We start from the raw sequence: 57,671 nt of genomic DNA on the forward strand, positions 1-57,671 counted from the left end.
TGGCATGACTGCGCCTGACAAAGATTTGGTATGGGACGAAGCCACCGGACATTACCGCTTTGGCGAAATCGACTGGAGCGAGTTTTATCAAGTTCTCAAAGGCCAAGGCCTCTGCAACCACGAGCGCCTGAGTGCTAAACGCCGCGCTTGGGAAGAAGGCAGTTGGGTACGTGATGCCGCAATGGCCCACGCAGAAAAATCTGCCACCAACGCCACCGCGGCATAAACAAGGAAATCCAAATGACTCAAGCACACTGGCCACTTTACGAAGTTTTTGTTCGTAGCAAACAAGGATTAGCCCACCGCCACGTTGGCAGCCTTCATGCCGCAGACGATCAAATGGCATTGGAAAACGCGCGCGATGCTTACACTCGCCGCAACGAAGGCTGTTCAATCTGGGTGGTGAAATCGGAATATTTAGTGGCATCGCAGCCGGAAGATCGCGCCGCATTCTTTGATCCGTCAGACGATAAGGTCTACCGCCACCCGACGTTTTACACCATTCCTGACGGCATCAAGAACATGTGAGGCAACTGATGACAACGTTAAATCAAGACCTCATCCAATACGTACTGCGCCAAGCCGATACGCCGCTCATTTTAGCCCAGCGCCTGTGTGCCTGGTGCAGCCATGCGCCTGAGCTAGAAATCGACCTCGCGCTCTCAAACATCGGGCTGGATCTGCTCGGGCAGGCACGCAACTTCTACAGCTACGCCGCCGAATTATCTGGTGAGCTATCCGGTGAGAACGTCGACGAAGATAGCTTGGCATTTGGGCGTGACGATCTGGCGTTCTGCAATCTGCTTTTGGCTGAACAGCCGAACGGCGGTTTCAACGACACCTTGGTGCGTCAGTTTTTCCTCGATACCTATCATTTTCTGCTGCACCAAGGCTTAAGCCAAAGCAGCGATCCACAGCTAGCCGCTATCGGTGCCAAATCACTGAAAGAGGCTGAATACCACCTACGTTTCAGCCGTGGCTGGATGATCCGCCTCGGTGACGGCACCGAACTAAGCCAGAAAAAAATGCAGCAGGCGATCAACGATCTGTGGCGTTTCACCGGCGAACTGTTCCACAGCGATGACGTTGAACGTTGTCTTGCGGAGCAAGGTATCGCCGTCAATCCTGAAAGCCTTCAGGCTCCGTGGCTGCAAATCGTGCAGCAGGTTCTGCAAGAAGCCACCTTACAGCTTCCTGAAGAAGAGGCTTACCGCCACGGCGGAAAACAGGGCAAACACACGGAACATCTTGGATTCATGCTGGCAGAAATGCAGTTTCTACAGCGCGCTTATCCGGGCTGTCGCTGGTAACGCTGCAACGGGGAACAGGAGAAGATCATGGAACAACGTCAACCACTCAATAGCCTGTTAACGCCAGAGATCCATCAGATCTGGCAATGCCTGCATGAGATTAGCGATCCTGAATTGCCAGTGCTCTCGATCACCGATCTTGGCATGGTGCGCGGCGTTTCCCCTCTGAAAAACGGCTGGCTGGTCACGTTTACCCCCACCTACTCCGGCTGCCCTGCAACGGAGTTTCTCATCGACGCGATTCAAACCACGCTAACCGCCGCTGGCTTTTCCCCGATCAAAGTCGAAATCCGGCTCAGTCCGGCATGGACAACCGACTGGATGAATGCCGAAGCCAAAAAGCGTCTGCGTGAATACGGCGTTGCGCCTCCGCAAGGGCTGGCCTGTGAAAAACCGCTTTCCTCCGGCGCGGTGCAGTGCCCGCAATGCGGCAGCCATGAAACTCAGAAGATCAGCGAATTTGGCTCCACCGCCTGTAAAGCGTTGTACCGCTGCAAGCAGTGTCTTGAGCCTTTCGATTACTTCAAATGCATTTAAGAGGCCGCGAGAAAAATGACCGTATTTCACCGTTTAAGTATTGCCGCCATTGAGCGGGAAACCCCAGAGGCCGTAGCGATTACGCTGAGAGTGCCCGACGAGTTAAAAACGCATTATCGTTATAAGCCGGGGCAGCATCTCACGCTCAAGGCAAACGTTAACGGCGAAGAACTGCGTCGCTGTTACTCCATTTGCAGCTCGCCACAGGATGGCGTGCTACAGATTGGCGTGAAAGCTATCCATCAAGGGCGCTTTTCTTCCTTCGTCAATCAGCAGCTCAACGTGGGCGATGCGCTAGAAGTGATGTTGCCACAGGGGCGCTTTGGCTATCAGCCTACTGCCGAACGCCAAGGCAACTATCTGGCTATCGCGGCAGGTTCGGGCATCACCCCGATGCTCTCGATCATTAAAACCACGCTGCTTCTGGAGCCGAAAAGCGAATTCACCCTGATCTACGGCAATCGCACCAGTCGCTCCATCATGTTTAAAGAAGCGCTGTGCGATCTCAAAAATCGCTTCCCACAGCGTTTGCAAATTCTCTATCTGTTTAGCCAAGAAAGCTTGGACAGTCCGCTGCTTAATGGCCGTATCGACAGCGAACGTTTAAGCCTGATGGGCAAATCACTGTTGGATTTCACCACGTTCGATCAAGCGTTTATCTGCGGCCCTGAAAGCATGATGGACGATGCCCACACCACGCTCGAGGCCGCGGGAATGGCCGCGGAAAATATTCATAGTGAACGCTTTAACACCGCCGGTATCAGCGTGCGCCCTGCGAATATGACCGAGCGAGAGCAAACCATGGTGGAAATCCAATTGGATGGCCGCCGCGTGAATATCGCCATGAGCGCACAGGATGACAGCATTCTGGACGCGGCGCTGCGCCAAGGTGCCGATTTACCCTATGCCTGCAAAGGCGGCGTATGCGCTACCTGCAAATGCAAACTCAAATCTGGCGAAGTGGAAATGGGGGTCAATTACAGCCTAGAACCCGATCAGCTCGCAGCCGGTTATATCCTCAGTTGCCAGTCGTGGCCGAAAGGCGACGGCGTAGTGCTCGACTTCGACGTCTAAGGAAATCCCATGAGCAACGACTGGATTTTACGCCACCAGCAACAGCGGGTTTTAACCCTAACGCTGAATCGCCCTGATGCACGTAACGCCCTAAGCACCGCCTGTTTAGAGCTGTTAGTCAGTCATTTAGAAAATGCCGATAGCGATGACAGCATTGGTGCCGTGGTGATCACCGGTTCCTCGCGCTGCTTTGCCGCCGGTGCCGATTTACGCGAGCTCCAGCAGCAAAAGGTGGCAGACGCCATTGTCGACCGCCGCCCACAGGTATGGCAGCGCTTCAATGCCATCAGCAAACCGATTATCGCCGCCGTCAATGGCTACGCGCTTGGTGCGGGCTGCGAGCTAGCGCTGGCCTGCGACATCGTGGTGAGCGGCGAAAATGCGCGCTTCGGGCTGCCTGAAATCACCCTAGGGTTGATACCCGGCGCTGGAGGCACCCAACGTTTACTGCGCAACGTCGGGAAATCTCTCGCCTCGCAGATGGTGCTGACCGGCGAGCCGATTAACGCGCAGCAGGCGCGAGATGCCCAGCTCATCAGTGAAATCTGCGTTACCGAACTGACGCTGGAACGCGCCCAGCAAATTGCCACGCGCATTAGCCAGCAATCACCGCTCGCGCTGCGTGCGGCGAAATCGGCGCTTAAGGCCGCGCAGGAAACCACGCTTTCACAGGGATTAAATCTGGAGCGCCAGCATTTTGTCTCATTAGCGGGGACTGACGATCGCGCAGAAGGCATTGCCGCCTTTTTTGAAAAACGTTCACCTGAATTTAAAGGACGCTAATCCTATGACTTCCTCTGATGAAAACATGGTACTTACCCACATTGAGGCTGGCGTTCTGACTATCACGCTCAATCGCCCCGACCGCTTAAACAGCTTCAATGACGAAATGCACCGCCAGCTTAGCGAAGCATTAAAAATTGCCGAACGCGATGAGGCCGTGCGCTGTGTTTTGTTCACCGGCGCAGGTCGCGGCTTCTGTGCCGGACAAGATCTGAACGATCGTAACGTCAGCGTTGAGCAAGCGGCTCCCGATCTTGGGCTGTCCGTAGAGCGTTTCTATAACCCGCTGATCCGCCGTATGACCGCCCTACCAAAACCGATCGTTTGCGCAGTGAACGGCGTTGCCGCCGGTGCCGGTGCCGCCATTGCTTTAGCCTGTGACATTGTGATCGCCAGCGCTAACGCCAGTTTTATTCAGTCATTTTGTCGTTTAGGTCTGGTACCAGACTCCGGCGGCAGCTGGTTCTTGCCCCGCTTAGCCGGTCATGCACGCGCCATGGGAATGGCGTTGTTGGGCGATAAGATCAGCGCTCAGCAGGCGTTGGAATGGGGCATGATTTGGCAAGTTGTTGAGCCAGAAATACTCGCAGCACGCACACAAGAACTCGCTCAGCACCTCGCGACCCAGCCGACCTATGGCTTGGGCTTAATTAAAAAAGCGATGTACAGCGCTGCAACCAACACGCTCGACCAACAGCTGGATCTTGAACGCGATCTACAACGCCTCGGCGGCCGTAGCGAAGACTACCGCGAAGGCGTGAGTGCGTTCTTCCAGAAACGTCAGCCTGAATTTAAGGGGAAATAATCATGCCTTCTCCTTTGCTACAAGGCTCTGTTGGCGTGATTGGCGCAGGAACAATGGGTATTGGTATTGCGCAGGTTGCCGCCAGCGCAGGACATGATGTGATGCTGTTTGACGTTAACGCCGAAGCTTCGTCGCGTGCGTTAAGCGCTTTACATCAACGCCTGCAACAGCGTGTGGACGCAGGTAAAGCAGATGCGGATTTCACGCAACAGCTTTTAGCGCGTATTCAAATTGCCACTGCGCTCACCGAGCTGGCTTCTTGTACTTTGGTGATCGAAGCGATCGCCGAGCGTTTAGAGATCAAACAGAGCCTGTTTCGCGATCTGGAAGCCATTTGTTCGCCACAAACGTTGTTTGCCAGCAATACCTCTTCGCTATCGATTACCGCCATTGCCAGCGCGCTGAAACACCCGCAGCGTATGGCTGGATTACATTTTTTCAATCCCGCGCCGGTGATGAAGCTGGTCGAAATTGTACGTGGTTTAGAAACCGATGCCGATACGCTCAATGCGCTACGAGAACTGGCCGTGGCATGGAAAAAACAGCCTGTCGTTTGTCGTTCGACGCCTGGCTTTATCGTTAACCGCGTTGCGCGTCCTTTCTACGCCGAAACCCTGAGGGCGTTAGAAGAGCAGATAGCGACACCGGCCACGCTGGATGCCGTGTTGCGCGATGCGGGCGGCTTTGCGATGGGGCCGTTGCAGCTAACCGATTTAATTGGCCACGACGTGAACTATGCGGTAACGGAATCGGTGTTTTATGCCTTTGGCTCTGATCCTCGCTTTCAACCCTCGTTAGTGCAGAAAGAGCTGGTGGAGGCGGGGCATTTAGGTCGCAAAAGTGGCCGTGGTTTTTATCGCTACCGGAGCGATATTCAACCGGTTCCCCCTGAGTTTGCACCGACTGAAACTGGCGCAATGCCGCAACGAATTAGCGCCCATGGGCGTTGGTCAGCGCTGCCTGAATTTGCTGCGCTGTTGCAACAAAATGGGATCGCGATTGAAGAACTCAAAGAGAGCACCGAATCGTCTCCGTTTTTACGCCTCGATGAAGTTACACTTATGTTAACGAATGGTAAATTATCATCACAAGTCGCCGCAGAAACGAGAACGCCCGTGGTTCAGTTCGATCTTTCAGTGAATCATCAACAGGCTTCGGCCATCGCTATTAGCGCGGCTAGCTGTAATAGCGCAGCGCAAACGGCGTTAGTCATTCGCTTCCTGCAATCCTTAGGCAAAAACGTCATTGTTCTTCCTGATTATCCTGCGCTGTTAACCCTGCGCACGGTTGCCATGTTGTGCAACGAAGCGCTCGACGTGGTGAACAAAGGGATCGCCAGTGCCAAAGACACCGATTTAGCGATGCGTCTGGGCGTGAATTATCCCGCAGGCCCGTTAGCTTGGGGCAACCAGCTCGGCTGGCAGCATATTCTCACCACGCTCGAAAACCTTAATCACTTCTATGCCGACACCCGCTATCGCCCAGCGCCGCTATTGCGCCAACTGGCGGCTGGCTATGTTTCGCTTGCCACTCAGGAGCCTCATTGATGAACGCTTCATCGCCTACTCATCTAGCACAACGCTGCGCCGAGCAGATGTTTGCTCAAGATACCTGCGCGCAGTCCATGGGAATGACCATCGACCGCGTTGATAGCGGTTTCGCTCAGGTCAGCATGACTATCGCCCCCAATATGCTTAACGGGCACCAAACCTGTCACGGCGGGCAACTTTTTAGCCTCGCCGATACTGCGTTTGCCTATGCCTGCAACAGCCAAGGATTAGCCGCCGTGGCTTCTGGCTGTTCCATTGATTTTATCCGCCCCGGATTTAGCGGCGATCGTCTCACTGCCAGTGCAGAAGTGCGCCATCAGGGCAAGAAAACCGGTCTATACGACGTTGAGATCACTAACCAAGATGGCAAAACCGTCGCATGGTTCCGCGGCCGTGCGCACCGTCTTGGTCATTCCCTTTTAGAACAGCAAGGAGAGCAGCCATGAATCACGCTTTTATCTGCGACGGCGTTCGCACCCCCATTGGCCGCTATGCCGGTGCATTAGCCAGCCTGCGCGCCGATGATTTGGCCGCTATTCCATTGCAAGCCTTAATGGCTCGTTATCCAGCGCTGGACTGGGAACGCGTTGATGATGTGATCCTCGGCTGCGCCAATCAGGCGGGAGAAGACAACCGTAACGTAGCCCGTATGGCGGCGTTATTGGCGGGATTACCACAAACCGTTTCGGGCACCACCATCAATCGCCTGTGCGGCTCTGGTTTAGATGCGCTGGCCTTTGCTGCTCGCAGCATTAAAGCCGGTGACGCTCAGCTGATGTTGGCCGGTGGCGCGGAATCCATGACGCGTGCTCCGCTGGTGATGGGCAAAGCCGACAGCGCTTTCAGCCGTCAGGCACAAATATTCGATACCACTATCGGCTGGCGCTTTGTTAATCCGCTCATGCAGGGGGCTTTTGGCACCGACTCCATGCCGGAAACCGCCGAAAACGTAGCCGCCCAGTTCAATATCAGCCGCGCCGATCAGGATGCCTTTGCACTACGCAGCCAGCAGCGTACCGCGAAAGCGCAGGCTTCAGGCGTGCTAGGGCAAGAAATTGTGCCGGTCGTTTTAAAAGGGAAAAAAGGGGCGGAGATCCGCGTGACGCAGGATGAGCATCCTCGTCCAGAAACCACGTTGGAGCAATTGCAAAACCTGAAAACGCCTTTCCGTATGCCGGGCAGCGTAACGGCCGGAAATGCCTCGGGCGTTAACGACGGCGCTGCCGCACTGATCGTGGCATCCGAAGCACTGGCTATCGCGCAGGGACTGACACCAAGAGCGCGTATTGTCGCCACCGCCACCTGCGGCGTTGAACCACGCATTATGGGGATCGGCCCGCTTCCGGCAACGCGCAAAGTGTTGGAACTGGCCGGTTTAAGCCTGAACCAAATGGACGTCATTGAGCTGAACGAAGCCTTTGCGGCGCAGTCTCTGGCCGTGATGCGTCAGCTTGGCCTTCCTGACGATGCCGAACACGTGAACCCAAACGGCGGTGCCATTGCGCTCGGTCATCCACTCGGCATGAGCGGTGCACGTTTGGCATTGGCAGCCACTTTTGAACTGGAACGGCGCGGCGGGCGCTACGCACTTTGCACCATGTGCATCGGCGTAGGGCAAGGCATCGCCATGATTATCGAGCGTGTCTGATCCCTCCGCCTCTGTCCCTACAAACCAGAGCCTGTGAGCGCGATTCAAATACTAAGAAAAATATTATCAGGAATGGCAAACATGACTAAGACATTACCGCACATTGACCCGATTGAATTCGCCTCATGTGATGAAATTCAGGCATTGCAGCTAGAACGTATGAAGTGGACGCTGCATCACGCCTATAACAACGTGCCGATGTATAAACGCAAATTCGATGCGGCTGGCGTTCATCCTGATGACTTTAAGCAACTGAGCGACATTGCGAAATTCCCCTATACCACCAAGCAAGATCTGCGCGACAACTACCCTTTCGACACCTTCGCTGTGCCGATGGAGCAAGTGGTTCGCGTGCATGCGTCGTCAGGAACGACCGGTCGTCCGACGGTGGTCGGCTATACCCAGCAGGATATCGATAACTGGGCGGATATTGTGGCCCGCTGTTTGCGCTCCGCGGGAGCGACGGCCAAAGACAAAATTCATGTGGCCTACGGCTACGGGTTATTCACCGGGGGTTTAGGCGCGCATTACGGTGCTGAGCGGCTCGGCGCAACCGTCATCCCGATGTCCGGCGGGCAAACGGAAAAACAGGCGCAGCTAATTCTCGACTTCAAACCCGATGTCATCATGGTCACGCCTTCTTATTGCCTGACGTTGATTGACGAGCTCGAGCGCAAAATGGGCGGCGATGCCCGCGGTTGTTCACTGCGCTTGGGCGTATTCGGCGCTGAGCCTTGGACCGATTCTCTGCGCAGCGAAATCGAAACCCGTATGGGGATCAAAGCGCTAGATATTTATGGGCTGTCTGAAGTGATGGGCCCGGGTGTAGCGATGGAGTGCGCCGAATATGCCGACGGCCCAACTATCTGGGAAGATCATTTCTACCCTGAGATCATTCACCCCGATAGCTGCCAAGTGCTGCCAGACGGTGAAGCGGGAGAGTTGGTTTTCACCACCCTAACCAAAGAGGCGATGCCGGTGATCCGCTATCGCACCCGCGATCTTACCCGCTTGCTGCCGGGATCGGCGCGCAATATGCGTCGCATGGATAAGATCACCGGCCGATCCGACGATATGTTAATTATTCGCGGCGTAAACGTGTTCCCTTCTCAGCTTGAAGAACAAATTATGAAGTTCCGCGAGCTGTCGCCGCACTACCAGTTGGAAGTCACACGCAAAGGTAATTTAGATAACCTTTCGGTCAAAGTTGAACTGAAAGAACCTAACGTTCTCAACCACGACCAGCGCTGTGATATCTGCCATCAGCTGCGCCACCATATTAAATCGATGGTCGGCGTGAGTACTCAGGTCAGCATCGTCAACTGCGGTGATATTCCACGCTCAGAAGGTAAAGCCGTTCGCGTGGTCGATTCTCGGGGGCGGTAAGCAATCCCCACCCTAACCCTCCTCTTATTAGGGGAGGGAACCGTTCTGCGCTGTTTGGAAGATCCCACAACTTTTCATCCGGTTATGCTACTGTGATGACACACTAAAAACTGACCGGTGAAGAATAATGGAACATAAAATTGACGACTTTATTCGTCATGCGCTGGATGCCCAGCCGATCAGCGGTACGTCACTGATTATCTCGTTATATGGCGATGCGCTCAGCCATCGTGGCGGTGAGGTTTGGTTAGGTAGCCTGAGTGCGCTGCTTGAGCCCCTTGGGTTTGGCGATCGTTTTGTGCGTACCTCCATTTTTCGGCTACAAAAAGAGGGATGGCTGGACGTTATAAAATTAGGTCGTCGCAGCTTCTATCGCGTCACCGAGCGCGGTATGAATCAGTTTCGTCATGCAGAAAGCAAAATCTATCTCAGCGAACAGCCGGAATGGGATGGGCTGTGGGATTTGTTGTTGCTCGAAATGGCAAGTAAAGCAGAGCGAGTTCGGCTGAAAAAGGCGCTCAGCTGGCTTGGTTTTGGTCAAATGAACAGTTCGCTGATGGCAGCCCCCGCACGGGAACAGAACGATGTTCCCGCCATGCTAAGCGAGCTGAACGCCAGTGAATCAGTGATCTATTTCCGCGCTGACTACCCTTATAACCGCTCGGAACAGAGCTTGAAAGAGCTGGTTTCCACCAGTTGGTCCCTGAATGAAGTTGCAGAGTATTATCATGAGTTTATCGCATCGTTTCGCCCGCTCATGACGCTACTGCGTGATACCCCAGAAGAAGAACTCACTCCCGAACGCTGCTTTCAGCTGCGTTTGCTGTTGATCCACTACTATCGCCGCGTGGTTTTGAAAGATCCGCTGTTGCCCGATGCGCTTTTGCCGAACCAGTGGGAAGGACAGATCGCCCGTAACCTGTGTATCAATATTTACCAACGCATCGATCATGCCGCCACGCGCTATGTGAGTGAAAAAACAGAAACCACCATTGGTGAACTGCCCCAGCCTGCGGTCGCTTACTATCGCCGCTTTGGTGGATTACCTCGAGAAAGCCTTACACTTTAAGGAGACTTAACGATGCCTGTGTATCAGATTGATGGCTTAACCCCCGTAGTCGACAGCAGTAGTTTCGTTCATCCTACCGCGGTTTTAATTGGCGATGTGATTATCGGCAAACGCGTATACATCGGGCCCAATGCCAGCTTGCGCGGCGACTTTGGCCGTATCGTGGTGCAAGATGGGGCGAACATTCAGGATAACTGCGTTATGCATGGATTTCCGCAGCAGGATACCGTGGTGGAAATCGATGGGCATATCGGCCATGGCGCAATTCTGCACGGCTGCCGCATTCGTCGTAATGCGCTCGTTGGCATGAATGCCGTAGTGATGGATGGCGCAGATATCGGTGAAAACACCATTGTTGGCGCAGCGGCTTTTGTGAAAGCGGCCGCAAAATTTGACGCAAATAAGCTGGTGGTTGGCAGCCCCGCCCGCGTAGTACGCGAGCTAAGTGAGCAAGAATTGAGTTGGAAGCGTGCGGGCACCCGCGAATATCAAGAGTTGGTTATCCGCTGCAAAGAAACACTGCGTGAAGTTGAGCCTCTGCGAGAAGAGGAAGCCGACCGCAAGCGGCTGAGTTTCAATGAGGATATTGTGCCGAAGGGGCTGATTTGAGATTTCCTCAGTCACAGCACAATGACGGTGTAAGGTTTCGTTCGCCTATCTCCATCGGAGTCCTTAGCTTACGAAACCAGCCGCCAGAGCCAAAAAAACATTTCACCTCACGACGTTGGCACATCCTATGGTAAGAATTATGGCAAGACCTTCTCTATATCTGGCCACTCGCTGAGCGGCATTGGCCGGGCAAAGTAATACCCCTGTGCTTTTTGGCAGCCCATTGCCTGTAGTTTGTCGGCCACTTCCGCCGTTTCAACCCCTTCGGCCACCAATGGAACATTAAAACCGTGGGATAGCCGGATCACCGCCGACACAATCGATTCGTTGCGGCTATCGGTGAGGACATCGCTAACGAAGTCTTTATCGATTTTTAAGGTATCAAACTCAAGCTTATGCAGATAAGAGAGGCTTGAGAAGCCTGAACCAAAATCATCAATGGCAACAGAAACACCCCCGCGACGGATAGTGCTAATAGTTTCCATCAAGATCTCGGTTTCTTTCATCATGCTCGTTTCGGTAATTTCTATCGAGATGTTGTGCGGCGCAATATTATGCCGTGTCAGCGTGGCAAAAAGACTATGCGAAAAATCTTGCTGCATGAGCTGTACCAGCGAAATATTCACATGCAGTTTAAAGTCGCTTGGCCATTCGCCGCTGGAGAGTTTTTCACTCAGTTGCATACAGGCGTTATCTAACACCCACGCACCGAGAGGAACAATAAAGCCGGTGTCTTCCGCGAGAGGAATAAAGTGATCGGGCCCCACCATGCCGAGTTCTGCATTACGCCAGCGAATTAAGCATTCAGCGCCGGTAATATTACGCGTAGTCAGATTCACAATCGGCTGGAAGACCAAGAAGAACTCGTTTAGCGCTAACGCACTCTTTAGATGACGCAGCATATTGATATTGAGGATTTCTTCAGCGCGAATATCCGAGTGATACAGCATGCTGTAACCGTTGCCTTTGCTACAGGCAAATTTGAGCGCGATATAGGCATCCATAATACTGTCATTGAGCGTGCTCGGATTGATAACGTCATGCACAAAGCCGGTATTTCCCGCATACACTTGCCCATCGGCATCATGCTCTGCATCTAATCCCCTGAAGAAACGCTCAAATTTATGTTGCTCTGCTAAGCAGAATTCCTGCGTCTTAACGCCTGGATAGCAAATAATAAACCGCTCTTCGGCATCTCGCGCAAGCCATGTTCCTACGGGCAAAATTGCCTGTAAGTCTTGAATAAAGCGCGATACAAAGTCTCTGCCGTAGCTGCGGCCTAAACTGCTGGTAATAGCATTGAAATTACTTAAAGCAACAATCGCGAGCAATCCAATCGTATAACCACCCTGCTCTTCATGACATTCTCGAAACTTGCCCAGCAATCCCCTGCGCGTCAGCAGCTTAGTGTCTTCATCAATATTGAGCTGATTTTCAAGCTTTAGGAACATGCCTTCCAGCTCATCCGACATTTGTGCAAAGGCGGTATTCAGCACCCTAATTTCAGAAAATTGAGCCTGATGATTAAGGCTTGGCTTCCATTTTCGGCGGGCAATCATCGGCGCTTGCCGTGCAATGTCTAATATCGGATTCGTTACCATCGAGAGTAATTTCACCGCGATCAATGAACCCACTGCAAATATAATGACCGACAGAATAATAGTAATAATACGGTTGCTCAGTAAGTCGCCGGTTAAATCATCCTGAGCCGACAGCACAACAATCCGCCATCCAGGCAAATTAAGATCGTTTCCTACCGGCATCACTTTGCCAAAATACATGGAGCTACCGGATTGAATTCGCTCCACTTCGCTAGGGTTATTTTGCAGGATCTTTACCGTTGATTTTATTAACGGATCGGTACTGTCCATGACCGAAACCAGCCCGCCACCGTCCTGATCGGCAATGCCAAATGAGAGATCGGAAATGAGATAATCATCTTTAGAAGAGGCAATAATCTGGTTAGAACCGTTAACAATAAAAATGACGTTGTTTTCATTTTTTGTCAGTTCCATCAGATAGCGACTAAATCGGCTTAAGCGCAGATCGCTTGAGATAACGCCAATGTAGCGATTTTTTTTGTCATACACCGGAGAGCTAAAAGAGATGCTGATGCCGCTATCTGAGTTGAAGTCTCGATAGGCTCTGGTCCATGAGGATTGTTTACTTTCATCAACATAACGAAACCAAGGTCGTTGGCTAACGTCATAGTGTTCAATGCTTTCTCTCGGTTTTTCATCCTGAGACAGGCCATTGTAGTAATTCAGCCTGCCCTGTGTGACTCGCGACTTCAGGATAAGATATTCTTTATCCGTAATATTATTCCTACCGACGCCGATATAGTGGCCATCCCTCGTGCCAAGCGCCACCATGCTTAAATATTTGTCACCCGAAAAAATTCGCCCCATGGTTTGAAGCAGAATTTCTTTTATAAACGGCATTTGATCGCTGGTTTCGCTGAAATCCATGGCTTTCAGTGACGTAGCGACGGCGGCATTCGACTGCTTGGGCACATTGATATAGTGCTCCAACATACTTTTTACCGTTTCACCTTTAGACGTGATGACCTTTTCGCTCATCCGATTCAGCGCATGGTTCTCTTGCTGAAACTGGAGATAAAGAATAAAGATGACAATAAACGTGGTAAAAAACACGAATACCGAGAGGACAATAGTCTTGAGAGAGTAGCTCTCTATAAACGCCAATTTATTTTTTTTCATACAAACTAGTGCTCAGAAGGTGAACTGTTTCTTACCGCGACTCTTCGACTCGTATAAGTTAACATCTGCCAGTTTCATTGTCGTGGAAATATCGTTATCAAACTTCGCAACACCAATTGAAACGGTCATTTTTGCCGTTACGCTCTCAGAAATATAGAGTTTCTCATCATTAATATCATGCAAAATTTGCTCAGTAACATGTTTGGCATCCTGTAGGGAGGCATTAAACAAAAAGACCACAAACTCGTCGCCTCCCATTCGCACAATAATATCACTTGCCTTGATGTTGCCCTGCATAATCTTTGTGCACTTGTACAAAGCTTCATCACCAATATCATGACCATAGCTGTCGTTGATTTGTTTAAAATGGTCGATATCGATGGCAAGAATATAGTCTAGACCTGCTCGCTTTTTAATCTTAGGAATATAACGGCGGTTATAGGCTTTGGTCAAAAAATCCATATAGTAATCTTTGTTCATCTTGTCAAAGATATCTATATAGTAAAGTCCATGTAACGTGCGGATAACAGCAATAAGAAAAGGGATCAAGATCAGCAATATTAGCTGCCAATGAAACGTATATTTTATCTTCTCTAATGACTCTTCAATGATAGCTTTAAAGTTTGGCGTATTCTGCGACAGAATCATGATGTCAGAATCGCCATGCCTCGCATTGATAACCCGATTAAATAGTTCGTTTGACGCTGTTTCTTCATTATCTTTTAAGCGTTCAGGAATTGAAAAACTGTGCAGTAAATTAATATAGTTTGAATAACTCAGATACAAGGCTTGCAATTGGCTATCTTTGAGTTTCTCATTCTTTTTTCGATTATCTACATTATAAAACGTAGATGCGGAGAGTGAGAGAAAATCACTGCGGGCGCTGGAAAGTTTAAGTAGAAATTCCATCTGCTTAACGGTTGTTTCAGTTTTGTAATAGAAAAGTGTAAAACAGGCGGCGCTGATAACGAACAAGATGACCGTTATTACATCCTGACGTTGGCTTAACAACCGGAAAAAAAGATTATTTGAGCTCATAAGCCAAACCAGAATTTTCTCATGAGTAGATTATTCTCTTTAGGATTATTGTCTAAAAGGCACAACTGAGGGCACATACTCAGTGAATATTTCTTTGATAATAAGTCAGATGTAAATAATTATCCAGAGATGCATCATGAGACTGAGAAATTGCGCATTATTATGAAATGAAAATCACGCTTGATAACTAGATGGAAGGTAGTAAATAGCTGATAAGTAAAGGCTAAAAATTAATTTTGAAATTAAATGATGTATTAATAGTTAAATCTAATTTAATAAGATTTTTATTAAATATAGAATTATCTTAATCAAAATAGAGGCGGCGAATAACGCCACCTCTATTTGCAGTTAGTTATTTCTCTGTTTTTCCACCATGTAAACGACGCGCATCGATTACGTCCGGTAACTGATTTAATTTCGCCAGCACACGTCCAAGCACCTGCAGGTTATAAATTTCGATATCCATATCAATCGTTGCCAGCTGCTTTTTAGTATCACTACGGCTAGCAACACCCAGCACGTTAACCTTCTCATTGGCAAGAATGGTGGTGATATCACGTAGCAGGCCACTGCGATCGTTAGCCATCACGCGCACCACCAGCGAATAGCCACTGGAATAGCTTTCGCCCCATACTGCGTCAATGATACGTTCAGGCGCATGGGAGCGCAGTTCATTCAGCTGATCGCAATCAGAGCGGTGGATTGAAATACCGCGCCCCTGAGTGATAAAGCCGATGATTTCATCCCCAGGAATCGGCTGGCAGCAGCGTGCAATGTGGTGCATTAAATTACCCACACCTTCCACCACCACGCGGCCGCTGCTCTTATCACTGCGTGATTGAGATTGGCCTTTTTGCGTAAGCTGTTTTAGCGCTTCCCGATCCGCTTCTTCCGCACTTGGCTTGTTAGTCTTGCCTTGCAGGAAGTTGACCATTTGGTTAACGCGGATATCGCCGCCGCCTATCGCCGCCAAAACCTCATCCATCGAGTTGACGTTATAGCGAGGGATCAGAAGCTTCTCCGCTTCTTTCAGGCTGATATCCAAGCGCTCAAGCTCATCATCCAGAATTTGGCGACCGGCAAGAATGTTTTTGTCTCGATCTTGTTTGCGGAACCAGTTATGGATTTTGGCGCGTCCACGGCTGGTTGTCACATAACCAAGGTTCGGGTTCAGCCAGTCGCGGCTTGGGTTCGGCTGCTTCTGGGTGATAATTTCAACCTGATCGCCCATCTGTAGCTGATAAGTGAACGGCACGATGCGGCCACCAATTTTGGCACCGATGCAGCGATGACCTACGTCGCTGTGAATATGGTAAGCAAAGTCGAGCGGCGTTGAGCCCGCAGGGAGATCGACGACGTCGCCTTTTGGCGTAAACACATAAACGCGATCGTCAAATACCTGACTGCGTACCTCATCCAGCATCTCCCCGGAATCGGCCATCTCTTCTTGCCATGCAATCAGCTTACGCAGCCATGCAATTCGGCCTTCATAGCCAGAGCGTCCCGCAGCCTGCGGCCCTTCTTTATATTTCCAGTGCGCCGCAACGCCCAGCTCCGCATCTTCATGCATCTGGCGAGTACGGATCTGAATCTCTAGCGTTTTACCACGCGGGCCTAAAACGACGGTATGAATCGACTGATAACCATTAGGTTTAGGGTTAGCCACATAGTCGTCAAATTCATTCGGCAAATGACGATAGTGAGTGTGCACTATCCCCAGCGCCGCGTAACAATCCTGCAAGCGCTCAACCACGATGCGTACTGCACGTACATCAAATAGCTCATCAAACGCCAATGCCTTTTTCTGCATTTTGCGCCAGATGCTGTAAATGTGTTTTGGTCGACCATAAATTTCGGCTTTGACACCTTCTTTGGCCATTTCCTTGCGCAGCGCTTCAACAAAATCGTCAATGAACTGTTCACGATCGATACGGCGTTCATGCAGCAGTTTGGCAATCTTTTTATATTCATCAGGATGCAGGTAGCGGAAGCAGAAATCTTCTAGCTCCCATTTTAGCTGCCCAATCCCCAGACGATTTGCCAATGGCGCATAGATGTTGAAACACTCTTTGGCTGCTAATACGCGTTCTTCTTCCGGCGCATCTTTGACTTCGCGCAGATGAGCAATTCGCTCAGCGAGCTTTATCACCACGCAGCGGAAATCTTCCACCATCGCCAGCAGCATACGGCGGATATTATCCACCTGCTCGGAGGCGCCGGAGTCACTTTGGGTGGCTTTTAACGCGCGGATAGCATCCATTTCCAGCACACCATGCACCAGATTGGTAATCTCTTTACCAAAATCTTCTTCGACGGTTTCACGGTCGATAACCTTGGCTTCCACCAGAGGAAACAGCAGCGCGGTGCGCATACTGTCGTTGTCCATACTGAGCGTGGAGAGAATTTCCACCATCTCAACGCCGCGCCACAGTAATAATGCCGCGTCAGGATGGTTAAGTGTTTTTTGCTGACAATAACGCCAAGTTGCAGAGAGACGCTCACACGACTGCTGGTTCGACAGATTCAGGCTCTTCACCCACTCATCAAGGGCAAATTCACCAGCCGTATTTAAATGGGCACTTCTTACCGCAACCATATCCTCTCCCTTTTACTCATCAACTTGAGCCGTACTACGACGCAACAAACAACGCCATCGACTCTAAATGCCCCGTGTGGGGAAACATATCTAGCATTCGCACGCGCTCCATTCGGTAACCCGCTGCGATTAAAATCTGACTGTCACGCGCAAGCGTGGTGGGATTACAGGAAACATAAACCACCTTCTGCGGTGCCAGTTTAACAATGTGGTCCATGACGCCTGCGGCACCAGCTCGCGCTGGATCCAACAATACTTTGTCAAACCCAAGTTTAGCCCATGGCTGCCGAGTCACATCATCCTCCAAGTTATGCTGGAAGAACTCGACGTTATTCAATGCATTAATCTGGGCATTATACAGACCATTTGCGACCAGCGTAGCAACACCTTCAACGCCAACGACCTGTTTTGCGCGTTTTGCTAACGGTAATGTGAAGTTGCCCATGCCACAGAACAGGTCTAACACGCGATCCGTGGATTCTACCTCTAGCCACTCCAACGCCTGCGCAACCATTCGTTGATTCACCGCGTCGTTGACCTGAATAAAATCTCTTGGACTAAAAAATAGGCGCAGCCCATCAACCTGATAAAACGGTACGTCATCGCACAGCTTAACCAGTTCGTCTTCATTACCCTGCAGGTAGAGCATAACGCGATGCTGCGCACTAAAAGTGTGCAATCGGGCCAAATCTTGCTCCTTCAACGGATCAAGGTGGCGCAATACCAATACGGGGCCATTGTCGGCTAATACCAGTTCGGCATGGCCAAGACGGCGAACCGCCTTCATTCCGGCCAGACATTCATGCAGCGGTTGCAAAAGCGATGCCAGCGCAGGCGCTAATACAGGGCATGCTTTAACAGGCACTAAATCATTAGATCCTGACTTGCGAAAGCCCATCACCAACTGCTGTTGCTTCGGCTGGAATTGCAATCCTAGGCGCGCACGCCGACGGTAGCCGTATTCTGGCCCGCTGATAACGGATTCTGGTATGATATCCAAACCCGTTTCGCGGCTAATCAGGCGCTGAAGGGAAGCCGATTTGCTGCGCTGCTGCAGGGGCTCACTGGCATGTTGTTGCTGGCACCCGCCACAGATACCAAAATGTGGGCAACGTGGCGCTACGCGCTCTGGGCTGCGAGTCAGTAAACGTTTTACTTTGGCGCGAGCGAACTGCTTTTTATCTTCGGTTAAAGTGACTTCGGCTTGCTCATCTGGCAATAGGCCAGAAATAAAGATAGCTTTACCATTGTGGCGCGCAACGCCCTGGCCAAAAGGATCAAGGTCGGTTGCCGTCACAGTTATGGTTTGTCGGGTCGCCACACGGCGTCCCGGAGAGTAAAATTGAGCCATGTTTTATCGATTTGTTGTTGGTTTTAGCTTTCGCTAATAATGATATCTGCCACCAATTCTCCCACATTGGACCCACATGACCAAATACAGCCTGCGTGCGCGCATGATGGTACTGATTTTAGCCCCCACTTTATTGATTGGTTTGCTGCTCAGTACTTTCTTCGTTGTTCATAGATACAATGAGTTACAAGCACAATTGGTGGATTCCGGAGCCAGTATCATTGAACCGCTTGCCGTGGCAAGCGAATACGGTATGACCTTCCGCAGTCGTGAAGCGGTACGACAGCTGATTGGTCTTCTGCATCGCCGTCATTCCGATATCGTGCGTTCCATCGCCGTTTTTGACGATAATAACGATCTATTCGTCACCTCGAACTATCACCATAACTATTCGTTGCTACAGCTCCCCAAAGGGGTGCCGATGCCTAACGACCTGATGCTTTCCAAGCATGGGGATTCGTTAATCCTGCGCACGCCGATCATCTCAGAAGACCGATTTATCGATGCCACCAGCGCCGAAAACCCGCATCTTGGCTATATCGCGGTTGAATTGGATCTGCGCTCGGTGCGCTTACAGCAATACAAAGAAGTATTTGTTGCTACGTTGCTGCTGATTATCTGTATGTGTATTGCGTTACTGCTTGCCTACCGGCTGATGCGCGATGTCACAGGACCTATCCGTAACATGGTTAACACCGTTGACCGTATTCGTCGCGGGCAGCTCGACAGTCGTGTAGAAGGCCATATGCTGGGTGAGCTGGATATGCTCAAAAACGGTATTAATTCGATGGCAATGTCTCTAACGGCCTACCACGAAGAGATGCAGCAAAATATCGATCAGGCCACTTCTGATCTGCGAGAAACGCTTGAGCAGATGGAGATCCAAAACGTCGAGCTAGACTTAGCTAAAAAACGCGCTCAGGAAGCCGCACGAATTAAATCTGAGTTTTTAGCCAATATGTCGCATGAGCTGCGCACGCCGCTCAACGGCGTCATCGGTTTTACTCGACAGGTGCTGAAAACACCGCTTAACGCGACCCAAAGTGACTACTTACAGACCATTGAGCGCTCGGCCAATAACCTGCTCACCATCATTAACGATGTGCTTGATTTCTCGAAGCTTGAAGCCGGTAAACTGGTACTGGAACATATTCCTTTCCTGTTGCGTGAAACCATCGATGAAGTCACCGTCCTACTGGCTCCTAGCGCACACGAAAAAGGCATTGAGCTCACGCTGAATATTCGTAACGACGTTCCCGAACATGTGATCGGCGACCCGATGCGAATACAGCAAGTCCTCACTAACCTGTTAGGCAATGCGATCAAGTTTACCGAGAAAGGGAATATTGATATTCGCATTGAGCTACGTAGCGCCACCCCACATCAGGTTGAGCTGGAAGTCTTGGTGCACGATACCGGTATTGGTATCTCAGAACGCCAGCAATCACAGCTGTTCCAAGCATTCCGTCAGGCAGATGCCAGTATTTCTCGTCGTCATGGCGGTACCGGACTGGGCTTGGTCATCACCCAGAAACTGGTGAATGAAATGGGTGGCGATATTAGCTTCCATAGCCAGCCGAACAAAGGCTCTACATTCTGGTTCCATATTCAGCTCGAGCTCAACCATAACGCACCGGCAAGTCACTTCCCGATGCAGCGTTTAGCTGGGCAAAAACTGCTTTATGTCGAGTCAAACCCAGTTGCGGCACAGTGTACGCTGGACTTGCTTCAGGCGACGCCGTTGGAGGTGAGCTACAGCCCACTTCTAGCGCAGGTTATTCCTGATTCCCACTACGATATTCTACTGGTGGGACTACCTGTTAACTTCACCTATGACGATGCACAGGGCCGAGATAAGCTGAAAACCGCGTTGTCCTTAGCCAACCGCGTAATTCTTGCTATGCCGAGCCACAAACTGCTCTATAGCGATGAATTGAAAGAACAAGGAGTACGCAGCTGTTTAGCCAAACCGCTGACCAGCAACCGCTTGCTGCCTATTTTACTGGATAATAGCCTACCGAAACGTGCACCGGTGGTGATTGAGCATAAGGTTGAACGCCTGCCGCTGAACGTTATGGCGGTTGATGATAATCCAGCTAACCTTAAGCTTATTGGTGCGCTATTAGGTGAGCTGGTCGAACAAATTATTCTGTGCCATAGCGGTGAAGAAGCGATTGCCCAAGTGAAAGAGCACCGCTTAGACATCATCCTCATGGATATTCAAATGCCAGAAATGGATGGCATTCGTACCAGTGAATTAATCCGCAAAATACCACGCTATGTTGATACACCAATTATCGCCGTAACGGCTCATGCTATTAACGGTGAACGTGAGCGCCTACTTCGCGCAGGGATGGATGACTATCTGGCAAAACCCATCGACGAAAATATGCTGCGTCAGCTTCTGGCACGCTACTATCGCGATCCTAACCAGCAAGAATCACATACCGCAGCGGCATCACTCGAAGCCGATAGCGATCTGACGCTCGATTGGGAAATGGCACTGCGGCAAGCGGCTAACAAAGAAGAGCTGGCACGAGATTTACTCCAGATGCTGTTGGAGTTCCTTCCGCAGGTCAAAACGCAGGTGGAAGCGGCTCTCGAAGGTAATCAGGAACCGGCGATAGTGGACATTATTCACAAGCTACACGGTAGCTGTAGTTATAGCGGCCTTCCTCGCTTGAAACGTCTTTGTCGTTATATCGAGCAGCAGCTACGCCACGAAATTGCGGTGAGCGATTTAGAGCCGGAGTGGATGGAGTTACTCGACGAAATTGAAAACGTAGAAAAAGCCGCACAGGAGAAACTGAACGGCTAGCGTTGTTGGGCGCTCAATCACGGGTAAAACGATGATTGAGCGCGAGCTAGATAGCTATTTTCTACAGCAATTAACCTTCAACAATCACGGTTGCGCAGGCATAGCGACGTTCATCAGCCAAAGAAACGTGAATAGACGTAATCCCCATTTCTTGCGCCAGCTCAGCGGCACGGCCGTGTAAACGCAGCACCGGCTTGCCCAACGAATCGTTGTAAACTTCAAACTGAGCAAAGGCCAGCCCGTTACGAATACCGGTGCCAAATGCCTTAGCCGCCGCCTCTTTCACCGCAAAACGCTTGGCTAAATAACGAATTTTCTGCTGATGAGCGCAGTATTGCTCCCATTCAGCGGGCGCCAATACGCGTTTCGCCATTTGATCGCCACTGCGCTCGACCACGGCTTCAATACGAGAGATTTCAACGATATCGGTGCCCAAACCTAAAACAGCCATTAGCGACGCGCTTCCAACATCAGCTGTTTCATCGCACTCACGGCCTCAGGTAAACCACTCATCACTGCGCGACCAATAATGCTGTGGCCAATATTTAGCTCATGCATTTCAGGTAATGCCGCAATCGGTAGAACGTTATGATAGGTCAAACCGTGTCCCGCATTGACTTTCAAACCACGCTCGTTGGCAAAACGCGCGGCTTGAGCAATACGTTCAAATTCGGCCTGACGCTTTAGTTCGCATTCTGCATCGGCATAAGCACCGGTGTGAATTTCAATATAGGGCGCGCCAACGCTCACTGCGGCTTCAATCTGGCGCTGGTCGGGATCGATAAACAGCGATACCAAAATGCCCGCCTGAGTGAGGCGTTCTACGGCAACGGTCATTTTATCCAACTGACCCGCAACGTCTAACCCGCCTTCGGTGGTTACTTCTTGGCGTTTCTCAGGTACTAAACAGCAAAAATGCGGCTTCAGTTCACAGGCGATATCGATCATCTCATCGGTCACAGCCATTTCCAGATTCATACGCGTCTGAATGGTTTGGCGCAGCAAACGCACGTCGCGATCGGTGATGTGACGGCGGTCTTCGCGCAGATGCACGGTGATCCCATCGGCCCCAGCCTGCTCTGCAATAAAAGCCGCTTGAACAGGGTCTGGATACTGGGTGCCACGCGCATTGCGCAGGGTTGCGATATGATCGATATTGACGCCCAACAGTAAATCAGCCATGACAAATCCTCTTAAGAAAACGTTTAAGTCAGAGATTACAGACAGAATAAGGCTTAGTTCGCATCAGTGTACACCGAACTTAGCGGGATCGGGTCAGACAGAATTATTGCGATGTAGGGGACAGTAAGATTTTAAGCAGATGCAGGTTTGACTGGGCGTTTTCCGACAAACTGACGGAACAGTTCACGGCTTTTTAACGGTTTTCCGCCTAAATAGGGTTTCAGCGCCATACGGGTAAAACGTTTAGCCGCACGCAGCGTGAGTGGATCAGGGAATCTACGCTCGGCCAACGCTTTTAAATCGCGGCCGGTAAAGCTGAGCTGATCGACCAGCAAGCTGGCGATAAACCCCTTCTCTTCACGGTAGCGATAAGTCATCTCATCAGAGACAGGTTCGCCGCTGCCCGCGCAGTGCAGAAAATCGATGCCATAGCCAAGGTTGCCCAGCAAAGCGAGTTCGAATTCACGCAGCGTATGTTCAGGAGAGCCGACGGTCGCCGCCAGATTTTGTAAACAGTTGAGGTAATCGAAGAATAACGAAGAGTAGTTGGTTTCCTGCTCAAGCACGCGGGAAACCAGCTCATTGACATACAGACCGCTATAGAGCGAGATACCCGTTAGCGGTAGTCCTAATGAAACAGGCTCAGCATTACGTAGGGTTTTGACTTCCCCTTTACCGCCCCAGCGAACCAGAAGCGGCGTGAAAGGTTGTAACGCACCTTTGAGACTCGAGCGTTTACTACGTGCGCCTTTCGCCAACAGACGTACACGCCCGTGCCCTTCAGTGAACAGGTCTAACAGGAGACTGGTTTCACTATAAGGACGCCCATGTAACACAAATGCGCGTTGCCAACCTTCCATAGGCGCGATCTCTTAGAGATCTTCACCATAACCCAAGCTGCGCAGCGCACGTTCGTCGTCTGCCCAACCGGATTTAACCTTAACCCACAGCTCAAGATGGACTTTAGCTTCAAACATGGCTTCCATGTCTTGGCGAGCTTCAATACCAATCGTCTTGATTTTAGTGCCTTTATTACCGATAACCATCTTCTTCTGGCCTTCACGTTCAACCAGAATCAGACCGTTAATGTCATAACCACCACGTTCGTTAGAAACGAAGCGTTCAATTTCAACAGTAACGGAATACGGCAGCTCTTCGCCCAAGAAACGCATCAGTTTTTCACGGATGATTTCAGACGCCATAAAGCGCTGTGAGCGGTCAGTAATGTACTCTTCTGGGAAGTGATGAATCGCTTCCGGCAGTTTTTTACGCACAATGCTGGCGATGGTATCGACGTTCGTTCCCTTCTCCGCAGAGATTGGAACCACGTCCATAAAGTTCATCTGTTCGCTGAGGAACTGGATATGTGGCAGCAAAGCCGCTTTATCCTGAACGTTATCGACTTTGTTGATCGCTAAGATAACCGGCGCTTTCAAATCACGCAGTTTATTCACGACCATTTCGTCATCGGCGGTCCAGTGTGTCCCTTCAACAACGAAAATCACCAGCTCAACGTCACCGATTGAGCTGCTGGCTGCGCGGTTCATCAAACGGTTGATGGCGCGTTTTTCTTCAATATGCAACCCGGGGGTGTCCACGTAGATGGCCTGATATGGCCCTTCCGTGTGAATACCCATAATGCGGTGGCGGGTCGTTTGTGGCTTACGCGAGGTGATCGAAATCTTCTGCCCCAGTAATTGGTTCAGCAATGTCGATTTGCCAACGTTAGGACGTCCAACGATGGCAATAAATCCGCAATAAGTTGTTTCTTCGCTCATTCAAGCTCCAGCTGTTTCAGCGCTTGTTCAGCCGCTGCCTGCTCGGCCTTGCGACGACTTGAGCCAACACCGATAACCGGTTCGCTCAGGCCGCTGACCTGACAGTGAATAGTAAATTCTTGATCGTGTGCTTCACCGCGAACCTGCACCACCAAATAAGATGGCAGTGGCAGATGGCGTCCCTGCAAGAACTCTTGCAGACGCGTTTTCGGGTCTTTCTGCTTATCACCTGGACTTATCTCGTCCAAGCGTGAGCGGTACCAATCAAGGATCAGTCGTTCAATCGTTTGGATATCACTATCCAGGAAAATGCCGCCAATTAACGCTTCTACGGTGTCAGCTAAAATAGATTCGCGGCGGAAGCCACCACTTTTTAACTCACCCGGCCCAAGACGCAGGCACTCCCCCAAATCAAATTCTCGTGCCATTTCTGCCAGCGTATTTCCACGTACTAACGTAGCACGCATGCGGCTCATGTCGCCCTCATCAACCCGCGGGAAGCGGTGATACAGCGCATTGGCAATAACGAAACTAAGAATTGAGTCGCCCAGAAACTCAAGACGTTCATTGTGTTTGCTGCTGGCACTGCGATGAGTCAATGCCTGCAATAACAGCTCCTGCTGTTGAAAAGTATAGCCCAGCTTCTTTTGAAGCCGGTTAGTTACGATGGGATTCATGAGATACCAAATAGATCTAGAATGCGTCAAAAACCGCAGCATACGGAACAGGCCTGCTTGCCATTAGCCAATCCAAAGCTGTTTCGTTTGCAGTGGCTTCCAGATCGGAAGCCAACTTTTTATCGCTCGAAGGGGTATTCTACAACGACTGAAAATATAATGCTGCGGTAATATGCCTTATTCGCTGAAGTTGCCTAGCTATTAATGCAACGGAAATAAGTTTAGGCGCATATTTTAATGCCGATTAAAACTTCGCGCTGATTTCACGCTGTAGGAAGAGCCCCACAGCGTGAATGATGAGCAGCAAATTAGTGGATCCCACCAATACGACTCAGGCGAACGCCAGTTGGCCATTGCCCTTCTTGCTTTTCAAAGCTCATCCAGATTGCCGTCGCTTTACCAACGAGATTCTGCTCAGGAACAAAGCCCCAATAACGGCTATCAGCGCTGTTATCACGGTTGTCGCCCATCATGAAGTAATGACCTTCAGGAACCACCCATACGCCCTGTGGCTGACCTGGCTGACGGTAGTAGCGTGACATCATGTCCTGCGCCTGAGGCACAGTCAGAATCCGATGGGTAACGGTACCCAGCGTTTCTTTACGCTCACTCATGCGGTATCCATCATCCACGTTTTGATCCAATGGAATCTGGAAGAAGCCGCTGCTGGCTTCGCCATTACCCATTTGGCCAAAGGTCTGCACCCACTCGCTTGGCTCAGCCGCGCTGTAGGTAATTGGCAGTAACTTGTCGCAGTTCTGCCCTGTTTGGCAGGCTGGGTAAACCGTAACTTCTTTACTGTATGGATCGTAAGTGACTTTATCACCCGGTAAACCAATGGCGCGTTTGATATAGTCCAAACGTGGATCCAGCGGATATTTAAATACCACGATATCGCCGCGCTTAGGATGTCCGGTTGGAATAATCGTGTGCTGCGCGACAGGCTCTTTAATTCCATAGGCAAACTTTTCTACCAGAATGAAATCGCCGATCAGCAGCGTCGGCATCATTGAACCTGATGGGATCTGGAAAGGCTCATAAATAAATGAGCGAATAATCAGAACCAGTGCCAAAACAGGGAAAACGGATACGCAGGTTTCAATCCAACCTGAGGTTTTCACCGCGTCTTTGGCTGTCTGCTTATCTAAACCGTCAACCGTTTGGGCGTTAATCGCCTCGATCTTTGCTCGACGCGCCGGAGCTAACTTAAAGCGGTCGATACACCAAATAACCCCGGTCACCAACGTTGCGATCACCAGAATTAGAGCAAACATATTGGCCATGCCAATAACTCCTTAAATAACCCCCGTAGTTTCAACTTTAACGAGAACGAGGTTGAAATCTACTTGGGCATAAGCCTCTCAATGATAACGGCACCTCAATCGGTGCCGCTCATCATAGAACTTTAGTCTTTACCTACGTGCAGAATGGCCAAGAAGGCTTCCTGCGGCAGTTCGACGTTGCCGACCTGCTTCATACGTTTCTTACCGTCTTTCTGCTTCTGCAGCAGCTTTTTCTTACGGCTAACGTCGCCGCCGTAACACTTAGCAAGAACGTTTTTACGCAGCTGCTTAACCGTTGAACGCGCAATAATTTGGTTACCGATAGCCGCTTGAATCGCAATATCAAACTGCTGACGCGGGATCAGTTCTTTCATCTTCTCAACCAGTTCACGGCCACGATACTGCGCGTTGTCACGATGGGTGATCAGCGCCAGCGCATCCACGCGTTCGTTGTTGATTAAGACGTCAACGCGAACCATGTCAGACTGCTGGAAACGTTTGAAGCTGTAATCCAGCGACGCATAACCACGCGATGTAGACTTGAGGCGGTCGAAGAAATCGAGCACCACTTCTGCCATCGGTATTTCATAGGTTAGCGCAACCTGATTGCCGTGATAAACCATATTAGTCTGAACACCACGCTTCTCGATACAAAGCGTAATAACGTTACCAAGATACTCTTGTGGTAACAGCATATGACATTCAGCGATCGGCTCACGCAGCTCTTCGATATTGTTGATTGGCGGTAGCTTAGACGGGCTATCAACAAAGATCTCTTCACCACCGGTGGTTTGGATCTGATACACAACCGTTGGCGCCGTTGTGATCAAGTCTAGATCGTATTCACGCTCCAGACGCTCCTGGATGATCTCCATGTGCAATAAGCCCAAGAAACCACAGCGGAAGCCGAAGCCTAGCGCGGTTGATGTTTCTGGCTCATAGAACAAAGACGCATCATTCAGGCTTAATTTGCCCAACGCATCGCGGAAAGCTTCATAGTCATCAGAGCTTACAGGGAACAGACCCGCGTAAACCTGAGGTTTTACTTTTTTGAAGCCCGGCAAAGATTTTTCGGCTGGATTACGTGCCAGCGTCAAGGTATCGCCCACTGGCGCGCCGTGGATGTCTTTAATCGCACATACCAACCAGCCAACTTCGCCGCAGTTAAGTACGTCGCGGTCGATCTGCTTCGGCGTGAAGATACCAAGACGGTCAGCGTTATAGGTCTGACCGGTGCTCATTACCTTAACTTTCTCGCCTTTGCGCAGTGAACCGTTTTTAATACGGATCAAAGAAACCACGCCCAGATAGTTATCGAACCATGAGTCGATAATCAGCGCCTGTAATGGGCCTTCTGGATCACCTTCCGGTGCAGGGATATCGCGAACCAGACGTTCAAGCACTTCAGGAACGCCAACGCCGGTTTTTGCTGAGCAACGCACAGCATCCATAGCGTCGATACCGACGATATCTTCAATTTCCTGAGCTGCGCGATCGGGATCGGCCGCTGGCAGGTCAATTTTGTTCAGAACAGGAACCACTTCCAGATCCATTTCCATGGCTGTATAGCAGTTAGCTAGCGTCTGGGCTTCAACGCCCTGACCTGCGTCCACCACCAGCAATGCACCTTCACACGCCGCCAGAGAACGAGAAACCTCATAAGAGAAGTCAACGTGTCCCGGAGTATCGATGAAGTTCAGCTGATAAGTTTCCCCATCCTGTGCTTTATAGTCGAGCGTTACGCTCTGCGCTTTAATAGTGATGCCGCGCTCACGTTCCAGATCCATAGAATCCAGAACTTGCGCTGCCATTTCACGGTCAGTCAAACCGCCACAAATCTGAATAATACGGTCAGACAGTGTCGACTTACCGTGGTCAATATGTGCGATAATGGAGAAATTTCGTATACGCTTCATTATTAAGATATTTTGCCTGATGATTTCTAGATTACTCGCCTAAGGACACACTGATGGGTTCAAAGCGATGGTTTAACGTTTGGCGGTAATTTGCCAGATTCGATGCATTCTACACATCGAACCCGGTAAAACCTAGATATTCGTGGGGGTGCGGATCATGGATGGAGGCAAACCGACTTGCAAAACGATCGGCAGATAATCTTGCCGGTCACTTAGTTTTTTCGCCTTAAATCGCGCAAACATGAAACCAGCACCAGCGCCAACCAATGCGCCTAACGCAGCCCATGCATCAGAATGCATAAATGACTGCCCCACACCACCGCCGACGATAAGGCCGAGCAGCGGAGTGAGATAGACTAACACCGCAGAACGCAGCAGATTGGCTTCAGTAATACCAATCTCGACCTTTTGGCCGGGTTCTAACGGTTGCGCAATTTCAACCTGAAGCTGATGCTGCGACTGAGGATTGATTTTATTCAACACCGCCGTACCACAGGTATTTTTCGCCCCGCAGGAACCACAACCTGAGCGCTGTTCACAGTTTAGCGTAGCGATGCCCTGTTGCCAGGATGCCACCGTTGCCCATTCGCGCATCATGATTTACGACCATTGAGCGTGATGCTGTTTGCCACGCGTTTAGCCGTAGACGGTGGTAGCTCACCCACGACGGTGATATCGGTATTATTACGCGTTTCGGTGTGAATAGTACGACGACCTTGGCGTAAGAATTGCTCGCTCACCGCAGCACCCGCAGCGGCGCTGCTGATATTGACAGAAAAACTGAACAACCCATCGCTATACAAACGTGATTCAACCGGCTCAGTAAGTGAAGGCAAGGTACGACGATTACGCGACACTTCCTTGAAACCCTGCGGAAGCCAAGAGGCTTGCCAGCTAAAGTTAACTTTATCCGTTGCAGGTAATTTCAGCAAAGGAGGCAGCGTGAGCTGAGCTAGGCTTGCCATTGCCGTACTAACCTGATCGCCAACCGTAAAGGAGATCACGCGAAATTGTTCTAACGTTTCGCCATCACGATCTAACAGATCGACCCGCAAAGGTAATTTCGAACTCTCATCAATCCATACGATATAGCTAAAGCGCAAACCATCACGCGATACAATGCGGATCACCTCACACGGGCGATCGGCAACGCGGGTTCTACCGACGGAGATAAAGTTGTAATACTGACTCAGCTGTTTGATATCGGAGAAAATTATCGATGGCAACGCATCAACAATGTGATCGCCGTTGAGCGTAAATGGCTCAAGCCCAGGCTCAAAATAGCTGATTTCATTGCCACGCAGTAAAACCTCACGGCGCGGGCCATCCATCTGCAAGAGCTGGGATAACAACTGATTGTTATAAATGGCATGACGATAGCGTAACGATTCAATCCCCTGCTTGGTGATATTGATATACGCTAACTCATAATTGAGTGACTGACTGGCACCGTTCATTTGTTGCAACATCGCCTCAGACGAATCTTGCGCTGAGGCGATGTTAGAAACAAATAGGCTACCAGCGAATACGCTGATGGCGAACCAAAGTTGCTTCATTACTGCTGCTGAGTTCCTAATGACAGAGTTCCTGGCACCTGAACTGACGCCTGAGTATTACCGTTGTCCATTTGCAACTGCTCAGTATGCAGACGGCGTTGCAGCTCATAATCCTGCAAAATCGCATTAATGCGTTTACGCTGCTGCTGAACCTGCTGCTGTCCATTGGCGTTGCTGCTTTCATTCGGAACACCAAAACTCACCGGAGAAGCTTGGCCGCCCATCGGTAGCGTGTTGAATGCCGGAGCATCTGAATCACTTGCGCCACCGACTGGCTGATTATACTGCTGCACCCCAACCAGCACGGCGAGAGAAACACAGGCCGCAATACCGATTTGGGTGATTTGGCTGGCCCAAGGACGAACCTTGCTCCAGAACGGCATATCTTTCCAGCTGTGTGGCTGAGGCTGGGATTCGGGAATTGCATTGGGAACCAAGCGAACTGGTTCATCATCAAGCGCCGCGGCAATGCGATCGGAGATATCAAAATCGATAGCGTCGCTCACGTCACCGCGCAGGGTGTCACGTATCAGGTGATAGCTCTTCCACGTTTGTTGAAGCGCATCGTCTTTACCCAGTGAACCAAGCAGTTCACTGTCCAGCACTTCACCATCCATCAGAGCCGAAAGTTGTTCTTTCTGCATGCCTAAATACCCTTCCTGTGCCCGCATAATTAACGCTGTATCAGCGGTTGAACTTTATTATCGATCGCTTCCCTCGCCCGGAAAATACGAGAACGCACGGTTCCAACCGGACAATCCATAATGGCCGCTATCTCTTCGTAGCTTAAACCATCTAATTCTCTGAGGGTGATTGCCATACGCAAATCCTCAGGAAGAGACTCTATGGTTCGAAAAACAATCTGCTTCAGTTCATCTGACAACATTAAGTTCTCAGGGTTCGAAATTTCTTTCAATGCACCCGCACTTTCGAAATTTTCTGCCTCACTGGCATCAACATCGCTTGATGGCGGACGTCGCCCCTGAGCAACCAGGTAATTTTTTGCTGTGTTTACAGCAATACGATAAAGCCAGGTGTAAAAAGCACTCTCGCCGCGGAAAGACTCCAACGCACGATAGGCTTTGATAAACGATTCCTGCACTACATCAGGAACATCGCCTGATGGTACGTAACGGGATACGAGACTCGCAACTTTATGCTGATAGCGAACTACCAGTAAGTTAAAAGCCTTCTTATCTCCTTTCTGGACTCGCTCGACCAGCACCTGATCCGTTAACTGCTCGCTCATCCGAGGTAATCTCTCCTCAAATCTCTCTCCACGCATGAAAAAAATAGTACTGCCAGTTGTCTCAATCGATCCTGAGCAAGCACTAGCTTAGAGTTCATACGTACTAAAAAGTTCCGTACGATGCTGTTTTTATATTCGTTGTTCATTAACCGTGCATTTACACGTTGGCATAGGCTAACATGATTTTCACTTTTCAGCTGCACACACCACAACCTATGCAACCAAATTCAGAGCATTTTAACGATGTATTGATTATCGGTAGCGGAGCTGCCGGACTTTCACTCGCCTTACGTCTTGCCGATCACTGCAAAGTGACCGTATTGAGCAAAGGCCCCTTTAATGAGGGTGCCACGTTTTATGCCCAAGGCGGTATTGCCGCGGTCTTTGATGAAACCGACAGCATTGAATCTCACGTGCAGGATACCCTGATCGCGGGTGCTGGGCTGTGTGATCCTTCAGCGGTTGAATTTATTGCTCGTAACGCAAAGGATTGCGTGCAGTGGCTCATCGACCAAGGCGTTCTGTTTGATACCGAAATGAGCCCCGCTGGCGAATCTCGCTACCATCTCACTCGCGAGGGCGGCCATAGCCACCGACGGATCCTGCATAGCGCAGATGCCACGGGTAAAGAAGTAGAGACCACTTTGGTACAGAAAGCAAATGCGCACCCTAACATCCGCGTTTGCGAGCGATACAACGCCGTCGACCTGATTACGTCCAAAAAAATCGGCTTGCCGGGCACCCAACGCGTGGTTGGCGCCTATGTCTGGAACCGCGAGCTCGAACGCGTTGAAACTCTGCGTGCTCGCACCGTGGTATTAGCCACCGGCGGAGCTGCAAAAGTTTATCAGTACACCACAAACCCAGATATCTCTTCCGGCGACGGCATTGCTATGGCGTGGCGCGCCGGATGCCGTATTGCCAACTTAGAGTTTAATCAATTCCACCCCACCTGCTTGTATCATCCGCAGGCGAGAAATTTTCTCTTAACCGAAGCCTTGCGTGGCGAAGGGGCATTCCTCAAACGCCCTGACGGCTCGCGGTTTATGCCAGACTTTGACAAACGCGGCGAACTGGCGCCGCGTGATATCGTCGCTCGCGCCATTGACCACGAAATGAAGCGCCTTGGTGCAGACTGCATGTATTTGGATATCAGCCATAAACCGGCAGATTTCATCATGCAGCACTTCCCAATGATCTATGAAAAACTGATGGATTTAGGCTTAGATCTCACCAAAGAGCCGATCCCTATCGTCCCTGCCGCGCACTACACCTGCGGCGGCGTGATGGTCGATCATCAAGGAAGAACTGATTTAGAAGGATTGTATGCCATCGGTGAGGTCAGCTACACCGGCCTGCACGGAGCCAACCGAATGGCGTCAAACTCACTGTTAGAATGCGTGGTATATGCATGGTCGGCATCGCAAGATATTCTGCAACGCCTACCGCAAACCAGCCTTGCACCGCGTCTACCCGAATGGGATGACAGCCGAGTTTATAACTCAGATGAGCGCGTAGTGATCCAGCATAACTGGCACGAACTGCGTTTATTTATGTGGGACTACGTGGGTATAGTGCGAACCACCAAACGCTTGGAACGCGCGCTGCGCCGCATCCAAATGCTTCAGCAGGAAATCGACGAGTATTACGCCAACTTCCGTATTTCTAACAATTTGTTAGAACTGAGAAACTTGGTGCAGGTTGCTGAGCTCATTGTGCGCTGCGCGATGGAACGCAAAGAGAGCCGTGGCCTGCATTACACGCTGGATTATCCAGACCTTTTAGAGAATTCGCAGCCAACGATTTTGCAGCCTTAGCAAATCATCAACTTTAGCGGCAATGCCGTAGAAACCAAAAAGGCCCTATTGGGCCTTTTTCACATCATCAAACTCAGAAAAAAAGATAAAACGCTTTGGTTAATTCGCGGAAATCGTTCGAGTAAACCTTGTTCTCATCACGAATAATCAATCGGTCTGACTGCTGTGACGCAGGTTCCACGCCAAATAACATCAGCGCACGATGCGCAGCCCTATGGGCAAACTCCGTAACTTCCGTGTGCTGCAATAAAAACCATCCCTCGCGTGCCGCCAGTTCAATAAAATCAACGCTGATATCGCAAGGCAGAACTACCGCCATTTTTCCCTTATTAGAAGCTAACGTGCGCGCATGTTTGAGCAACGTTTGATGGCTAAGTTCAGAAGTATAACGGGCGGTGCCTCGGCTCGCGTTACGGCATTCCACGCCGGGCTGATAATAAGGTGGATTAGTGATTATCAGGTCATAACGTGAGGGCGTCTGTGCGGCAAAAGATTGCAGTGCGCAGTGATGTAGCGCCATTCTGCTCGCCCATGGCGACTGCGCGAAATTTTCCGTCGCCTGCAACGCAGCATTATCATCGAGTTCAACCGCATCAATTTGCACTGAATCTGTGGTACGCTGCGCCAACATTAACGCTAAAAGGCCGCTACCGCTGCCGATATCCAGTATCTTTCCAGTGATATCGCTGACATCTGCCCATGCGCCCAGCAAAATACTGTCTGTACCAACCTTCATCTCACAGCGATCGTGAGCAACAAAAAATTGCTTAAATGTGAATCCGTTACGACGTAATGGCGCTGATTCTGATGGGCATTGAACCACGGTAACTCCTTATTTTTGGCCGCATAGCATAAAATATCCGCATAAATTCGCCAAGGTTGGATCGGAGTAAACATGCTAATTCCCCCGCTTTAATGGGTGAACATCTGCTCCAACCCGTCTATAATCGGCGCCCCAAGTAGAGGTAGACCATGACAGCAAGCAATTTTTCCGAACTCGAACTCGATGAACGCCTACTCGACGCATTGCGCGATAAAGGCTATGACCGCCCGACAGCTATCCAAGCTGCCGCCATTCCTCCGGCAATGGACGGTCGCGACGTTCTGGGCTCCGCGCCTACCGGAACCGGGAAAACCGTCGCCTATTTGCTGCCAGTGTTGCAGCACCTGCTCGACTTCCCGCGCAAGAAATCCGGCCCACCGCGTATTTTGGTGTTGACCCCAACGCGTGAACTGGCAATGCAGGTTGCCGAGCAAGCCATTGAATTGGCAAAACACACAAATTTAGACATTGCGACCATCACCGGTGGCGTTGCCTATATGAACCACGCTGAAGTCTTCAGCGAAAATCAGGACATCGTGGTCGCAACCACCGGCCGTCTGCTGCAATACATTAAAGAAGAAAACTTCGATTGCCGCGCGGTTGAAACCCTGATCCTTGATGAAGCAGACCGCATGCTAGACATGGGCTTTGCACAAGATATCGAAACTATCGCGGCAGAAACTCGCTGGCGCAAACAGACCATGCTGTTCTCGGCAACGCTGGAAGGCGATGCCATTAAAGAGTTCTCTGAGCGTCTGTTGCAGGAGCCGGTTGAAATTGAAGCCGACCCATCGCGCCGCGAACGTAAAAAGATCCAGCAATGGTACTATCGCGCCGATACTCTTGAGCATAAAACCAAGCTGCTGTGCCACCTGCTGAAAGAGCCAGAAGTCACCAAATCCGTGATCTTCGTGCGCAAACGTGAACGTGTTCATGAACTGGTAGGTTGGTTGCGCGAAGCGGGCATCAACACCTGCTATCTAGAAGGCGAAATGGTACAGGCCAAACGTAACGAAGCCATGAAGCGTATGCTCGATGGTCGCGTAAACGTTCTGGTTGCTACCGACGTTGCAGCGCGTGGTTTGGATATCCCTGATATCAGCCACGTGTTCAACTTCGACATGCCGCGCACCGCAGATACCTATCTGCACCGTATTGGCCGTACAGGCCGTGCGGGTCGCAAAGGTATCGCAATTTCGCTGGTTGAAGCACACGACCATTTGCTGTTAGGCAAAATCAGTCGCTACGTTGAAGAGCAGATTAAGTCACGCGTCGTTGACGAGTTGCGCCCAACAACCAAAACGCCTAGCGAAAAGAACAAAGGTAAGCCGTCTAAAAAGACGCTGCTCAAACGCCAAGAGAAAAAGGCTGAAGAGAAGAAAGATAAAAAGGTAAAAGTGCGCCATCGCGACAGCAAAAATGTCGGGAAACGCCGCAAGCCGAAAGAAGCTGAACAGTCGACCAAGGCTGAAGAATAAATCAGCACTCAAATAAAAAAACCGCCTTTATTGGCGGTTTTTTTTCATCCTAAGCTGAGGGAATATCCCACTCAGCGAAAAAATCGCACAGCATCGAGATATTTTCATTTTGCGTTCCATACACTTAGCTTACTTAGCGCCATCTCACTCTAATTCTATGAAATGGAATGATAATAATACCAATTATGAGATGGTTACTCATGATGACATTTTGCACCGCTCAGTAAAAATCTCTTCACTATCAGACGTAAAAAAGGAGCCTTTCGGCTCCTTTTTGCTATTTCTTTATGCCTTTAGCCTAAAATTACAGGCTTTCGGTAAAGGTACGTGCAATAACGTCACGCTGCTGTTCTGGAGTCAGTGAGTTGAAACGCACTGCGTAGCCAGAAACACGAATAGTCAGCTGTGGATATTTTTCTGGGTGCTTAACAGCATCTTCCAGAGTTTCACGGCGCAGAACGTTAACGTTCAGGTGCTGACCACCTTCCACGCGTACCGTTGGTTTAATATCCAAAGGAACTTCGCGATATTCAATTTTGCCCAGTTCGCTTACTGCAACGATCTGGTCTTCTGCGTAGCCTGCTTTTGCACATACACAACGAGCTTCGTTTTTATCTGTATCGAGCAGCCAGAAAGAGTTCATCAGGTCTGCATTATCAGCTTTAGTGATCTGAATACCTTGAATCATTTGTTGCCTCCGTCAATAGAGCAAAAAAATCTGGGATTAATTTCTTAGTTTACGGCCTTAACTTCGGCCATTTGGTAAAACCAATGTTGCCTTGATGTTTTATATACCAGTATAGAGTGGGGTTTTCTTTGATTTAAATCAATTTTTTAAAGGTGCCAATTTTACCAATTTGGGCAAATTTATGTTTTACATCAAATTTACCCCTCTCAAGATGCTTTTTCTATTTTTGTAAATTTTCAAAAATAATTTAATTTACGTACAAAAAAACATCACTTTTGACTGTCTTCTGAAATGGCTAAATTTTCATCACGGTTTAAATTTATCGTCTGAAACGGTAAGCTACGGCTAAATAATTTCCGTATAAACAAAGAGGAAGTGCAGATGACTTCTCCACTAAACTGGCACGACGTCATCGGTGCCGAGAAAGAAAAACCCTACTTTCACGACACGCTCGCTTTTGTTGCCGCAGAGCGCCAAGCCGGTAAGACCATTTATCCACCGCAGAAAGACGTGTTTAATGCCTTCCGTTTCACGGAATTTAACGATGTAAAAGTCGTGATCTTAGGCCAAGACCCCTATCATGGTCCCAATCAGGCTCACGGCCTATCCTTCTCGGTGCGTCCAGGCATCCCAGCGCCGCCTTCGCTGATGAATATGTATAAAGAACTCAAAACCGATATCGAAGGTTTCGAAATACCTCAGCATGGCTATCTAAAAAGCTGGGCTGAACAAGGCGTTCTACTACTTAATACGGTATTAACCGTTGAGCGCGGCCAAGCGCATTCACACGCTAAACTCGGCTGGGAAACGTTCACCGACAAAGTGGTCGCTGCGCTAAATGAACATCGCTCAGGGATTGTCTTCCTACTATGGGGTGCACACGCGCAAAAGAAAGGCAGCATTATTGATACCCAGCGCCACCGAGTTTTAAAAGCGCCGCATCCTTCACCGCTGTCAGCACACCGCGGCTTTTTAGGCTGCCACCACTTCTCACAAACCAATCAGTTATTGATTGAGCAAGGTTTCGCGCCTATTGATTGGCAGCCACGTTTGCCGGAGAACGGCAGCGAAGAGTAAATTTCAGACGAAAAAAAACCAGTCGAACGACTGGTTTTTTATTTTCAGGAAAGACGTCAGGATCACGCTTTCGCTTTAGATACCGCAACCATCGCTGGACGAATCAAACGACCGTTCAAGGTATAACCTTTCTGCATAACCATCATGACGTGGTTAGGCTCGTGTTGTTCAGATTCCATTAGCGTCATCGCCTGATGCACTTCTGGATTAAACGGAACGTTCACCTCACCCACCTGCTCTACGCCGAATTTACGCACCACATCCAGCATGGATTTCAGCGTTAATTCGATACCTTCAATCATAGAGGTCAGTTCTGGGTTAGATTTATCAGCCAGATCCAGCGCACGCTCCAGATTATCAATCACTGGCAGCAGTTCGTTAGAGAACTTTTCTAAAGCGAACTTATGCGCTTTTTCAACGTCTTGCTCAGCACGACGGCGAATATTATCCGCTTCTGCACGGGCACGCATGACAGAATCACGCTCACGCTGAGCGGCTTCCTGCAACTGAGCTTCTAATTCGGCAATACGCTCATCGCGCGTATCAACGACGTCCGCCGCATCGACCTGAGCCTGTTCGTGCTGCTCTTGTCCGTTTTCCATTTCTTGTGAGGCTTGCTCATTCGACATGTTCTGTTCTTTACTACTCATGAAATTCTCCGCGGTTTGGCATTAATCTCGCTACTTGGCTTATTATGGGGATGAAAGCTGGCGATTCAAGAGAACCGCGCATAATGAGAGCCATTAAATTGCGCTCGGTAGGAAAACCACCGTATGAATAAAAAATTTGAATGTATCGGTCTGGTCGGTCACCCGCGTCATCCTGCCGCGCTGGCCACGCACGAAATGCTATTTCACTGGCTTGTAAGCAAAGGCTATCCAGTGATTGTTGAGCATCAAATTGCGCACGATCTAAAACTTGAAAACGCCGAAACAGGCAGTTTGGCGGATATAGGCCAAAAAGCCGATCTCGCCGTTGTGGTTGGCGGCGATGGAAATATGCTCGGCGCAGCCCGCATTCTGGCGCGTTATGATATCAAAGTGATCGGCGTAAACCGTGGAAATCTTGGTTTTCTTACCGACTTAGATCCCGATAATGCCAAACAACAGCTCTCAGACGTTCTCGACGGCGAATATTTTAGCGAACAACGTTTTTTACTTGAAGTGCAAGTTTGCCGCGAACAACAGCAAAGACGCATGAGTACCGCCATCAATGAAGTGGTTCTGCATCCAGGCAAAGTCGCTCATATGATTGAATTTGAAGTTTATATCAATGAAAACTTTGCATTCTCTCAGCGTTCCGATGGGCTGATTATTTCCACGCCGACGGGGTCTACCGCATATTCATTATCTGCCGGAGGGCCTATCCTAACGCCGACACTGGATGCCATTGCGCTGGTTCCGATGTTTCCGCATACCCTCTCAGCTCGCCCGCTGGTGATTGATAGCAATAGCAAAATTCATCTAAGGTTTAGCCATTTCAGTAACGATTTGGAAATCAGCTGCGACAGCCAGATTGCGCTGCCGATCCAGCAAGGTGAAGAAGTCATGATTCAGCGAAGTCAATTTCACCTAAACCTTATTCACCCTAAAGACTACAACTATTTCAATACATTAAGCACGAAACTAGGATGGTCGAAAAAACTTTTCTGAAGAGAATAATTTTTTGCGTTAGCTACTTTACTGTATAAAAAACCAGTTTATACTGTAGTTAAATACAGTTATGTGATTCCGTACAGGGGAATTTCGAATGCTGACGCAGCTGACCATTTCTAATTTTGCTATTGTTCGTGAACTTGAAATTGACTTCCAGCGTGGAATGACCGCCATCACCGGCGAAACAGGCGCCGGTAAGTCGATTGCTATCGATGCGCTAGGTTTATGCCTTGGAGGGCGCTCAGAAGCCGCTATGGTGCGTTTAAATACGCCCAGGGCCGATATCTGCGCACGCTTCTCTCTGGCTGACACACCGTCTGCACGCCAGTGGCTTGAACAAAATCAGTTAGATGACAGCAATGAGTGCCTGCTACGACGCGTCATTAGCGCCGACGGGCGCTCTCGCGGATTTATCAATGGCACTGCGGTTCCTCTTTCACAGCTACGCGAACTCGGCCAACATCTGATTCAGATTCATGGTCAGCATGCGCACCAGCTGTTGCTCAAGTCAGAGCACCAAAAACAGCTGCTCGATGCCTATAGCAACCAATCTGAACTGTTGGCAGAAATGCAAGCCGCCTATCGCCAATGGCACCACAGCTGCCGTCTGTTGGCTCATCATCAAAAGCAGGTTGCCGAACGTGAGTCGCGCAAACAGCTACTGCAATATCAGCTCAAGGAACTCAATGAATTTGCTCCCCAACCCGGAGAGTATGAGCAGATCGATGAAGAGTATAAGCGCCAAGCCAATAGCGGTCAGCTTCTGACCATCAGCCAGCGTGCATTAAACATGCTGTCTGACGCCGACGATGGCAATATTCTCAGCCTATTGCACAGTGCAAAACAAAACGTGTCTGAGCTGATTAGCTATGACAGTCAGTTTTCACCTCTGCTAGATATGTTGGAGGAAGCTTCAATCCAAATATCAGAAGCCAGCAATGAGCTACGCCACTACGGCGATACGATTGATATGGATCCTGCTCGGCTTTATGAATTAGAACAACGGATATCTCGCCAAATTGCGCTAGCACGTAAACACCATGTTACGCCGGAAGAGCTGCCTCAGTTTTATCAGCAGCTTTTAGACGAGCAGCAGTCGCTCAGCCAGCAGGAAAACGACCAAGAACAGCTGGCAGAGAACGTGCATAAACACCATGAATACGCACTTTCGCTCGCGCAACAGTTGCATCAACAGCGAGTAAGTTTCGCGCTAGAGCTTTCTCAGCTCATTACACACAGTATGCATGAACTCTCTATGCCTCATGGCCAGTTTGCAATTGATGTTAATTTCATGCCAGAAGCACTCACCGCAGATGGCGCAGACCGCATTGAATTTAGCGTAACCACCAACCCTGGCCAACCACTCCAAGCGTTGGCTAAAGTGGCTTCCGGTGGTGAGCTCTCACGTATTGCGCTAGCGATTCAAGTCATCACCGCCCAGAAAATGGATACGCCTGCGCTTATTTTTGATGAAGTGGACGTGGGGATCAGCGGGCCGACTGCCGCTATCGTTGGAAAAATGCTGCGCCAACTTGGCGAGTCAACACAGGTTATGTGTGTCACCCATTTGCCTCAGGTCGCCGGATGTGGACATCAGCATTTTTATGTCAGCAAGCACACCGATGGTTCTGAAACTGAAACAACCATGCAATCACTGGATAAAAAAGCGCGTTTGCAAGAGCTGGCGCGGTTGTTAGGGGGAAGTGAAGTCACGCGCAATACGCTGGCAAATGCAAAAGAACTACTTGCCGCATAAAAAACATCAACTTTTTTTGATTCCTGAGGTCATATTGGGGTCTGTTGAGGTTTCCAACTGTTGCAAGGTCGATTATCATCGGCAACCTATGTCCAAAAGGAATGAGATTACTATGCGTTGTAAAATGCTGACTGCCGCTGCTGTGGTTATGGTTACGCTAACCGCAGGCTGTTCAACCTTTGAAAAAGTGGTATACCGTCCTGACATCAATCAGGGAAACTACCTGACTGCTGCTGACGTAGCCAAAATTCACAGAGGGATGACGCAGCAACAAGTCGCCTACACGCTAGGTACACCAATGCTGCAAGATCCGTTTGGAACCAGCACATGGTTCTACGTGTTCCGCCAACAGCCAGGGCATGAGGCAGTGTCTCAAGAGACGCTGACCCTAACCTTTGATGGTAGTGGCCTTCTGACCGGAATTGAAAACACCAAGAAGCTTCCTGAAAGCAAAGAAGACTGATCGACGCCGTGAATACGGTAGGTGTTCGATACCCTAAAAAATAAGGCGCCTACGCGCCTTATTTTTTTGCCCGTTCAGCACGTAAACGACGTAGCTCTTTAGGGTCGGCAAGCAATGGACGGTAGATTTCTACCCTATCACCTTCATGCACCTTATCTGATAATTTGACCGTGCGGCTGTAAATCCCAACCTTGTTTTTCGTCAGGTCGATCTCAGTACGCAATGCTAGCAAGCCAGATTGCTGAATCGCCTGCTCAACATTGGCCCCTTCAGATAATTTAATGCGACGAAGATATTGGCGCTCAGGCAAGGCATATACCACCTCCACATTGATATCAGGCACTGTAGACCTCTTTCGCTCGTGAAGTAAAAGCCTGAACCATATTCCCCGCCAGCTCTTTAAACACTTTGCCAAACGCCAGTTCAACCAGCTTATTAGTAAACTCAAAGTCGAGATGCAGCTCAACTTTACACGCATCATCGCTTAAGGGGATAAAGTGCCAGCCCCCTAGTAACTTGCGGAATGGTCCATCCACAAGCTGCATTTTAATGCTGCTGCTATCAGCCAGCGTATTATGAGTCGTAAACGTTTTGCTTATCCCTGCTTTTGAGACATCAACAGCAGCTGTCATCGAGTTTGGTCCTGATTCTAAAACACGACTTCCTACGCAACCGGGCAAAAACGCCGGATAAGCAGAAACATCGTTGACCAATTGGTACATTTGCTTGGCGCTAAACGGCACCAAAGCAGAACGGCTAATCTGTGGCATATCAATTCCTGAGTAACATAAAACGCACAAATAATACCATTTATCTGTGGACAGAGAGAAACGCGTTAAGCACACTGAGCTAATGTATTAAAAAACAACGACAGCTTAGGGTGAAAGGATGTTCATCCCATGACTGGTTCAGTATAATGGCAGCACTATGACAAAGAAAAAAGCACACAAACCCGGTTCAGCAACGATTGCTATGAACAAACGCGCTCGCCACGAATACTTCATCGAAGAAGAGATCGAGGCGGGGTTGGCGCTGCAAGGTTGGGAGGTTAAGTCGCTAAGGGCAGGTAAAGCCAACATCGCCGATAGCTACGTAACTTTCCGCGATGGCGAAGCATACCTCTTTGGTGCCACTATTCAGCCACTTAATGTGGCATCTACGCACGTGGTATGCGACCCAACACGTACCCGCAAACTGCTACTGAAAAAGCGTGAATTAGAAACGCTGTTCGGAAAAGTTAGCCGAGATGGTTTTACCGTTGTCGCGCTGTCTCTTTACTGGAAAAATGCTTGGTCCAAAGTCAAAATTGGGCTCGCAAAAGGTAAAAAAGAGCATGACAAGCGCGATGATATCAAAGATCGTGAGTGGAAATTAGACAAAGCACGTATCATGAAGAACTCAAACCGCTAAGCTACTGGCTTTGCGGATATATTTTCTGATATAATGCACGATAGTACTTGGGGCTGATTCTGGATTCGACGGGATTTGCGAAGCCCAAGGAGCATGCCGAGGGCGGTTTGCCTCGTAAAAAGCCGCAAAAAAATAGTCGCAAACGACGAAAACTACGCACTAGCAGCTTAATAACCTGCTCAGAGCCCTCTCTCCCTAGCCTCCGCTCTTAGGACGGGGATCAAGAGAGGTCAAAACCAAAAGAGATCGTGTGGATACCTTGCTTGGGGTTGAAGCATTAAATCTAATCAAGCTAGTTTATTAGTAGCGTGTCTGTCCGCAGCTGGTAGGCGAATGTAAAGACTAGACTAAGCATGTAGTGCCGACGGTGTAGTAATTTCGGACGGGGGTTCAAATCCCCCCAGCTCCACCAAATTCTTAGTTGATGGTTACCAGAGCTATTCAACGAAGTCCTAGAAGCCCGCATAGCGTAAGCCCTGCGGGCTTTTTTGTGCCTTCAATTTGTAAGATGCTGTTTGTGCGCTACAGCCCACTTTTTTACTCAAATTAATAATCTTACGTAATCAATGGAAGTAGGTGACTATCTTCGTTCGATTGCTCCTGCAATACCTATATGGCTAATCCCATATAATCTGGCTCTAGCAATCCAACTCAAAAGTGGCAGCTTTACAACTAAAGATAAGATGTTGAAGCCATACATCAGCATCAACACCGAAAAAAACTAGCCCTTCGTTTTCTTATGTTTATACAGCAACTCATCGGCTATAATTTGTGCATTGCTCAGTGTATCACCCGCTTTCATCTGATAACAGCCATAGGAGAAATTCACAATAGCATCTGTATCGCCCACTTTTAACTTCTGCTTGATTAGGTCGATAGTGACAAAACCACGCTCAATGTCACAATCAATGAGAATAATACAGAATTCATCCCCACCCAGCCGAATACCGTAATCACTCTTTCTTATAGCGGTTTGGATTGCGTCTCCCAATAAAGTGATTGCTTTATCCCCCATGTGATGACCCAGAGTGTCATTGATGGTTTTTAATTTATCGCAATCAAGCGCAATAATAGTGACTGGAGTGTTTTTCTCAGTTAACGACTTTAAACGAGCATCCAGAGTTTGTGTCAGTATTTTTCTATTATATAATCCCGTCATTGAATCCGTTATGTTTTCCAATGAAAGTACTTCGTTCTTAGATATTTGATACTTTAAATATCTACAGAGAGCATATGTTATAAATATATATAAATAAAAAGGAAAGCGTTATTCAAAATAAAATATTGAACATCTAACTTAAGATGAACAGTATAATACCGAGTAATGTCTTTGTCGTAGGTTAAAATACCAAATAATTGTTTATCGGGCTGGTTGAAATTAATCTCTTCAGATGAGTTTCTATCTATAACTGAAAGCGTGAGGTATTTCCATAAGAAAGGACGATCAAACGTATAGAATGCCTTTGCGAGCTCATTGATACTCACATCAGTCACAATTATACCTTTAAGTTTTCCACCGAAAAACAAAGGTGTGATCATGCTAATTATTTTTCACCGGTATAACCATCATTATATATATGCGATGTAATACTTTGTCCATCATGCAAACTCCCCAATGCTTCATCATCAATTTTGATGCTTCTGGCATTGTTATCTACATCAATAAACTCTCCATTATAGCGCAACCAGTTATTGAATATATATTGAGAGCTATCCACTAACTTATTGATATATATGTATTGATTCTCAAAATCAATATAGTATCTAATGCTATCTTGTACCTTCCAATGGTAATTAGAAAAGCTGTACTCGTGAGAAATGGCTTCTTCTTGACTATTAAACTTCGCAAGATACTTTATGTCTCTTGCCCAATCTTCGCAGGATGCATTTTTAGTTTGTAGTGTCCCAGCTAGTTTTGGATATTTATGCCCAGTCAAATTTAAACCATAAATATCATTTATGCTCTCCATCTTGTTACAGATACTTAGCACATTTGAATCTGTTCTTTTATTTTTATACTCGGAAATTGAAAACGACTTTATTAAATTCAGTGCTATTTTTTGATTTATATATTCTTCAGCAAAGATAGCAGATCGGCCTTTATCTACCGTATAGCCCAGATAATTTTTTAAGCCTTGGTAGTCATTCCATAAAAAGAATGCCAGAACCATCGTTGTTAATGACATAGTAATAAAAATTCCCTTTTTATAACTTTTTGTCAGCAACATATTAAAACCCCTTGAGATTATTCTACAAACAATGCAATTTTGTACATATTAACAGCCATCTACAATATATTAGCAATGATACGAAATTTAATCTCTTTAATAGTGAATTTGTTATATGAGCATAGCGATTTCTTTTGCTTTTGATGGCTTAATAAACACAATCATAACGAGGCTATACTTATAGCATGCATATTATTGTGCTTTTCACTGGTCTTTATTGTCGTGGCACGCGTTTAATTCGTCCAAACATCGATAGGCATGCAGAGGATTAAATCTCACCTATTGAATAAAAAATACGCCTAGCGCTAGGTTTCCCCCTTTTCATCGTATCGCTATTCATTGTAATCATTACTGTTTTCTCTTGAAATACGATTAAAAAAGGTTAGTGTACCTGTGTTCACTCACGTTTCAGTCGTTCGATGTTCTCTGTCTTTGCACTTCTAGGAAGGTTCCTTTGTCCAGTCCCACGTTAAAACAGCGCAGCCTCGCCCTCTTTGTTTTCTTTTTCTTACCCGGCGTATCAATGGCGTCATGGGTGACCAGAACTCCCGCAATACGAGACAAACTTGGTGCATCCACCGCAGAAATGGGGCTTGTTCTTTTTGGCCTGTCGGTTGGGTCAATGGCTGGTATTCTCTGCTCGGGCTATTTAGTACAACGCTTTAGTACTAAACCGGTTATTGCTGCTGGGACTGGCTTAGTTATCGCCGGTATTTTACTGGTTGCCCTCGGAGCCTTTTTCTCATCGGCTATTGTCGTTTCATCTGGGCTGTGCCTGTTTGGCGCCGGTATGGGCTCGGCCGAAATAGCCATTAACGTCGAGGGAGCCGACGTAGAACGCATATCTCATCGCCCTCTTCTTCCTATGCTACACGGCTGTTTTAGCTTAGGAACACTGGTTGGTGCGGGTATTGGCAACGGGCTTACCTCAGTAAATTTCCCCATTCAGTGGCACCTTTTATTAATCGGCGTTATTTGCGTTCCTGCAACGTTATGGGCATTAAAATCTGTACCGAAGGGAAATGGTCTGCATTCTGTTGAGGATGCACAAGATGGAAATCAACCCACACGGACTAAAACAAATGTTTGGCGAGATAAGCGCCTGTTGCTTATTGGCCTCATCGTCCTTGCCATGGCACTGGCCGAAGGTTCAGCTAACGACTGGTTGCCGTTATTAATGGTAGACGGCCATGGTTTTAGCCCTACTTCAGGCTCGTTAATTTATACAGGTTTTGCCTTAGGGATGACGGTTGGGCGCTTTTGTGGCGGATATTTCCTGCGTCGCTTTGGTCGCGTAAATGTGGTTCGAGGCAGCGCTATCTTCGGCGTCATCGGTTTAGGGTTAATCATTTTCGCTGAAAATACGTTTTTAGTCAGCGCTTCGGTTTTATTCTGGGGCGTAGGTGCTTCACTTGGCTTCCCTCTTACACTGTCAGCCGCCAGTGATATAGGACCAAACCCTGCGGCTCGTGTTAGCGCTGTAGCAACCACGGGCTACATTGCATTTTTGGTTGGGCCACCATTGCTAGGCTTTTTAGGCGAACATTTGGGATTGCGCTCCGCCATGATTGTAGTGTTGGCATTAGTCGCTTTTGCAATTTGGTTAGCACCCGCCGTTGGCGAACCACCTAAATCAGAAGCATGATAGCTCAAGTTCTCATCCGTCTATTTTTAGCCGGATGAGAACTTGATTCCATAATATTTATCGCGTTGCACATCATCCCCATTCTGTTTGGCATCCCTCTCTCATTCTCTTTCTTCTCCATTTGTTGGCATGTTTTAACGCGATATGCTGGCCATTGAACTGGCGTAACGCATCGGAAACGCTATTCCGATCAGGCGCCAATAACGACACTTAGCCTAATGGCATATTCAGGAGTGAGTCATGAAAGACTCGACCATACAGATCCTACAAAACAGCATGTCATGCCTGCATCAGGTGATTAAAATAAATACACAAATTGGGCTCCACGGCAATTTTCTCGATGTGCTGGCATTAAGTTTTAATCTGTTAAATATGAGCAACAATGAATTAATCCAGCTTCAGCAAAGACAAGACGCACTGTCATGCCACTCTGTGGGTTTAGTCATCCAACAATGCAGCGCCCTGTTATGGATGGTGCTTGAATATGCGAGCACGCAGATGGAACAAGCTAGCGTTGATACGCTGGCCGATATATATCTACATACGCATTATCTCGCTCGGTCAATATCTGGCATGTCGCCCACGACATAAGCAAAACTCCAGCCACATCATGGCTGGAGTTTATATTTGAACATGCTTATCTATTTGACTCTTAGGGCTTATAAAAACAGTGCCCAAATAAAACAGATAATAAAAAGTACCAAAGCAGCAGCAGGGATCCAAAAAGCCTGATCGGACGTTTTCATCACGTTTTTTCTTAAACTCATTTATTTCACCATGCCTTGATGAACACTCAATCTCTGCGGCAGCAGGTAATTATGAATAAACCTTACTGAGACATAGCCAATCACTAGCGTTGCAATCACGGCTTCTACCGTCGCCATCATATGCAGTTGACGCGCATACTCCGCGGCTTGTGGGTAACTGCTCACTAGGTTGGCCATTTTATAAAGTGCAGTAGCACCAATCGCCATTGGGAACGTAAAAGCGGCATAACCAGGGCTAAACGGCAATCGCATTAAACGGAAGAAGGCACAATAAATAACAATGGTCATCAGCAATGCTATGCCAAGTAATACTGCACAAATCAGCAATGAAGGCTCTTTGACAACGCTCAGGTAACCCGCCAATGACAAACTAGCAGGTGCAGCCATAATGGCTATCGTTGGTTTTGCCACATCGGGCACTTCAGCACGAAACATAAAGCGGTAGATCATCATTGGCAGCATCAGCAAATAACTCACCATTCCTATTGCCAATAGAATCAATGCAAACTCTGTATAAGCCTCACCTGGGCAAGTCACATCAGCCACAATAATGCCCACCGGCGGCACAAACCAGCTCGGAACTAAATGATGCAGCTTAGGTTCTTTCGCTCGGTGATAAATGAAAAGCGACAGCGAGGCCAGATGAACAATAACAGCCCCCAGCCAAAGCACCTGGCCCGCCGTCGGCATATAGTTACCCAACGCCTTAGAAACCACCATTGCAGCCATTGCAAAGGTGGGAACAATGCTTCCCACCACCGGATGTTTAAGATCTTGAGTCAGCGTATCTGGGTGAAAAATAAAGCGAACAGCCAGCACAGCAAGCAATAGCCCAGCAATCAATGCGCCCACGTTTTGCCCTACACTGTGAAGCGGCAAAGCATTCTCTAAACACCATCCCAAGCTAGCAATCCCCAGCGCTAAACCCGCTACGGGAGTTGGCAATCCTCGAACCTTATGATGTAGGTATCTCAACATGTCATCACCTCGATTTTTTTCATTTTTCTGCAGTAAAAACTATAGCCATCCGCTATCATTTAAAAAATCGAGTTATTTTTTACATCAGGTTTAGAGAAACTAAACGATGAACATTACCTTCAAACAGCTTTCCGTCTTTGTCGCCATCGTCCGCAGCGGCAGCATGACACTCGCCGCAGAAACTCTCTTTATGACAAAAGGAGCCATCTCACAGACATTGGCTGAACTAGAGAGTCAGCTAGGAGTACGGCTCTTTGACCGACAACATGCACGCTTATATATCAATCATGAAGGGCAAAAGTTGCTGCCTGTTGCCGACGAACTTTTGTCTCGAATGCAGGGGGTCGAGCAGTTATTCGGAGAAAATAGCCAAGATACCCAGCTAAAGGTGGGCTGTACCAAAACTATCGGCAGCTATCTTCTACCTGACATGCTAAAGGGATTTGAAGAACATCAGGGCTGGTTGCCACAATGTAATATCGCCAACACACAAAAAATCAGCACTATGGTCAGCCATTTTGAAATTGATGTCGCTTTACTGGAAGGGCCCGCCAGCGAACCCAACCTTATTTGCGAGCCATGGCTAGAGGATGAAATGGTAGTCATCGCCGGTAAAAACCACCCGCTCGCCAAACAAGAAACGGTTTCATATCAGGTACTGAGTCAAGAACGCTGGCTCCTACGCGAGCCAGGATCCAGCAGCCGTGCCTTCTTTGATAATCAGTTGGCTCTGCATTTAAACAATCCACAAATCGCCCTTTCACTGAACGCTTTTGACGCCATTCTGTCTTGCGTTGCTCATCACTTAGGCATCACTTTCATTTCAAAACGAATGCTACAGCATTCATTTTATGCAGGGCATTTTGCGCAATTGCATACCGAGGATCGGTTTATGCGGAGGTTCACTCTCTGCTACCACAAAAACAAGTTTATCTCGCCAACATTAGCAAGCTGGCTAAGCTTCAGTCACTCATGGACCCAGTCTTAGATAACGTGGTTGGTCATACTCAAGCGACAGCAAGCCTGCCTAATAAACATAACAACCTGTTTTTAAATGAAAATATTTCCAAAAGAGAGAAACTTAGGCGCTAGCGACATTTAATAGCTTTTTATGCTAAAAAACATGAACAAATCAGAAAATTTGGTCGCATTATAAATATAAGATCGCTCATACGATAAATTACCTCGCATTTTATTTCACATCGCAAAGTTGGTTTTTACCTGCATATGAATACGTTACCCTTACTGCGCTCAAAATATCTCCCAACGTCATTTGAGCTGCGTTAAGCCAAGGAGATAAATTCCGTTTTATGTGGTAACGAGTTAATAAAATGAAAATACGCCTTTGCGACGTAAAATTATTTCTTTTGGGAGTTTTGCTCTCTATTAATGGCTCTGCGTTTGCAGCTTTAGCCCCGGTGAGTGGCGGTCAGGCAAAAGATGACTCCAAAAGCACCCTATACATTCGCGGTAATATATTTGAACCCGCCGCCTGTAAAATTAACCAAAACAATAACCTCGATGTGGATTTCAAGCGCATCGCACTGAAGAAAATCGACGGAATTGCTTTTGCCAGCGTAACCCCAGTCGATATCGTATGCAGTATCACGTCAGGGGCAACCGTACAGTTGGAGTTTCAGGGTACTTCCTCGGGTAAAAACAATTACCTAAAAACAGACCTCGATAATCTGGCCATTGCCCTTTCAGACGATACCACCGGCAAAAATATCGATCTGAATACATTCTTTACCATTCAGAAAACACAGACGATTCAACTACGCGCGGTGCCAACAAAAATATCTGATGCAGTGGAATTAAAAGAAGGCGCATTCAAAGCCACATCCACGCTGATTACACGCTATCTCTGACAGGTGATAAATGAAACACGCTTTATTTTCAAAACTTCATGGAAAACGCCTGCTACCCCTTGCGGGATTATTGTTCGCATCGTTTCATGCTTCTGCTTTCGACTGCGTTGAAAACGGCACCAACGTCGTCGACAAACCCGCTATTGATATTGGCGAGTTAGCGATTCCCGCTAACGTGCCCGATAAAACCAAAGTATGGGAATCCAACCCTATTACGGTTACCGCATTCTGTAACAATAACGTTAATTCAAATGTAAAAGACTACGTCACATTCTATTTTAACCCAAAATCGATGTCTCTCGGTCAGGGGCTAAAACTTGGGGTGACGTATGAAGGAAAAGATCTCGAGCAAGAAGGTCAAGGTTTACAGGTACCCGGCGGCGGCCCAGTTTATAAACAAGGCTCAGGCACGCCAACCTCTAAGGTCGTAACCGTGACCTTCCGCCTTTATATTCGCGTAGACGGTAAACCGCCAGCTTCAGGACACTATCAGGGAGCCGATCAATTTGTCGTCTTCCAGCTCGATGGAACCGGTGGGATAAACTACCAACCCAATGCTAAAAACCTCAAATACTCTTTATCGGGCTTAACGGGAACGCGTTTTTTAAGCTGCGGTGCACAGATAAAACTCTATCCAGAAAATCAGAATCTCGACTTTGGGGATATTGACCGAACAACCCTCAGCAGCGGTAGCGTACTCTCAAAAGATTTCAGCGTAAAAGCGGTCAAGGAAGGCGGATGTCTAGAAGACTTCTCCTTAACCTCTGAGTTCTCAACGACTGAAACCCTACTTGATAGCACACATATTAATTTAAATAACGGTGTAAAACTCAGTTTTACAGACCAAGATAGCAAAACCGTTGAGTTCAATAAATATACTAATTTCGGCAGTATGAAAGGTATTACAGAGCTGAGTAAAAACTACAAAGCCAATATTCAGGTGATACCAGGTCAAACGATTAAAGCTGGGCCTTTCGTGGCAACGACGATCGTTAAAGTCAATTATTATTAACTCATTTAGAAAAATCCTAATATTTTTATTTTCCTAATTGATATTTAGAGATTAATACGTAGAAACGCAGATGAGGCTGCCCCCATCTGCGCTATTATTAATACACATATTAAATTCATCGATTGATCGTTAGGATTTTTCCATTGCAAAATGCCGCAAAAAATACTCCGTGCATAAATATGCTCAGAGAAATGAAATGCGACAGTCTACCCGCTAAAGGAATAAGCGCAAAAGCTAATAATCAACGATGGGGTCTAGCTCTAAAATTAGCGGGTTGGAATACACCAGCGTAGAGAATTGCTACGGCCAGCTCCTCCTTGATAGCAATTTACCTTACCTTCTCCAACAAGCTGTAATAGCCAGTGGCGCGTAACATAAATACTTTCACCGCTTTCTTCTGCAACCTCTCTGGTTTTTGGCCAACATGATTCAGGAAGATAAGGGTCTGTACTGCGAGTTTCCCCCATCCTAATTGAACATATTTTACCCAGATTCATGTAGATTCTTTCTTTCTTCGTTAATTTATCCATTTCCAACTCCATTGACTCGTTATCGTTGAACGTTATGTGTCTTTGTTGTTGCTACCGCACGTGCGGCAATTCTACCGTCCCTGGCGGATACTTCTCTCATCGTGGATGAGGGTCCAAAATCAATTCCATCAAAGCGCGACAGTATGAATTAGTTTCTCGTGCAAACGACGTTTATTATTCAACTCAACCGCCGGGGTATTTAAATAAAAAAGACGGCGACGACCAGAGACATATGTGAGCCTTTCTTCGTAGAGTTTCATCAAAGTCAAAAGCTCTGCATCGCTGTTCAAATTAAACTTATGCATAACAGAACGTTTATGGCTGCTAACGGTTTTAATATTTAAAGAAAGTATCCATGCAATGCGCTCAACGCTAAAACCTAAGCATATATAGCGAACTACCTTTTCTTCTTGAGGAGAAAAATAGAGCGCTTGGCACTCTTGGCAGTTACGAACTCTCTCTTCTTCAAACTGCACATGCTTCCATGCCTGCAAAACCTTTAGGCTCAACGCATTCAGCGCTTCTCTACGGCTAACAAAAAGCACACTTTTCAAACAATCAGGTAACCGAGACAGCGGTGGTTGCGCGGCTTCACTACATACCGCAATCAACAGCGAGTTCGCCTTACGATGTAACAACTCATGATGACAAACTTGAGCACCACCATTTTGAAATATCTTTACTACAATATCGGATGCAGCCAGGTTCTCTTGACTGGTTTCGAGTAATTCAAGCGTTCCATAATCACTTGAGGAAAAGTTTTTCTTTATAAAATGCCACAGACCTTCACGGTAGAATGCATTATCATCATCAATCAAAACTCTAATCATCTTGTCACCCGGAAGCTTATTACTGGATTATTGTTTCTGGCCAAAGATAGCCTTGTAAATGGCTAGCACCTGAGCGAGCAGCAATATCCCTATGCTGTAAAGTTTCAATGCCTTCAATTAATACGTTAGATGTTATTTGATAACACCTTTTGACTAGTTGATTGAGTTCGAGTGGCGAAAACTGAGTACGCCAAAAGGCATACTTATCAATTTTGATACCATCAAAGCAAAAATTAAGCTCACACACCGTAGACAATAATGGTTCATCAAGATCGTCGAGCCAAACGGCGATATGATGTTCACGCAACCATTCGAGATTTCTGACTAATTGCGTTTTTTCCACATCATTCAGGCCCACTAGATTTTCAGGATCCTGCAACTCAATCACCAATTTTTGCGCTGAAGACACCTGAATTTTATTTTCTAATTCCGTACTCAATAGATCGCGGACAGATAAATTTATAAAATAATGGTATCCAGTAGGATTGCTGGCGACCTGTTTAACCTGTTGGTTGAAAATAGAAATGAGTATATTTTCTGGTGCATGCTGAAAATAATATTCAGAATCGACATCATCGGTAAAATAGCTAAGCACCTCATAACCAATAATCGAGTCGGTTTTCAATTCAACGATAGGCTGAAGTTTAATTCCTGCTGGCGACTGATGGTTAAACATAGTCATTCCATCTCCCTTGGTGATATTGCTATCGGCTCTTGAAAACGGGGATCATGAGAAAATATTTGACTCGCCTCATGACGCTGTTTTTCTGCCTCACCGGCTTTATTACTGAAACGCAATATAGCAATACGATAGGCATATACATTTTGATCAATATGGTGTGACAGATATTGCTGCGACCATGTGATATAGCTCTGTAAGAGCTTAGGATCACGGCTAACGTTATATTGCAAAAGCTGGTTCACCTGACGATCGTAATCAATACGTTCTTGAAATATCCAAGGTTGCCAAAGCTGTTGTTCTAATCGAGGGAAATCGATATTGACCTGTTTTAGCTGTAGTTGTTCAGCTTTGGTTAACAGCATTTGAGTTTGCAACGTTGAAAGCATGATCCCCAAACCGCCACACGCCCCCACTAATGACACCGCTCGAATAGTCCTCGCAATTTGCGGTTTCATTACAACGTGCGGCATCGAGAGCGCAGAGTCTGTTAGGCTTAACAACAGCAAGAAAATCAGCCAGTGACCCGTGGACATATAAAATGGATATTCCAACTGGGTATGCACCGCGAAAGGCAGCATCAGCAGCCATAACGTAAACAGGCTTTTATCCGTTCTCCGCCAAGCCAGTACCATTAATCGGAAATAAGCGATGGCCAAAAGAATATATGCTGCCAGCGCTGCAACACCGCCCTCAGCCCAGCCAAACAACAACTCGTTATGCGGGTGAGTGATAACGCCCATTCCGGTTATCGGTGGCGTCATACCAAGAGCAAAGTGAGCAAAGCTGTACTCGAAACCGCCATATCCCCAGCCAAGGATTGGATGATTCATAATCATCGCCAGCGTGATCTGCAAGATCTTCCAACGCTCCAGATTTGAACCATCATGAGAGACGGGGATAACCAATCCAGCACCCAGTAACAGCGTATAGCCAAGCAATATGCCGCTGATAATTAAGCCGATAAACGCAGTAGTCCGACGCGGTTGATTCCTTATACGCAATGCAAAGTTAATCAGCACAACGGCTATCGCACCGATATAGCCAGCACGCGATTGAAGCAAAACGAGCATCGCTGGCAGCAAAACCAACGCAGCTAACTGCTGTAAGTGAATGAGCCGATGAATCACTGAACTCGCTTTATTTCTGATGCTTAGCGATTGAGGTAAATAGAGCAGATGCAACGAACAAGCCAGCCCCGTGGCCATAAACGAGGCCATCACATTGACCTGACGAAACACGCCGGTTGGCCTAACACCCTCATCCCCTAGCGCCATCAACCCGGAGTTAGGCGGCAGCATCGTGAGCTGAATAAATCCGATGACACTCTGCATCAACGTCGCAAACAGCAAGAAATTAAGCAGCAAAACGCGCCAGCGAGCGCTAAACCGGCATTGCAACAGGGTGAAATAAAAGAGCATTCCGGCCACGACACCAGCCATTTGCAGCAGCGCATCTTTAAGCCACTTTTCTGGTGTATAAAACAGAGGAAGTAACAGCAACAATATGCCGACAGTAATTAATTTTGATGTGGTTGTCGTAATAATGGATTGATGGCGATTAAGTAACCAATAAGCAAGAACAGATAACGCGATAAATATCCAAGCAACAGTATTCCCCGGCACCCGTAACCCGCTACCGCCCATGCTTGGAATAAAGACATGCATCGCTAACGCTAAATAAATTAGCAACATGACTGAAATGGCTTTTCGGTTAATCACTTGCATTCTTTACTCTTAATAACGCTTTACGCTATATCGATTGGAAACACCTTTCGATAGGTATATCGACTAGGGATATTCAAGATGAAACTCGGCTGTCGTATTAAAATCCCCTTCAGTAATGCTATGGTCAGTGATACTTTTTGGCGACGCCTGTAAAAATGCAGCAAACTTAAAGGAATTAGCGCCTTGGCTCAGGCTGAATTTAGCCGACCCCGTATTCAGTGGGATCAGCGTGGATGGGTTTTGCACATCGCTAGATACCGACTCTATACCGATTGCCAATCCTTTAACCTGAGCACTTTTTAAAGAAAGATATCCTTTTTGATCGCCATCTTCTGCACCAATAAAAGACACCAACACCGTTTTCGAAATTGAAACGTCGCAGTTTTTAAGGCCAATGCTGAAAGGCTTGGAATCAGAGCGGCCTGCTGAATAAAATGTCTTGATAGCTGTAACACCAAAATCAACACTCTGCCCATCAGAGTTAATATCAACCTCACAAGGTTCACTAACAACTTCACCATGAAAGTTAATATCTATCGTTGCCCATGAAGTGCTTGAAAATAGCGCTAAACATAGCAAGGCTAAAAACTTCATATTCATTTTCCTCAGCATAACTACGAGCGCATATTTACGTTTAAGACATTTTATTGGTACGAAATATCTATATTAACCGTGGTGTGAAACTCACCTTCGATCAGTTCCTCAGGAACACGCTCCAGCATGGCATGCATCACTAGGTCCATATTTCCTTGAGACATAATCATCGGTTCACTATGCTCGCCAGGGATCAGCTGACGATGTTTGTCATCTTCCAGCCGCAAGCCAACCCCCTTTGCGGAGCCAAATATCTTCATCAGATATTTATTGTTGTCACTTTCCACGCCGTTTACGGTGATATAGGAAACCAACTGCCCAGGGAGATAGGTGATATTGCCACCGTGTATATTGTCTCGTGGTGAGTTACCTACAACGCCGCAGTCCTTCAGTCGGATATGCACCGCCACAGGATCGGTTCGATTTCCCACCCGATTCAAACTCACACGGGAAATCGTTCCTAAACTCACCGATTGTTCTTTCGATTCCATTTCCAGCACGCAGGTTGGTTCCGTTAATGCGCCCTGCACTAGGAGCTCGCCATGCATACCAAACACATCCCAGCCATCAATGCCTTCTGCATTAGCCAGTCGCAGATCCAACGCGGAGATCCCTCCTGAAAGCAGAAAGATCCACAGCGTTGTGCGAGCAAACTTTAGATATGAAGTGCGCATAGCATTCACCACTAGCCTTGGTTGGCAACGGCACGGCACTCGCTACCACTACAGGTAAATTTCAATTCAGGACGACCGCCAAAATCGTTGATGTAGGTGACATATGGCGTGGCATAAACGGGCGAAACCGCCTTAAGAGTCGATTTTGGTGGCACCATTACAGGGCGAAAATCATTGGCTGAATCCGATTTTGCCTGCCCAGAAATACCAATCACGGTCAGGTAATAAGGCGTTGGGTTATGGATCTGATAGCCATCGCCCACTTTCGTCAGCACCACTTTTTCCTGCCAAATAACATCTGAATCGATCGCAATCGGCGCAGGGCGATAAAACAGTTTGATCTTGGTTTGCAATGCAATCTGCATCACGTTTTGTTTAGTGCTACGCGGCGGGATTTCACGCACGTTAAAATAGAATACGGATTCGCGATCCTGTGGAAGTTTGGCAACTCCAGCCATAGCATTGATTCGGATCTGGCTCTTAGCACCGGGTTCAACGCGTTGAACAGGCGGCACAACCACCAGAGGATCGGTAATCTTCTGGCCATTGCTATCTTCCACCCATGACTGCGCCAAATAAGGCAACTGAGTATTATCGTTGCGAATATTCAGGCTGATCGACTTTTGGCTACCGTCAAAAATAGCGCGGGTACGATCGAGAGCAATAGCAGCCTCTGCTGCCTGAGCAGCCAGTAACAAGACGAAGCCTAATGATAAAGTTTGTTTTAATTTCATAATCTTATTGCTCTTCATGGATGTTATCTGTCGGTTCTATAGCAGCGCTATTTTTCGCTGCCGTGGATGTTTGGCTTTGCGCTACCGTGTGGCACGGTAAAAGCAGCTGCTCCTGATCTCGCAAGGTTTTAGGAATAGATATCGCGCACTGTGTTGCGCCATCCCATAACACGTCGAGTGACTCTCCGCCCTGCAAGCCGGTTAACCAAGCTATGCCGCCATCACCAACGATCGCCAATTCCTTGCCTTCACTATTTCTTACGCTGGCGCCAAACGGCGGATGGCTACCATCGGCCATTGCCAATACCGCCAGTGCCTTCGCACCTTTGGTCACGCCAAATTTACGATAACCAATTGCCCCGTCGGTCAACGCGGAGTCCACAACGGAACGGCTAGAATCCACGTCGTCGGCCATTTTGGTTAAGTCAATGCTGGTTGAATTACGGTAATAGCTGTTCATATCCGTAATCACCCCAATGCCGTAACCGTTGGTATGCACGCGACCGCCGTTAATCGGAACGCCGCCAACACCTTCGGTATCCACCATCAAGCGAGTACCGCCGCTGATCCCGCCAGAATGTAACGCCGCGCCTTTCGCCGTAATCGTGGCGCCGCCCTGCATCGTCATCCCCGCTGAGGTGTAGTTGCCCTGCGAATAAGCGGCATTGGCGCTCATATCAGCGAAGTCACCGCGGTGGCTGTAATAACCATTAAACTGTGTACGGGTGCTTTCATCGCCGCCGCTGCTAACACCGGTAGACACTCGGTAGTTGTTGTTATTATCAACACGGTCGTAATAGCTCACGTTCTGGCTATAACGGTTATTGCTGTACTGGCCGTCGTAGCCGATTGATGCAGAATTCCCCATCGGAATAGATAGGCTGACAAACACGGCATCATCATTACGTTCGCTAATCTTGCTACGCGTGGCTGAAACGTTGAGAGACACATTTTTCAGTGAAAACAGGCTCACATACGTGCTTCCAGACAAGCTGTATCGGTCATCCGTTGGCTGATCCCAATAGGTCTGATGGCTATAGCTGAAGTAAAAACTCAGTCCGACTTCAGAGAAGTTCTTGTTCGCCGTGATGGTATACAGCTCTTTATCGTGACCTGAGTTTTCCTCGTGATAGCGCGCGTCGAGGAATTCGCCCATCGACATATAGTCACGCTCGGAGAAGCGGTAGCCCGCAAAGGTCACTTCACTGTCGTACTCATCAAAACGTTTGGAATAGCTCAAGCGCCATGACTTCCCTTGACGTTTCTCTTCGCTGGGTAAACGAGCAAAAGACTGCGTCACGTC

At 48.3% G+C, this 57,671-nt stretch carries 58 protein-coding genes and 1 other RNA gene (2 of these 59 running past the window's edge); 27 read left to right on the plus strand and 32 right to left on the minus strand.

Annotated elements, in window-relative coordinates; all coding sequences use genetic code 11:
* The 13 genes from paaA to paaY all read left to right on the plus strand — a co-directional run.
* Positions 1-226: the 3' end of a 1,2-phenylacetyl-CoA epoxidase subunit PaaA gene (paaA, locus tag DSM2777_RS20435; RefSeq protein WP_025800555.1), read on the plus strand. The gene continues 719 nt to the left of window position 1, outside the view; 226 of the gene's 945 nt are visible here — the last part of the coding sequence; its start codon lies beyond the left edge, outside the window; its stop codon occupies positions 224-226.
* Positions 227-240: 14 nt separating this feature from the next.
* On the plus strand, positions 241-528 hold the full coding sequence (gene paaB / locus DSM2777_RS20440) for a 1,2-phenylacetyl-CoA epoxidase subunit PaaB (protein ID WP_046459959.1): 288 nt from the start codon (positions 241-243) through the stop codon (positions 526-528).
* A gap of 8 nt (positions 529-536) precedes the next feature.
* Positions 537-1,310, plus strand: a complete 774-nt coding sequence (gene paaC / locus DSM2777_RS20445; protein WP_061555021.1) for a 1,2-phenylacetyl-CoA epoxidase subunit PaaC — start codon at positions 537-539, stop codon at positions 1,308-1,310.
* 27 nt (positions 1,311-1,337) lie between these two features.
* Positions 1,338-1,847, plus strand: a complete 510-nt coding sequence (gene paaD, locus DSM2777_RS20450; protein WP_061555022.1) for a 1,2-phenylacetyl-CoA epoxidase subunit PaaD — start codon at positions 1,338-1,340, stop codon at positions 1,845-1,847.
* 15 nt (positions 1,848-1,862) lie between these two features.
* Positions 1,863-2,921, plus strand: a complete 1,059-nt coding sequence (gene paaE, locus DSM2777_RS20455; protein ID WP_061555023.1) for a 1,2-phenylacetyl-CoA epoxidase subunit PaaE — start codon at positions 1,863-1,865, stop codon at positions 2,919-2,921.
* Between the two features lie 9 nt (positions 2,922-2,930).
* A complete protein-coding gene (gene paaF / locus DSM2777_RS20460; RefSeq protein WP_061555024.1) occupies positions 2,931-3,704 on the plus strand; it encodes a 2,3-dehydroadipyl-CoA hydratase PaaF in 774 nt (257 codons plus the stop codon).
* 4 nt (positions 3,705-3,708) lie between these two features.
* Positions 3,709-4,509 carry a 2-(1,2-epoxy-1,2-dihydrophenyl)acetyl-CoA isomerase PaaG gene (gene paaG, locus DSM2777_RS20465; RefSeq protein ID WP_061555025.1) on the plus strand — a complete coding sequence of 267 codons (801 nt, stop codon included), beginning with the start codon at positions 3,709-3,711 and terminating at the stop codon, positions 4,507-4,509.
* 2 nt (positions 4,510-4,511) lie between these two features.
* Positions 4,512-6,056 (plus strand): 3-hydroxyacyl-CoA dehydrogenase, encoded by a 1,545-nt coding sequence (locus tag DSM2777_RS20470; RefSeq protein WP_061555026.1) that lies wholly within the window; start codon positions 4,512-4,514, stop codon positions 6,054-6,056.
* Positions 6,056-6,505: a hydroxyphenylacetyl-CoA thioesterase PaaI gene (paaI, locus tag DSM2777_RS20475; protein WP_061555027.1), complete on the plus strand. Its 450-nt coding sequence runs from the start codon at positions 6,056-6,058 to the stop codon at positions 6,503-6,505. The genes DSM2777_RS20470 and paaI overlap by 1 nt, the downstream gene beginning before the upstream one ends.
* Positions 6,502-7,707: a 3-oxoadipyl-CoA thiolase gene (gene pcaF, locus DSM2777_RS20480; RefSeq protein WP_046459952.1), complete on the plus strand. Its 1,206-nt coding sequence runs from the start codon at positions 6,502-6,504 to the stop codon at positions 7,705-7,707. Before paaI ends, pcaF begins: the two co-directional genes overlap by 4 nt.
* A gap of 81 nt (positions 7,708-7,788) precedes the next feature.
* Complete coding sequence (paaK, locus tag DSM2777_RS20485; RefSeq protein WP_046459951.1) at positions 7,789-9,093, plus strand: phenylacetate--CoA ligase PaaK; 1,305 nt, start codon at positions 7,789-7,791, stop codon at positions 9,091-9,093.
* 127 nt (positions 9,094-9,220) lie between these two features.
* On the plus strand, positions 9,221-10,162 hold the full coding sequence (paaX, locus tag DSM2777_RS20490; RefSeq protein ID WP_061555028.1) for a phenylacetic acid degradation operon negative regulatory protein PaaX: 942 nt from the start codon (positions 9,221-9,223) through the stop codon (positions 10,160-10,162).
* Positions 10,163-10,174: 12 nt separating this feature from the next.
* Positions 10,175-10,771 carry a phenylacetic acid degradation protein PaaY gene (paaY, locus tag DSM2777_RS20495; protein ID WP_061555029.1) on the plus strand — a complete coding sequence of 199 codons (597 nt, stop codon included), beginning with the start codon at positions 10,175-10,177 and terminating at the stop codon, positions 10,769-10,771.
* 137 nt (positions 10,772-10,908) lie between these two features.
* Here the strand turns inward: paaY and DSM2777_RS20500 are convergent, their stop codons facing one another.
* From DSM2777_RS20500 to rlmD, 4 genes are all read right to left on the minus strand, one after another.
* Positions 10,909-13,491 (minus strand): bifunctional diguanylate cyclase/phosphodiesterase, encoded by a 2,583-nt coding sequence (locus tag DSM2777_RS20500; protein ID WP_061555030.1) that lies wholly within the window; start codon positions 13,489-13,491, stop codon positions 10,909-10,911.
* A 12-nt stretch (positions 13,492-13,503) separates the two neighbouring features.
* Positions 13,504-14,529 carry a GGDEF domain-containing protein gene (locus DSM2777_RS20505; protein WP_061555031.1) on the minus strand — a complete coding sequence of 342 codons (1,026 nt, stop codon included), beginning with the start codon at positions 14,527-14,529 and terminating at the stop codon, positions 13,504-13,506.
* Between the two features lie 352 nt (positions 14,530-14,881).
* Entirely contained in the window at positions 14,882-17,125 is a 2,244-nt protein-coding gene (relA, locus tag DSM2777_RS20510) for a GTP diphosphokinase (RefSeq protein ID WP_061555032.1), read from the minus strand.
* Positions 17,126-17,159: 34 nt separating this feature from the next.
* Entirely contained in the window at positions 17,160-18,476 is a 1,317-nt protein-coding gene (gene rlmD, locus DSM2777_RS20515; protein WP_061555033.1) for a 23S rRNA (uracil(1939)-C(5))-methyltransferase RlmD, read from the minus strand.
* A gap of 76 nt (positions 18,477-18,552) precedes the next feature.
* Between rlmD and barA the strand changes: the two genes are divergently transcribed.
* Positions 18,553-21,294: a two-component sensor histidine kinase BarA gene (barA, locus tag DSM2777_RS20520; protein ID WP_061555034.1), complete on the plus strand. Its 2,742-nt coding sequence runs from the start codon at positions 18,553-18,555 to the stop codon at positions 21,292-21,294.
* Positions 21,295-21,364: 70 nt separating this feature from the next.
* Here the strand turns inward: barA and acpS are convergent, their stop codons facing one another.
* The 11 genes from acpS to rpoE all read right to left on the minus strand — a co-directional run bounded on the left by acpS (position 21,365) and on the right by rpoE (position 30,935).
* Positions 21,365-21,745, minus strand: a complete 381-nt coding sequence (gene acpS / locus DSM2777_RS20525; RefSeq protein ID WP_025800537.1) for a holo-ACP synthase — start codon at positions 21,743-21,745, stop codon at positions 21,365-21,367.
* The gene (gene pdxJ, locus DSM2777_RS20530; protein WP_025800536.1) at positions 21,745-22,476 is read right to left on the minus strand and encodes a pyridoxine 5'-phosphate synthase; all 732 of its coding nucleotides are present in this window, start codon (positions 22,474-22,476) and stop codon (positions 21,745-21,747) included. Before pdxJ ends, acpS begins: the two co-directional genes overlap by 1 nt.
* A 131-nt stretch (positions 22,477-22,607) precedes the next feature.
* Positions 22,608-23,336 (minus strand): DNA repair protein RecO, encoded by a 729-nt coding sequence (gene recO / locus DSM2777_RS20535; RefSeq protein ID WP_025800535.1) that lies wholly within the window; start codon positions 23,334-23,336, stop codon positions 22,608-22,610.
* A gap of 12 nt (positions 23,337-23,348) precedes the next feature.
* Positions 23,349-24,254, minus strand: a complete 906-nt coding sequence (gene era, locus DSM2777_RS20540; RefSeq protein WP_046459942.1) for a GTPase Era — start codon at positions 24,252-24,254, stop codon at positions 23,349-23,351.
* On the minus strand, positions 24,251-24,931 hold the full coding sequence (rnc, locus tag DSM2777_RS20545; RefSeq protein WP_008812639.1) for a ribonuclease III: 681 nt from the start codon (positions 24,929-24,931) through the stop codon (positions 24,251-24,253). The genes era and rnc overlap by 4 nt, the downstream gene beginning before the upstream one ends.
* 308 nt (positions 24,932-25,239) lie before the next feature.
* Entirely contained in the window at positions 25,240-26,214 is a 975-nt protein-coding gene (gene lepB / locus DSM2777_RS20550; protein ID WP_046459941.1) for a signal peptidase I, read from the minus strand.
* A 122-nt stretch (positions 26,215-26,336) separates the two neighbouring features.
* The gene (lepA, locus tag DSM2777_RS20555; protein WP_025800531.1) at positions 26,337-28,130 is read right to left on the minus strand and encodes a translation elongation factor 4; all 1,794 of its coding nucleotides are present in this window, start codon (positions 28,128-28,130) and stop codon (positions 26,337-26,339) included.
* 132 nt (positions 28,131-28,262) lie between these two features.
* Positions 28,263-28,727, minus strand: coding sequence for a SoxR-reducing system protein RseC (gene rseC / locus DSM2777_RS20560; RefSeq protein ID WP_061555035.1), 465 nt, complete (start codon positions 28,725-28,727; stop codon positions 28,263-28,265).
* Entirely contained in the window at positions 28,724-29,686 is a 963-nt protein-coding gene (gene rseB, locus DSM2777_RS20565; RefSeq protein ID WP_046459940.1) for a sigma-E factor regulatory protein RseB, read from the minus strand. Before rseB ends, rseC begins: the two co-directional genes overlap by 4 nt.
* Entirely contained in the window at positions 29,686-30,330 is a 645-nt protein-coding gene (rseA, locus tag DSM2777_RS20570) for an anti-sigma-E factor RseA (RefSeq protein ID WP_025800528.1), read from the minus strand. The genes rseB and rseA overlap by 1 nt, the downstream gene beginning before the upstream one ends.
* 29 nt (positions 30,331-30,359) lie before the next feature.
* Positions 30,360-30,935, minus strand: coding sequence for an RNA polymerase sigma factor RpoE (gene rpoE, locus DSM2777_RS20575; RefSeq protein ID WP_008812634.1), 576 nt, complete (start codon positions 30,933-30,935; stop codon positions 30,360-30,362).
* A gap of 215 nt (positions 30,936-31,150) precedes the next feature.
* Between rpoE and nadB the strand changes: the two genes are divergently transcribed.
* Complete coding sequence (gene nadB, locus DSM2777_RS20580) at positions 31,151-32,752, plus strand: L-aspartate oxidase (protein WP_174521860.1); 1,602 nt, start codon at positions 31,151-31,153, stop codon at positions 32,750-32,752.
* Positions 32,753-32,825: 73 nt separating this feature from the next.
* Here the strand turns inward: nadB and DSM2777_RS20585 are convergent, their stop codons facing one another.
* Positions 32,826-33,488: a tRNA1(Val) (adenine(37)-N6)-methyltransferase gene (locus DSM2777_RS20585; protein WP_082790930.1), complete on the minus strand. Its 663-nt coding sequence runs from the start codon at positions 33,486-33,488 to the stop codon at positions 32,826-32,828.
* Positions 33,489-33,724: 236 nt separating this feature from the next.
* Between DSM2777_RS20585 and srmB the strand changes: the two genes are divergently transcribed.
* Positions 33,725-35,053: an ATP-dependent RNA helicase SrmB gene (gene srmB, locus DSM2777_RS20590; RefSeq protein ID WP_061555038.1), complete on the plus strand. Its 1,329-nt coding sequence runs from the start codon at positions 33,725-33,727 to the stop codon at positions 35,051-35,053.
* A 304-nt stretch (positions 35,054-35,357) separates the two neighbouring features.
* Here the strand turns inward: srmB and grcA are convergent, their stop codons facing one another.
* Positions 35,358-35,741 carry an autonomous glycyl radical cofactor GrcA gene (gene grcA / locus DSM2777_RS20595; protein ID WP_025800524.1) on the minus strand — a complete coding sequence of 128 codons (384 nt, stop codon included), beginning with the start codon at positions 35,739-35,741 and terminating at the stop codon, positions 35,358-35,360.
* Between the two features lie 381 nt (positions 35,742-36,122).
* On the opposite strand from grcA, the gene ung reads away from it, so the two are divergent.
* On the plus strand, positions 36,123-36,818 hold the full coding sequence (gene ung / locus DSM2777_RS20600; protein WP_046459935.1) for a uracil-DNA glycosylase: 696 nt from the start codon (positions 36,123-36,125) through the stop codon (positions 36,816-36,818).
* 62 nt (positions 36,819-36,880) lie between these two features.
* On the opposite strand, the gene grpE is transcribed toward ung, so the two are convergent.
* Positions 36,881-37,468 carry a nucleotide exchange factor GrpE gene (grpE, locus tag DSM2777_RS20605; RefSeq protein ID WP_025800522.1) on the minus strand — a complete coding sequence of 196 codons (588 nt, stop codon included), beginning with the start codon at positions 37,466-37,468 and terminating at the stop codon, positions 36,881-36,883.
* A gap of 123 nt (positions 37,469-37,591) precedes the next feature.
* Here grpE and nadK point away from each other — a divergent pair, with 123 nt between their 5' ends.
* The 3 genes from nadK (at position 37,592) to bamE (ending at position 40,692) form a co-directional block, all read left to right on the plus strand.
* Entirely contained in the window at positions 37,592-38,470 is an 879-nt protein-coding gene (gene nadK / locus DSM2777_RS20610; RefSeq protein WP_025800521.1) for an NAD(+) kinase, read from the plus strand.
* Between the two features lie 97 nt (positions 38,471-38,567).
* A complete protein-coding gene (gene recN, locus DSM2777_RS20615) occupies positions 38,568-40,229 on the plus strand; it encodes a DNA repair protein RecN (protein WP_061555039.1) in 1,662 nt (553 codons plus the stop codon).
* 112 nt (positions 40,230-40,341) lie between these two features.
* A complete protein-coding gene (bamE, locus tag DSM2777_RS20620) occupies positions 40,342-40,692 on the plus strand; it encodes an outer membrane protein assembly factor BamE (protein ID WP_040046809.1) in 351 nt (116 codons plus the stop codon).
* A 58-nt stretch (positions 40,693-40,750) separates the two neighbouring features.
* Here bamE and DSM2777_RS20625 read toward each other — a convergent pair whose 3' ends face one another.
* A complete protein-coding gene (locus tag DSM2777_RS20625) occupies positions 40,751-41,035 on the minus strand; it encodes an RnfH family protein (protein ID WP_025800518.1) in 285 nt (94 codons plus the stop codon).
* Complete coding sequence (locus DSM2777_RS20630) at positions 41,028-41,462, minus strand: type II toxin-antitoxin system RatA family toxin (RefSeq protein ID WP_025800517.1); 435 nt, start codon at positions 41,460-41,462, stop codon at positions 41,028-41,030. The genes DSM2777_RS20625 and DSM2777_RS20630 overlap by 8 nt, the downstream gene beginning before the upstream one ends.
* A 157-nt stretch (positions 41,463-41,619) precedes the next feature.
* Between DSM2777_RS20630 and smpB the strand changes: the two genes are divergently transcribed.
* Together smpB and ssrA are read left to right on the plus strand one after the other, a co-directional pair.
* Positions 41,620-42,102, plus strand: a complete 483-nt coding sequence (gene smpB, locus DSM2777_RS20635) for an SsrA-binding protein SmpB (RefSeq protein WP_025800516.1) — start codon at positions 41,620-41,622, stop codon at positions 42,100-42,102.
* Between the two features lie 49 nt (positions 42,103-42,151).
* Positions 42,152-42,514, plus strand: a transfer-messenger RNA (tmRNA) gene (gene ssrA / locus DSM2777_RS20640).
* Positions 42,515-42,823: 309 nt separating this feature from the next.
* Here the strand turns inward: ssrA and DSM2777_RS25045 are convergent.
* From DSM2777_RS25045 to DSM2777_RS25080, 3 genes are all read right to left on the minus strand, one after another.
* Positions 42,824-43,261 (minus strand): diguanylate cyclase domain-containing protein, encoded by a 438-nt coding sequence (locus DSM2777_RS25045; protein ID WP_061555040.1) that lies wholly within the window; start codon positions 43,259-43,261, stop codon positions 42,824-42,826.
* A gap of 77 nt (positions 43,262-43,338) precedes the next feature.
* Positions 43,339-43,641 (minus strand): GAPES1 domain-containing protein, encoded by a 303-nt coding sequence (locus tag DSM2777_RS25075; protein ID WP_061555041.1) that lies wholly within the window; start codon positions 43,639-43,641, stop codon positions 43,339-43,341.
* 5 nt (positions 43,642-43,646) lie between these two features.
* Positions 43,647-44,330, minus strand: coding sequence for a GAPES1 domain-containing protein (locus tag DSM2777_RS25080; RefSeq protein WP_061555042.1), 684 nt, complete (start codon positions 44,328-44,330; stop codon positions 43,647-43,649).
* A gap of 454 nt (positions 44,331-44,784) precedes the next feature.
* Here DSM2777_RS25080 and DSM2777_RS20660 point away from each other — a divergent pair, with 454 nt between their 5' ends.
* Both DSM2777_RS20660 and DSM2777_RS20665 read left to right on the plus strand, forming a co-directional pair.
* On the plus strand, positions 44,785-45,975 hold the full coding sequence (locus tag DSM2777_RS20660; RefSeq protein ID WP_061555043.1) for an MFS transporter: 1,191 nt from the start codon (positions 44,785-44,787) through the stop codon (positions 45,973-45,975).
* 240 nt (positions 45,976-46,215) lie between these two features.
* A complete protein-coding gene (locus tag DSM2777_RS20665) occupies positions 46,216-46,566 on the plus strand; it encodes a hypothetical protein (RefSeq protein ID WP_061555044.1) in 351 nt (116 codons plus the stop codon).
* 176 nt (positions 46,567-46,742) lie between these two features.
* On the opposite strand, the gene DSM2777_RS20670 is transcribed toward DSM2777_RS20665, so the two are convergent.
* Positions 46,743-47,720, minus strand: a complete 978-nt coding sequence (locus DSM2777_RS20670) for a TDT family transporter (RefSeq protein ID WP_061555045.1) — start codon at positions 47,718-47,720, stop codon at positions 46,743-46,745.
* Between the two features lie 106 nt (positions 47,721-47,826).
* On the opposite strand from DSM2777_RS20670, the gene DSM2777_RS20675 reads away from it, so the two are divergent.
* The 3 genes from DSM2777_RS20675 (at position 47,827) to DSM2777_RS20685 (ending at position 50,600) form a co-directional block, all read left to right on the plus strand.
* Positions 47,827-48,708, plus strand: a complete 882-nt coding sequence (locus DSM2777_RS20675) for a LysR substrate-binding domain-containing protein (protein WP_061555046.1) — start codon at positions 47,827-47,829, stop codon at positions 48,706-48,708.
* 343 nt (positions 48,709-49,051) lie between these two features.
* Complete coding sequence (locus DSM2777_RS20680) at positions 49,052-49,588, plus strand: fimbrial protein (RefSeq protein ID WP_061555047.1); 537 nt, start codon at positions 49,052-49,054, stop codon at positions 49,586-49,588.
* A 10-nt stretch (positions 49,589-49,598) separates the two neighbouring features.
* The gene (locus tag DSM2777_RS20685; protein WP_061555048.1) at positions 49,599-50,600 is read left to right on the plus strand and encodes a fimbrial protein; all 1,002 of its coding nucleotides are present in this window, start codon (positions 49,599-49,601) and stop codon (positions 50,598-50,600) included.
* A gap of 266 nt (positions 50,601-50,866) precedes the next feature.
* Here the strand turns inward: DSM2777_RS20685 and DSM2777_RS23955 are convergent, their stop codons facing one another.
* From DSM2777_RS23955 to DSM2777_RS20720, 8 genes are all read right to left on the minus strand, one after another.
* On the minus strand, positions 50,867-51,130 hold the full coding sequence (locus tag DSM2777_RS23955; protein ID WP_071889956.1) for a FaeA/PapI family transcriptional regulator: 264 nt from the start codon (positions 51,128-51,130) through the stop codon (positions 50,867-50,869).
* Positions 51,131-51,258: 128 nt separating this feature from the next.
* Positions 51,259-51,960 (minus strand): LuxR C-terminal-related transcriptional regulator, encoded by a 702-nt coding sequence (locus DSM2777_RS20690; RefSeq protein ID WP_046459923.1) that lies wholly within the window; start codon positions 51,958-51,960, stop codon positions 51,259-51,261.
* Between the two features lie 19 nt (positions 51,961-51,979).
* Positions 51,980-52,642, minus strand: a complete 663-nt coding sequence (locus DSM2777_RS20695) for an EAL domain-containing protein (protein WP_227742234.1) — start codon at positions 52,640-52,642, stop codon at positions 51,980-51,982.
* Positions 52,639-54,366 (minus strand): PglL family O-oligosaccharyltransferase, encoded by a 1,728-nt coding sequence (locus DSM2777_RS20700; RefSeq protein WP_061555049.1) that lies wholly within the window; start codon positions 54,364-54,366, stop codon positions 52,639-52,641. The genes DSM2777_RS20695 and DSM2777_RS20700 overlap by 4 nt, the downstream gene beginning before the upstream one ends.
* Before the next feature lie 63 nt (positions 54,367-54,429).
* Positions 54,430-54,960 (minus strand): fimbrial protein, encoded by a 531-nt coding sequence (locus tag DSM2777_RS20705; protein WP_046458639.1) that lies wholly within the window; start codon positions 54,958-54,960, stop codon positions 54,430-54,432.
* Between the two features lie 50 nt (positions 54,961-55,010).
* Complete coding sequence (locus tag DSM2777_RS20710; RefSeq protein WP_061555050.1) at positions 55,011-55,634, minus strand: fimbrial protein; 624 nt, start codon at positions 55,632-55,634, stop codon at positions 55,011-55,013.
* Between the two features lie 11 nt (positions 55,635-55,645).
* Positions 55,646-56,368, minus strand: a complete 723-nt coding sequence (locus tag DSM2777_RS20715; protein WP_061555449.1) for a fimbria/pilus periplasmic chaperone — start codon at positions 56,366-56,368, stop codon at positions 55,646-55,648.
* A gap of 4 nt (positions 56,369-56,372) precedes the next feature.
* On the minus strand, positions 56,373-57,671 hold the 3' portion of the coding sequence (locus tag DSM2777_RS20720; protein WP_061555051.1) for a fimbria/pilus outer membrane usher protein. The gene runs 1,257 nt beyond the window's last position; 1,299 of the gene's 2,556 nt are visible here — the last part of the coding sequence; the start codon falls outside the window, past its right edge; it ends in the stop codon at positions 56,373-56,375.

It is taken from the genome of Obesumbacterium proteus (assembly GCF_001586165.1).
In the GTDB taxonomy this organism is placed as follows: domain Bacteria; phylum Pseudomonadota; class Gammaproteobacteria; order Enterobacterales; family Enterobacteriaceae; genus Hafnia; species Hafnia protea.

Coding starts and splice junctions, on each gene's coding strand:
- paaY (WP_061555029.1), top strand. CDS start 10,175: ATGCCTGTGTATCAGATTGATGGCTTAACCCCCGTAGTCGACAGCAGT.
- rseA (WP_025800528.1), bottom strand. CDS start 30,330: ATGCAGAAAGAACAACTTTCGGCTCTGATGGATGGTGAAGTGCTGGAC.
- rseC (WP_061555035.1), bottom strand. CDS start 28,727: ATGATGCGCGAATGGGCAACGGTGGCATCCTGGCAACAGGGCATCGCT.
- lepA (WP_025800531.1), bottom strand. CDS start 28,130: ATGAAGCGTATACGAAATTTCTCCATTATCGCACATATTGACCACGGT.
- rnc (WP_008812639.1), bottom strand. CDS start 24,931: ATGAATCCCATCGTAACTAACCGGCTTCAAAAGAAGCTGGGCTATACT.
- recO (WP_025800535.1), bottom strand. CDS start 23,336: ATGGAAGGTTGGCAACGCGCATTTGTGTTACATGGGCGTCCTTATAGT.
- paaB (WP_046459959.1), top strand. CDS start 241: ATGACTCAAGCACACTGGCCACTTTACGAAGTTTTTGTTCGTAGCAAA.
- nadK (WP_025800521.1), top strand. CDS start 37,592: ATGAATAAAAAATTTGAATGTATCGGTCTGGTCGGTCACCCGCGTCAT.
- DSM2777_RS20670 (WP_061555045.1), bottom strand. CDS start 47,720: ATGTTGAGATACCTACATCATAAGGTTCGAGGATTGCCAACTCCCGTA.
- relA (WP_061555032.1), bottom strand. CDS start 17,125: ATGGTTGCGGTAAGAAGTGCCCATTTAAATACGGCTGGTGAATTTGCC.
- DSM2777_RS20710 (WP_061555050.1), bottom strand. CDS start 55,634: ATGCGCACTTCATATCTAAAGTTTGCTCGCACAACGCTGTGGATCTTT.
- paaD (WP_061555022.1), top strand. CDS start 1,338: ATGGAACAACGTCAACCACTCAATAGCCTGTTAACGCCAGAGATCCAT.
- DSM2777_RS20705 (WP_046458639.1), bottom strand. CDS start 54,960: ATGAAGTTTTTAGCCTTGCTATGTTTAGCGCTATTTTCAAGCACTTCA.
- DSM2777_RS20500 (WP_061555030.1), bottom strand. CDS start 13,491: ATGAAAAAAAATAAATTGGCGTTTATAGAGAGCTACTCTCTCAAGACT.
- grcA (WP_025800524.1), bottom strand. CDS start 35,741: ATGATTCAAGGTATTCAGATCACTAAAGCTGATAATGCAGACCTGATG.
- DSM2777_RS20665 (WP_061555044.1), top strand. CDS start 46,216: ATGAAAGACTCGACCATACAGATCCTACAAAACAGCATGTCATGCCTG.
- DSM2777_RS20585 (WP_082790930.1), bottom strand. CDS start 33,488: ATGAAGGTTGGTACAGACAGTATTTTGCTGGGCGCATGGGCAGATGTC.
- paaC (WP_061555021.1), top strand. CDS start 537: ATGACAACGTTAAATCAAGACCTCATCCAATACGTACTGCGCCAAGCC.
- DSM2777_RS20680 (WP_061555047.1), top strand. CDS start 49,052: ATGAAAATACGCCTTTGCGACGTAAAATTATTTCTTTTGGGAGTTTTG.
- DSM2777_RS23955 (WP_071889956.1), bottom strand. CDS start 51,130: ATGGATAAATTAACGAAGAAAGAAAGAATCTACATGAATCTGGGTAAA.
- DSM2777_RS20675 (WP_061555046.1), top strand. CDS start 47,827: ATGAACATTACCTTCAAACAGCTTTCCGTCTTTGTCGCCATCGTCCGC.
- nadB (WP_174521860.1), top strand. CDS start 31,151: ATGCAACCAAATTCAGAGCATTTTAACGATGTATTGATTATCGGTAGC.
- paaG (WP_061555025.1), top strand. CDS start 3,709: ATGACTTCCTCTGATGAAAACATGGTACTTACCCACATTGAGGCTGGC.
- lepB (WP_046459941.1), bottom strand. CDS start 26,214: ATGGCCAATATGTTTGCTCTAATTCTGGTGATCGCAACGTTGGTGACC.
- DSM2777_RS20470 (WP_061555026.1), top strand. CDS start 4,512: ATGCCTTCTCCTTTGCTACAAGGCTCTGTTGGCGTGATTGGCGCAGGA.
- srmB (WP_061555038.1), top strand. CDS start 33,725: ATGACAGCAAGCAATTTTTCCGAACTCGAACTCGATGAACGCCTACTC.
- DSM2777_RS20685 (WP_061555048.1), top strand. CDS start 49,599: ATGAAACACGCTTTATTTTCAAAACTTCATGGAAAACGCCTGCTACCC.
- DSM2777_RS25080 (WP_061555042.1), bottom strand. CDS start 44,330: ATGTTGCTGACAAAAAGTTATAAAAAGGGAATTTTTATTACTATGTCA.
- paaE (WP_061555023.1), top strand. CDS start 1,863: ATGACCGTATTTCACCGTTTAAGTATTGCCGCCATTGAGCGGGAAACC.
- DSM2777_RS20715 (WP_061555449.1), bottom strand. CDS start 56,368: ATGAAATTAAAACAAACTTTATCATTAGGCTTCGTCTTGTTACTGGCT.
- DSM2777_RS20690 (WP_046459923.1), bottom strand. CDS start 51,960: ATGATTAGAGTTTTGATTGATGATGATAATGCATTCTACCGTGAAGGT.
- rlmD (WP_061555033.1), bottom strand. CDS start 18,476: ATGGCTCAATTTTACTCTCCGGGACGCCGTGTGGCGACCCGACAAACC.
- paaX (WP_061555028.1), top strand. CDS start 9,221: ATGGAACATAAAATTGACGACTTTATTCGTCATGCGCTGGATGCCCAG.
- DSM2777_RS20630 (WP_025800517.1), bottom strand. CDS start 41,462: ATGCCACAGATTAGCCGTTCTGCTTTGGTGCCGTTTAGCGCCAAGCAA.
- grpE (WP_025800522.1), bottom strand. CDS start 37,468: ATGAGTAGTAAAGAACAGAACATGTCGAATGAGCAAGCCTCACAAGAA.
- DSM2777_RS20695 (WP_227742234.1), bottom strand. CDS start 52,642: ATGACTATGTTTAACCATCAGTCGCCAGCAGGAATTAAACTTCAGCCT.
- era (WP_046459942.1), bottom strand. CDS start 24,254: ATGAGCGAAGAAACAACTTATTGCGGATTTATTGCCATCGTTGGACGT.
- DSM2777_RS25075 (WP_061555041.1), bottom strand. CDS start 43,641: ATGATCACACCTTTGTTTTTCGGTGGAAAACTTAAAGGTATAATTGTG.
- DSM2777_RS20505 (WP_061555031.1), bottom strand. CDS start 14,529: ATGAGCTCAAATAATCTTTTTTTCCGGTTGTTAAGCCAACGTCAGGAT.
- ung (WP_046459935.1), top strand. CDS start 36,123: ATGACTTCTCCACTAAACTGGCACGACGTCATCGGTGCCGAGAAAGAA.
- acpS (WP_025800537.1), bottom strand. CDS start 21,745: ATGGCTGTTTTAGGTTTGGGCACCGATATCGTTGAAATCTCTCGTATT.
- recN (WP_061555039.1), top strand. CDS start 38,568: ATGCTGACGCAGCTGACCATTTCTAATTTTGCTATTGTTCGTGAACTT.
- bamE (WP_040046809.1), top strand. CDS start 40,342: ATGCGTTGTAAAATGCTGACTGCCGCTGCTGTGGTTATGGTTACGCTA.
- rseB (WP_046459940.1), bottom strand. CDS start 29,686: ATGAAGCAACTTTGGTTCGCCATCAGCGTATTCGCTGGTAGCCTATTT.
- barA (WP_061555034.1), top strand. CDS start 18,553: ATGACCAAATACAGCCTGCGTGCGCGCATGATGGTACTGATTTTAGCC.
- pcaF (WP_046459952.1), top strand. CDS start 6,502: ATGAATCACGCTTTTATCTGCGACGGCGTTCGCACCCCCATTGGCCGC.
- paaF (WP_061555024.1), top strand. CDS start 2,931: ATGAGCAACGACTGGATTTTACGCCACCAGCAACAGCGGGTTTTAACC.
- DSM2777_RS25045 (WP_061555040.1), bottom strand. CDS start 43,261: ATGACGGGATTATATAATAGAAAAATACTGACACAAACTCTGGATGCT.
- rpoE (WP_008812634.1), bottom strand. CDS start 30,935: ATGAGCGAGCAGTTAACGGATCAGGTGCTGGTCGAGCGAGTCCAGAAA.
- smpB (WP_025800516.1), top strand. CDS start 41,620: ATGACAAAGAAAAAAGCACACAAACCCGGTTCAGCAACGATTGCTATG.
- paaI (WP_061555027.1), top strand. CDS start 6,056: ATGAACGCTTCATCGCCTACTCATCTAGCACAACGCTGCGCCGAGCAG.
- DSM2777_RS20700 (WP_061555049.1), bottom strand. CDS start 54,366: ATGCAAGTGATTAACCGAAAAGCCATTTCAGTCATGTTGCTAATTTAT.
- paaK (WP_046459951.1), top strand. CDS start 7,789: ATGACTAAGACATTACCGCACATTGACCCGATTGAATTCGCCTCATGT.
- pdxJ (WP_025800536.1), bottom strand. CDS start 22,476: ATGGCTGATTTACTGTTGGGCGTCAATATCGATCATATCGCAACCCTG.